This window comes from Rhizobacter sp. P2_H3, assembly GCF_056403355.1.
Window position 1 is genome coordinate 1 of sequence record NZ_JBFUFQ010000013.1, and the last position, 56543, is coordinate 56543.

The window sequence follows — 56543 nt, forward strand, 5'->3', positions numbered from 1 at the left end:
GCCCGCCGGCCACCGCAGCGCCGCCGGCCGGGGCGGCCGGTGCCGGGGACGGCGCCTGCGAGGCGCAGGCGGCCAGGGCCCCTGCAGCCAGCACGGCGAGSAGGCGTAGCGAACGTGGCGATGAAGGGGCAGAGTAGGGCATGGCGCGAGCCTAGGCCCCGTCCGCGCCCGGTCCAACTGACCTTCGTCAACCGGCCTGCCGCGCCAGCCGGCGCTCTCATTACCTAAGTCACGACTGACGGATGAGAGCGACCGCTATCCTGCGGGCGCCAGTCCGTTTGCCCCATCCCCCCACCCCACCCGCCGCACCATGCGCCAACTGCTCATCACCGCCGCGCTGGCCGTTCTCGGCCTCGTCGCAGGCTGCACCACCGTCGAGAAGTTCAACCCCTTCGCCGGGCCCGCCACGCTGAAGGGCGAGGTCGCCGCCGGTGCCCAGATCAACCCCGACGCGCGCAAGCGGGCCTCCCCGGTCGTCGTGCGCGTCTTCGAGCTGAAGGCCAACGCGCAGTTCGAGTCGGCCGACTTCGTCTCGCTGTTCGAACGCGAACAGCAGGTGCTCGGCCCCGACCTGGTGTCGCGCGAGGAATTCGTGTTGCGTCCCGGCGAAAAGCGCCCGCTCGAGAAGAAACTGTCGCCCGAGACCAGGTTCATCGGCGTGATGGTCGCATTCCGCGAGCTCGAGCGCGCCCGCTGGCGCGCCGTGATCCCGGTCGCCGCGAACCGCACCAACATCGTCGCCGTCAGCCTGGACGACATCGCCGTGCAGGCCACCCGCACGCAGCCTGAAATCAAGCCCTGAAACCCCCAACCCCCACCGTGAACGGACGGATCTCTCCATGAGCTGGCGCGCCAAGGTCGTCTGGTCGTCGGGCATGTTCCTGCAGCCCCACCATTTCCAGCAGGAAACCCGCTACATCGAGCGCCTGGTCGACGCGCGCACCCGCTGCGTGACGCCGTTCGCCTGGGGCTTCTCCGAACTGGAGATCGACGAGGGCCTGCTCGCGCTCGGCAAGCTGGGCCTCACGCGCGCCGCCGGCCTGCTGCCCGACGGCACGCCGTTCTCGATGCCGCTGCTCGACCCGCTGCCGCCGCCGATGGAGCTGCCGGCCGACGTGAAGGGCGAACTGATCTACCTCGCGCTGCCGCTGCAGCGCCAGGGCCTGAACGAGGTCGACTTCAGCGGCACCGACGAGCTGTGCCGCTTCGAGGCCGCCGAAGAGAACGTGCGCGACAACACCGACGCGAGCGACGAGCCGGCCGCCATCCAGACCGGCCGGCTGCGCATGCGCTTCGTGCGCGCGAAGGAGGCCACCGAGGCCTATGCGCTGCTCGGCGTCGCGCTGGTGGCCGAGCGCCGCAGCGACGGCCAGGTCACGCTCGAACGCAGCTACATCCCGCCGCAGGTGGCGATCGAGGCCACCGCCCAGCTGTCGGCCAGCGCCTCGCTGCTGCACGGCCTGATCCTGCAGCGCGCGCAGGCGCTCGCCGGCCGCATGGGCCAGCTGAGCCACGGCGTCTCCGAGCTGGCCGATTTCCTGATGCTGCAGACGCTGAACCGCAACGAGCCGATCTTCAGCCAGCACACCGCGGTGCCGAATGCGCACCCGAAGGAGCTGCACCGCGACTGCCTGCGCCTGGCCGGCGACCTGGCCACGCTGGCCAGCAGCACGCGCCGCCCACCCGAATTCCCGCCGTACCGCCACGACGACCTGAACGCCTGCTTCGCGCCGGTGTTCGCCGAGCTGCGCCGCATGCTGACCGCGGTGCTCGAGCAGAACGCGCTGCAGATCGAGCTGGTCGACCGCACGCACGGCGTGCGCACCGCGGTCGTCAACGACCTGGAGCTCGCGCGCACCGGCACCTTCGTGCTGGCCGTCAATGCGCAGGTGCCGGGCGAGCAGCTGCGCCAGCGCTTTCCGGCACAGACCAAGATCGGCCCGGTCGACAAGATCCGCGACCTGGTCAACCTGCAGCTGCCCGGCATCGGGTTGCGCTCGCTGCCGGTCGCGCCGCGCCAGCTGCCGTTCCATGCGGGGTATTTCTATTTCGAGCTCGACCGCAGCGGGGAGTTGTGGAAGGCGGTCTCGACCAACGGTCACGTCGCGATGCACATCGCCGGCGACTTCCCCGGCCTCGAGCTGGAGTTGTGGGCCATCAGAAGCCAGTGAAGTAAGCCAGAAAGAACGTGGTGAGCGCGATGAGCCCCTCTTCCCCCGACGATCCGTTTGCCGAAGTCGACACCGGCCGCACCTTCATCATGCCGACGCCGGGCGGGCGCACGACCGCGATGCCCTCGCGCCCGCAGCATGCGCCGCAGCAGCCCGCGGGCGCCGACGTGGCGGCCGACATCGGCCCGAGCGACAGCGGCCTGAACCCGCTGGTGGCGCTGGCGAACCCGCTGCTGGCGCTGGTGCCGCAGATCCGCGCCTCCACCCAGCTCGCCGACCCGGCCTCGCTGCGCGAATCGATCGCGCAGGGCCTGCGCGAGTTCGAGGCGCAGGCGCGCGCCCGCGGCATCACGCCCGAGCGCGTGCTGGCCGCCCGCTACATCCTGTGCACGCTGCTCGACGAGGTGGCCGCCACCATGCCGTGGGGCGCCTCCGGCCAGTGGGGCCGCCACAGCCTGCTCGCGATGTTCCACAACGAGACCGGTGGCGGCGAGAAGGTGTTCCAGCTGATGGCCAAGCTGGCCGAGAACCCGCGCGGCAACCGCGACCTGCTGGAGCTGATCTACGCCGCGCTGTGCCTGGGCTTCGAGGGCCGCTACCGCGTCGTCGACGGCGGCCGCGCGCAACTCGAGGCGGTGCGCGAGCGGCTCGCGCAGATCATCAAGAAGGAGCGCGGCGACTACCCGCAGCCGCTCGCGCAGAACTGGCGCGGCGAGGCCGCGACCCGCCGCTCGATGCTGACCTGGCTGCCGCTGTGGGTGGCCAGCGCCGTCGTGATGCTGCTGGTGGTCGCGATCTACCTCGGCCTGTCGTGGCGGCTGAGCGGCGACTCCGACCCGGTCTACGGTCGCATCCAGGAGCTGCGGCTGATTCCGCCGACCCCGCCGGTCAAGCTGCCGGCACCGAAGCCGCGGCTCGCGCAGTTCCTCGTCAACGACATCAAGGCCGAACTGGTCACGGTGCGCGACGAGGTCGACCGCAGCGTCGTGATCATCCGCGGCGACGGCCTGTTCCCGCCCGCCAGCGCGGCGCTCACCAGCGACCGCGAGGCGCTGATGAAGCGCATCGCCGAGGCGCTGGCCCAGGTGCAGGGCTCGGTGCTGGTGACCGGCCACACCGACAACGTGCGCATCCGCACCGCGCAGTTCCCGTCGAACTGGCACCTGTCCGAGGAGCGCGCGAAGACGGTGCGCGACATCCTGGTGGGCTACGGCGTCGCCGCCGACCGCGTCAAGGCCGAGGGCCGCGCCGATGGCGAGCCGGTGGCCGCCAACGACACGCCGGCCAACCGCGCGCTGAACCGGCGCGTCGAAATCACCCTGTTCATCTCGCGCGGCGCGACGCCCGCGGCCTCGGCTCCCGGAACCGGATCATGAAGAAGCTGCTCGGTGTCCTGCTCAACCCGTGGTTCCTGCTGATCCTCGGGCTGATCGCGCTGTCCCTCGTCATCTGGATCGTCGGGCCGCTGATCGCGATCGGCACCTGGCGGCCTTTGGAGAGTTCGACGGCGCGCCTCGTCTTCATCGGCGTGATCGTCGGCCTCGTGATCCTGCGCAAGCTGTGGCAGTACTTCCGTGCGCGCAAGACCAATGCGCGCGTCGTGGATCAGCTGCTGAAGCCGGTGGCGAGCACTGCCGCCGACGACCCGGCCAACGCCGAGCTGAAGACGCTGAACGAGCGCTTCCAGAAGGCGCTGCAGACGCTGCGCAACGCGAAGTTCGACACCGGCAAGACGGGGGTGGCCGGCGCGTTCAGCGGCCTCACGTCGCGGCTCGGCAAGCGCTACCTCTATGAGCTGCCGTGGTACGTGATCATCGGCGCGCCGGGCTCGGGCAAGACGACCGCGCTGGTCAACTCGGGCCTGAACTTCCCGCTGGCCGCGGCGATGGGCGAGCATTCGGTGAAGGGCGTCGGCGGCACCCGCAACTGCGACTGGTGGTTCACCGACCAGGCGGTGCTGATCGACACCGCCGGCCGCTACACCACGCAGGACAGCCACAAGAGCACCGACAGCAAGGCCTGGGAGGGCTTCCTCGACCTGCTCAAGCGCAGCCGGCCGCGCCAGCCGCTGAACGGCGTGCTGATCACCGTGTCGGTCAGCGACCTGCTCACCGCCAACGTCAACGAGCGCGCGCAGCACGCCGCCACCGTGCGCCTGCGGCTGCAGGAGCTGCACCAGCACCTGGGCATGCGCTTCCCGATCTACCTGCTGGTCACCAAGTGCGACCTGCTGTCGGGCTTCATGGAGACGCTGGGCGAGGTCGACAAGGACACCCGCGCGACGCCGTGGGGCATGACCTTCAAGCTCGACAAGCAGCAGCACACCGATCTCTCGGTGTTCCCGGCCGAGTTCGACGCGCTCGAGAAGCGCCTCACCGACGGCCTGATCGACCGCCTGCAGCTCGAGCGCGACCCGCAGCGCCGCGCCCGCATCTACGGCTTCCCGCAGCAGTTCGAGGCGTTGCGCGGCCTGCTGAAGGACTGGATCGACCAGGTCTTCTCGCCGTCGCAGTTCGAGGCCCACCCGCTGCTGCGCGGCGTGTACTTCATCAGCGGCACGCAGGAAGGCACGCCGATCGACCGCATGCTCGGCCGCATCGCGCGCACCTACCGGCTCGAGCGCACGGTGCTGCCGCCGCTGCAGTCCGGCGGCAAGAGCTTCTTCCTGTCGCGGCTGCTGAAGGAAGTGGTGTTCGGCGAGGCCGCGCTGGCCGGCACCGACCTGAAATGGGAGCGCCGCCGCGCCTGGATGATCACCGCCGCCTACGCGGCGCTCGGCATCGTCTCGTTGGGCGTGCTGCTCGCCTGGGGCGTCAGCTACGTCAACAACCAGCGCTACATCGCGAAGGTGGACGCCACCGTCGAGGAGGTGCGCAAGCTGGTGCAGTCGACGCCGAACCGCGCATCGCCCGACATCCTGGTGCTGCTGCCGGCGCTGCAGGCCACGCGCGACCTGGCGCGTGCCGGCATCGGCGACTCGGTGCCGTTCAGCCACGGCTTCGGGCTGTACCAGGGCCGCAAGCTCGACGGCGCGTCGCAGCAGGCCTACCGCCGCATGCTGACCGACGCGGTGCTGCCGCGCATCGCCCTCGGCATCGAGGACCGCCTGAAGACCGGCCTCGACAACCCCGAGCTGCAGTACGAGGCGCTGAAGGCCTACGTGATGCTCTACGACCCGGAGCGCTTCGACCCCGCCGCGCTGAAGCTCTACGTGATGGCCGATTGGGAAACCAACCTGCCGCGCTCGGTGACCACCGAGCAGCGTGCCGAGCTCGAATCCCACCTCGACGCGCTGCTGGCCGAGGGCCAGGCGGTGTCGCCGCTGCCGGAAGACAAGCAGCTGGTCGCGCAGACGCGGGCCCGCCTGATCGCGACGCCGCTCACCGAGCGCGTGTACCGGCGGCTGAAGCGCCAGGGCGTGGGCGCCGACATCCCGGAGTTCACGGTGGCGAAGGCGGCCGGTGCCGGCGCGGGACTGGTGTTCACGCGCATGAGCGGCCAGCCGCTGACCAAGGGCGTGCCGGGGCTCTTCACCTACGACGGCTATCACAAGGGCTTCCAGCGCGAGGTCGAGCGCGTCGCGCGCACGCTGGCCGATGAAGAGAGCTGGGTGCTGGGCGTCAACGACAGCAATCGCCAGAACGCGCTGCGCTCGCTCGACGTGCAGCAGCAGCTCGCCGACGAGGTGCGCCGCCTGTACCTGACCGACTACGTCACGGTGTGGGAGGAGTTCATCGCCGACGTGAAGATGCTGCCGACGGCCAACCTGTCGCAGGCGGTGCAGATGTCGCGCGTGCTGTCGGCGCCCGACAACCCGCTGGTGCCGCTGCTGAAGGCGATGTCGCGCGAGACCACGCTCGGCGACAGCAAGGACGTGGCGTCCAAGGTCGAGACCAAGGCGCGCGATGCGATCCAGCGCTCGCGCGAGGAACTGCTGCGGCTGCTGGGCAACCAGGCGCCGGCCACGCCGCTCGGGCCCGGCCAGCGGATCGAGAGCATCGTCGACGACCGCTTCGTCGCGTTGCGCCAGCAGACGCGGGCAGTCGACGGCAAGGCCGCGCCGATCGACTCGACCATCGCGCTGATCAACGAGGTCTACACGCTGCTGACCGCGGCCGACACCGCGGTGAAGGGCGGCAACGTGCCGCCGCCGTCGGACGTGCCGAACAAGGTGAAGGCCGAAGCCGCGCGGTTGCCCGAGCCGACCCGCTCGCTGCTGAACACGCTGTCGGTCAGCGGCACCAAGGCGGCGCTCGACATCACGCGCAGCAACATCGGCAACTCGATCAATGCCGAGATCGGCGAGTTCTGCCGCCAGGCCATCAGCGGGCGCTACCCGTTCGCGCGCGGCAGCAGCCGCGACGTGACGCAGGAGGACTTCGCCCGCGTGTTCGCGCCGGGCGGGCTGTTCGACGCGTTCTTCCAGAAGAACCTGGTGAACTTCGTCGACACCTCGACGCGGCCGTGGAGCTTCAAGAAGATCGACGGCGCATCGATGGGTGCCGACAGTTCCACGCTGCTGCAGTTCCAGCATGCGGCGGTGATCCGCGACACCTTCTTCCGCGGCGGCGGCACCGCGCCGGGGCTGCGGCTCGACTTCAAGCCGATGGAGATGGACCCGTCGATCACGCAGTTCACGCTCGACGTCGACGGCCAGCTCGTCAAGTACGCGCACGGCCCGCAGATCCCGGCCTCGATCCAGTGGCCGGGGCCGCGCGGCAGCACGCAGGTGCGCGTCGCGCTGACGCCGGTGTCGGCGAGCGGCCTGTCGGGCGACACCCGGGAAGGCCCGTGGGCGCTGTTCCGGTTGTTCGACAAGCAGCAGGTCGAGGCGGCCGGCGCGCCGGAGCGCTTCAAGGCGACCTTCAACATCGACAACCGCAAGGCGGTGTTCCTGGTCACCGCCAGCAGCGTGCGCAACCCGTTCCGCTTGCCCGAGCTGCAAGAGTTCTCATGCCCGGGCAAGCTGTGAGCCACGACTTCAGCATCGACCAGTTCATCAGCGGCGTCGGCACGCAGGCGCCGGGCTGGTTCGGCAAGCTCGCGATGCTGGGCGATTTCGCGAGCCGGCGGCTGCCGCAGCCGTTCGTCGATGCCTGCGATGCGTGGCTGTCGAAGGGCATGGACGCGAGCCGCACGCGGCTCGGCGCGCAGTTCCTCGATGTGTACCTGACCGGGCCGATCTGGCGCTTCGCCTGGGCGCCCGGCGTGATCGACAGCGAATGGTGGGCCGGCGTGCTGATGCCGAGCGTCGACAAGGTCGGCCGCTATTTCCCGCTGGTGGTCGCGCAGACCGCGCACGACCTGCCGGAGACGCTGGAGGGCATCCAGGCGCTGGACGGCTGGTACCGGCACCTGAGTGCTGCCGCACTCGGCACGCTGGGGGCGGGCGCGACGGTCGAAGATTTTGAATCGGCGCTTGCGCGGGCGCCATCGTGGCAGGCCGAGCGGCACAGCGTCGAGCCTGCTGCCACCGCGATGCCGGGCCGGCTGCGCTACACCTATGCGGGCGCCGCGAGCCTGCCGCAATGGATCGACGGGCTGGTGGTGGCCGAGGCGATGCGCCGCTACACCGGGCACAGCCTGTGGTGGCCCGACCATGCGTCGGCGCCCGACGACAGCCTGTCGGTGGCGCCCGGGCTGCCGCCGCCGGACTGCTTCTCGGAGCTGCTGGAGGGGCGCTGGTGAGCGACTCGACCGACGGACCCAGCTTCACGCCGGACGACGAGCGCACGGTCGTCAAGACCGATGCGCCGCTCGACGGCGGCAACTCGCTGCCGAACGGCTTCCGGCTGCAGGAGTACGTGGTCGAGGGGCTGGTCGGCGAAGGCGGCTTCGGCATCGTCTACCTGGCGCGCGACACCCAGCTCGGCCGCGTGGTCGCGCTGAAGGAGTACATGCCGGCGACGCTCGCGACGCGCGGCCCTCAGTGCGAGGTCTCGGTGCGCTCGGCGCGCCATCGCGAGACCTTCGAGCTGGGTCTGCGCAGCTTCGTCAACGAGGCGCAGCTGCTGGCCGCGTTCGACCACCCGTCGCTGGTCAAGGTGTACCGCTTCTGGGAACAGCACGGCACCGCCTACATGGTGATGCCGTACTACGAAGGCCCGACGCTGAAGCAGTGGCTGATCGAGCACGGCCGGCCCGACGAGGCGCTGCTGCTCGGCGTGGCGCACCCGCTGATCGACGCGCTGGAGCTGATGCACCACCAGCGCTGCTACCACCGCGACATCGCGCCCGACAACATCCTGCTGCTGAACCAGCAGAGCACGCAGTTCGGCGGCGCGGCGAGCATGCGGCCGGTGCTGCTGGATTTCGGCGCCGCGCGGCGCGTGATCGGCGATGCGACGCAGGCGCTGACGGTGATCCTGAAGGCCGGCTACGCGCCGGTGGAGCAGTACGCCGAATCGAGGGCGATGCGCCAGGGGCCGTGGACCGATGTGTATGCGCTGTGCGCGGTGCTGTATGCCTCGATCACCGGGCGCGCGCCGCTCGCGTCGGTCAGCCGGCTCGTCACCGACGACCTGCAGCCGGCGGTGCAGGCGGGGGCGGGGCGGTATTCGCCGCAGTTCCTGGCCGCCATCGATGCCGGGCTGGCGGTGAAGCCGGACGACCGGCCGCAGGACATGGCGGCGCTGCGGGCCTTGCTGCCGGGTGGGCATGGGCACGGGCTGGGGCATTCGCCGTCGCAACTGCTGGGCAGCTCGACGCGCGGCGGGTTGGCGGTGCCGCCGGACCTCGGCGCGTCGACGGTGGTCACCCCATCGACGCGGCCGGCCGAGCTGATGCCCGATCCGCATGCGAAGCCGCCGTCGCGGGCCGGTGTCTATGCGCTGGCCGGGCTGGTGGTCGCCGCACTGGCCGGGGCGGGCTGGTGGTTCGCCGGCCGTGCACCGGCGCCCGCCGTCGTGGCCGCGGCACCGTCCGCATCGACCGCAGGGGTGACGACTGCCACGGCGCCGTCACCGGCACCGGCCGTCGCCCCCGCGCCGCCGCCAGCCGTGCCGTTCGGCCTGGTCACCGCGCTGCAGGACATCGTGCGCCACGCCGACCCGGTGCTGGGCGTCAACGCACTGGCCGACAAGTCGCAGCTGCGCATCGGCAGCGACCGGCTGCAGTTCCGCGTCAAGTCGTCGGAGGCCGGCTACCTGTACGTGTTCCTGGCCGGCACCGACAAGGCCCACTTCTACCTGCTGTTCCCGAACGAGCTCGACAAGAACAACCGCATCGAGCTGAACCGCGAGGTCGTGCTGCCGCGCGCCGGCTGGCACATCACTGCCGGCGGGCCGCCGGGCACCGACCACATCGTCGCGATGGTGTCGCGCAAGCCGCGCGACATGACCGGCATCGGCGTCAAGAAGGCCGGCGACCAGATCCCCGAGATCGACCTCGGGCTCGCCGAGCAGCTGTGGGCGGCACGCCAGCCGGGCGACAGCCCGTTCGCCGGCAAGCCGGTGTGCGACGCCGGCGAGTCGCCGTGCGATGGCAGCTACGGCGCGACGCTGCTGGTGATCGACGAGGTGAAGCGGTAGCTCGGCCGATCGCGCGCTGCGGGCTCTGCCGGCGTTGAGCGTTCCTGCGATGGCCAGGAAGCTCAGGAAACTGGAGGCGCTGGTCTGCCTTCGTTGAACTGTTCCGGATCCGGCGTGACTCATGCCCAGGGCCTGTTAACACTACGGGAAGGACGGTCATCATGGAATTGCGAATCAGGCCCGGCGGGATCCGGCGCGCAGCGCTGGAGGGGACACCTGCTGCAAAGGGATTGCCGGATCGGGTGAGTGACGTGAAGGCGGGGGCGAAAGCGCAGTGCGCAGTGAGCCGCCTGGTGGGCGCCGAGCGCCGACCCGAGGCCTGGGTGGGTTGGCACGATCCGGTGGATCGGGGGGCACAGCTCAAGCGCTTGCGCAATCGAGATGACGGGGTTCAGCCGACTCCGCCCGCGCACAAGGCGTTGAAGACTTCAGCCGTTCAACGGCTGCCGCTGGGACTCGGCACCCAGCTCGAGCCGCAGTCGGGTGAGATCTTCAGGGAGGACGGCAGCAGCGTTCGTGCAGCAGCCCATGTGACGCTGGTGCTGCAATGGCTGGGTCGTGCCCGGGGGCGGCTGGTGACGGTGGAAGCCTTCAGGAAACAATGCGGGCGCGACTTGATGCAATGCGTGAATTCCGCGCGTCAGTTGCTGCCGCAGAATGCCATCGAGAACATGGATGGCGGCTACAGGCTGAGGTTGCCGGCCGAGGTGCTGGATGGCGATGTGCGCAGGGTGGGGCCTTTCACGGTATGGCCCGAGCAGCATGCGGTGCTGGTGGCGCCGCGGGGAATGTCGGAAATTCCTGCCTATCTCACCGAACGCGAGTACCTGATTTTCGACAGCTTGCTGGAGAGGCGAAGTCGGCCGGTGCGCAAGGCTGCCATCGAGGCAGCGAGCCAGTCGACAGCGAGTCGCATCCGGTATTCATACGGCGGGTTGCGCTACAAGCTCGGATCGGAGATGTTCATCGAAACGCCTGGCTGCTACCAGCTCAAGTAGCGATGCCGGTCTCCTCACGTTGAAGGCTTGCGGCCCGTGCCCTGACGCGGTCCAATGCGCATCCGACAAGCACATCGAATCGATGGGGAGGCTTCATGGCAGCACGAACGGTGAAGGTCGCGAGCGCAACGAAGGCGGCGAAACCGCGCCGCCCCACCGCCGACCCACTGCCGAAGAACTCGCCGTTCATGCGCGTCGCGCGCCCCGACGAGATCGACGTGCGCGACCGGCCCTACCGCCCGTCCATCGGCAGCGCGCCGCCACCGACGCTGTTCCCGAAGCACGGGCTGCCGGTCAAGTACCAGGGCGACACGATGGCCTGCACCGGCTTCGCGCTGTCGCTGGTCGTCGAGCACCTGTTGCTGGCCTCGGGCCGTGAACGAAAGCCTGCCATCTCGCCCTACATGCTGTACTCGATGGCGCGCCGCTACGACGAGTACCCGGGCTCGTCCGAAGACAAGGGCTCCAGCCTGCGCGGTGCGATGAAGGGCTGGTTCAAGCACGGCGCCTGCCGCGAGCCGCTGTTCCCCGGGCTCGAGATGCCGGCGGCCAGCAAGAGCCTGGCCGACGACTGGTGGTTCGATGCGGTGAAGCGCCCGCTCGGCGCCTACTACCGCATCGACCACAAGGCGATCACCGACATGCATGCCGCGCTGAACGAGGTGGGCATCCTGTATGCGAGCGCCGGCTGCCACTCGGGCTGGGACGACGGCATCGAACTCACCGCGCTGAAGAAGCGGCCGACCTCGTTCAGCGAGCCGCGCAAGGGAATCTGGGAGATCCCGGTGAAGGGCGGCCACGCGCGGCATTCCGGCCACGCGTTCGCGATCGTCGGCTACAACGAGCGCGGCTTCCTGATCCAGAACTCCTGGGGCACCGACTGGGGCTCGTACGGCTATGCGATCCTGAGCTACGACGACTGGATCGCCAACGCGATGGACTGCTGGGTCGCGCAGCTCGGCGTGGTGACGCAGGACCACACCGCGATCTCGAAATCGATCAGCCTGCGCACCGACGCGGCCGGCCGTGTCGCGCTCGCGGCGAGCGAGGTGCTGCGCAACCGCGAGCTGTCGCCGTTCATCGTCAACATGGGCAACAACGGCGCGCTGAGCAACAGCGGCGTATTCCGCACCCGGCCCGACGACGTGCGCGCGATCGTCGACGTGCAGCTCGCGCAGGCGCGCAAGCAATGGGGGCTGCAGGACGGCGTGGTCGACGTCTGCATCTTTGCGCACGGCGGCCTGGTCGGCGAGTCTGCCGCGGCCGACATCGCGGCGCAGTGGATCCCGATGCTGTACGAGCAGAAGATCTTTCCGATCTTCCTGATGTGGGAGACGGATTTCTTCACGAGTGCGCTGAACTGCATCGATGATGCGATCCGCGACGTGCCGCGCAGCACCGCCGCCGGCTCGTCGATGGCGGCCTGGTGGAACGAGCGGCTGGAGCGCGTGCTGTCGCGTCCCGGCACGCGCATCTGGGGCGAGATGAAGCAGAACGCCGATGCGATGAGTGCGTACAAGCCGGGTGTGCCGGACGACGAGCAGGCCGGTGCGGTGCTGCTGTACGGGCATTTCAAGCATGGCGTGGCCGACAAGCGCATCCGCATGCATTTCGTCGGGCATTCGGCCGGCAGCATCGTCGCGAGCCTGATGATCGATCGGCTGGCGCAGGAGGGCATGCGCTTCGAATCGGTGAGCTTCCTGGCGCCGGCGGTGCGCGTGGACACCTTCGAACGCTGCGTGCGGCCGCACCTCGAATCGGGTGTCGTCAGGCGCTACCAGCAGTTCCACCTGAGCGAACGTGCCGAGCAGCAGGACCACACCTGCGGGCCGTACCGGCGCTCGCTGCTGTACCTCGTCAGCGAATCGTTCGAGGGGGGCAGCACGACGCCGATTCTGGGGATGCAGCGCTTCTTCGATGCTGCTGCGAAGGGCTTGCCGAACACCACGGCGTGGGTGTCGCCGGGGCCGGTGAGCACCAGCACGACGCATGGGGGGTTCGATGATGATCCGGGGACGCGGGGGCAGGTGGTGGAGTTCATCCTCCGGGGGTGATCACTGCGTGGCAGTGCCGGGTCTCGCCCCGGCGGGCGAGTCACTTTCATTTGAGCCCAAATGAAAGTAACCAAAGCAAAGGGCTTGGAAAACCATACGGTTCGTCCAGTCTCGCTGCGGACAACACTGACGCTTCGGCTGCACATCCCCGTTCATTGGGATTGTTGCTCTCCCGCTTCACTCGACTCGCTCGCTACGCGTCGCATCGTCTAGTCCCTGCGAGGGCTGCGTCATCTTGGCGATGCGTAGCGAGCTGGGTGGAGAAGAACGGCCAACAATCCCAATGAAGGTGGGGCACCAGCCGAAGCGTCAGTGTTGTCCGCAGCGAGACTGGACGAACCGTATGGTGTTGTATTGAGGCCCTTTGCTTTGGTTACTTTCATTTGGGCTTCAAATGAAAGTGACTCGCCCGTGAGGGCGAAACCTGCCGTCACTCGCACCCCGGGATCCGCCGTCTGTCGCACACCGGGCTGCGCGGCTTGCCGGGCCGGGCCCCCGCGCCGTATCGTGGCATCCCATGAAGCCCGTTCCGTCCGTTCCTCCCGCTGCCCCCGCTGCCCCCGCTCCGCCGGCTCCGCCCGCGCGCCACCTTGCCCGGCTGTGGGCTTCGCTGACCCCACGCCGCATCGCGATCAACCTGATCGTCGCCACCGTCGCCGCGATCGCACTGAACCCGATCTTCGTGACGCCCTTCCTCAGCGTCTGGGGCCGCAGCATCTTCGTCGGCCTGATGCTGCTGGTGGCCTTCGACATCGCCGGGCATTGGCCGTCGCGCTGGCTGCCGCGCTGGGTCGTTCAGGTGGCGGCCGTCGTCATCACCGCGCCGGTCGCTACGCTGGTCGCCTACCTGGTGATGGTGCAGGGCGATGTCACCAGCTTCCAGCGCAACGAAGGCCTGCTGTGGGGCTTCTTCTCGATCGCCACCACCGGCCTCGCCGTCGGCCTGACGCTCGCGCTCGGTGCGCTCTACCGCGAACGCGATGCCCAGGCCCGCTCGCAGGCGCTGGCCTTCGAGCTGGAACGCAGCACGCTCGAGAAACAGGCGCTCGACGCGCGGCTGCGCCTGCTGCATGCACAGGTCGAGCCGCATTTCCTGTTCAACACGCTGGCCAACGTGCAGCAGCTGGTGGAGTCGGGCTCCGAACGGGCCGGCCCGGTGCTGAACAGCCTGATCGCCTACCTGCGCGCCACGATGCCCAGCCTCGCGCAGACCAGCAGCACGCTCGGCCACGAGATCGGGCTGGTGCGCGCCTACCTCGAGCTGATGCGCATGCGCATGCCGGACCGGCTGGCCTTCGACGTCGCGGTGCCCGATGCGCTGGCAGGCCTGCCGTTCCCGCCGATGGCGCTGCTGACGCTGGTCGAGAACGCGGTGCGCCACGGCATCGACCCGAGCGAGACGGGCGGCCGCATCGAGGTCGGTGCCCGTGCCGATGCGCGGCAGGCCTGCGTCGAGGTCTGGGTCAGCGACACCGGCGCCGGCATGGACGAGAAGGCCGCGCCCGGCACCGGCCTCGCCAACCTGCGCGAGCGGCTGAAGGCCACCTATGGCGATGCGGCCAGGTTGGAACTCTGCGACGAGACGCCGCACGGCCTGCGCGCCACGCTGGTGCTGCCCGATCCCAGTCCGCAGTTCGCGAAGCTGGACCCTGGAGCGGCACCATGAACCCCACCGCGCTGATCGCCGACGACGAGCCGCTGCTGCGCGAGCGCCTGCGCGGGATGCTGCAGCGCCTGTGGCCGGAGCTCACGATCGTCGCCGAGGCGCGCAACGGCCGCGAGGCAGTGGAGTTGTTCGATGAACATGCGCCGCAGGTGGTGTTCCTCGACGTGCACATGCCGGGGTTGAACGGCGTCGAGGCGGCGCGCTCGATCGCGCGGCGGGCCCAGGTGGTGTTCGTCACCGCCTACGAGCAGTACGCGGTGACGGCCTTCGAGCAGGGGGCGATCGACTACGTGGTGAAGCCGTTCGACGAGGAGCGCCTGGCCGATACGGTGCAGCGGCTGCGGCAACGGCTCGGCACCGACGGCGCCGCACCCGCGGCGGACGACCGTCTGGAGGCCGCGATCGAGAAGATGTCGGCCGAACTGCGCCGCCAGTCACCGGCGCAGCGGCAGGCGGGGTGGCTGCAGTGGATCAAGGCGTCGGTGGGCAACAGCGTGCGGCTGATCCCGGTCGAGCAGGTGGCCTACCTGCGCTCCGACGAGAAGTACACGCTGGTCGTGTGGGAGGGCGGCGAAGCGCTGATCCGCCGCACGATCCGCGAGCTGGCCGATGAGCTCGATCCGGAGTGCTTCGTGCAGGTGCACCGCTCGGTGATCGTGAACCTGCACCAGGTGGCCCAGGTGGTGCGCGGGCCGAACGAGACGGCCGACGTGCACATCAAGGGCCGCAGCGAGCTGCTGCCGGTGAGCCGCAGCTACGTGCACGTGTTCCGGCACATGTGAAGCGCCGGCTCCGGCGGTTGCTCACTGCATCGTCGTGCGCATCGCCTGCGTGGCTTCGGCGACGCTCTGCACGCGCTTGCCGGTGATCGTGACCATCGGCAGCGTGACGACTTCGGCGCTGGCCTGCTGCGTGGTGCCGGCGCGGCCTTCCTCGAGCATCGCGATCGCGATCGACAGCGTCGCGGCGATCAGCACGGTGAAGGTCAGCAGCGGGGCGAAGAGGCGGTCGAACATGTCAGTCTCCAGCGGTGTGTGTGTTGCGTTGGAGTGAACTGTAGGCAGCCGCCCGCGCCGGCGACAGCGCGCTGAGACGAAGCGTCGAAACACGGGGACAGGCTGCGGGTCGGCACGACGGGGCGCACCGGCCCGGGGCCGCTCCCGCGGCGTCAGACCGGTTCGGTGCGCGCCACCAGCCAGGCGAGCGCCTCGCCGCTCACCAGCGGCGACAGCCGCTCGCGCACCACGCGGTGGTAGTCGTTCAGCCAGGCGGCCTCGTCGGCGCGCAGCAGGCTGTGGTCGATGCAGCGGGTGTCGATCGGGCACAGCGTCAGCGTCTCGAAACCGAGGAACTCGCCGAACGCACCGTTCTCGGGCGTGTCCGCCGCGACGTTCAGCACCAGGTTCTCGATGCGAACGCCCCATTGGCCGCCGCGGTACAGGCCGGGCTCGATGCTGGTGATCATGCCGGGCTCCATCGCCATCTGCGGCTCGGGGATCGCCTTGCTGATGCTCTGCGGGCCCTCGTGCACGTTCAGGAAGTAGCCGACGCCGTGGCCGGTGCCATGGCCGTAGTCGAGGCCGTGCTCCCACAGCGGCGCACGCGCGATGGCATCGAGCATCGGCGACAGCGTGCCGCGCGGGAAGCGGGCGCGGCTCAGCGCCAGCGTGCCCTTCAGCACCAGCGTGTAGTCGCGCCGCTGCGCGGCCGATACCGTGCCGATCGGCCAGACGCGGGTGATGTCGGTGGTGCCGCCCAGGTACTGGCCGCCGGAATCGATCAGCAGCAGGCCGTCGCCCTCGATCACCGCGTGCGATTCGGGCGTCGCCCGGTAGTGCGGCATCGCGCCGTTGGCGTTGAAGCCGGCGATGGTGTTGAAGCTCAGGCCGACGAAGCCGGGCCGGCGCGCCCGCGCGGCGCTCAGCTGCTCGTCGATCGTCAGCTCGGTGATCCGTTCCTTGCCGAGCGCCTGCTCGAACCACGCATAGAACTCGCACATCGCGGCACCGTCCTGCGCCATCGCGTCGCGCACGAAGGCGGCCTCGGCGGGGCTCTTGCGGCTCTTCAGCAGCGTGCTCGGGTTGATTGCCTCGACCACCTTCACGGCGGCCGGCACGTTCTCGCGCAGGCCGAGCGTGATGCGGCGCGGGTCGATCAGCAGCGTGGCCTCGGCGCCCAGCCGGGCCAGCGCGGCAGCCGCCTCGGTGTACGGGGCCAGTTGCACGCCGTCGGCGGCGAGCGCCGCCTGCACCGCTGCCGGCACCTTGCCGACGCCGACGAACAGCGTCGCGCCGTGCAGGCCGATCAGCGCGTGGGCCAGGAACACCGGGTTGTAGCTGACGTCGGAGCCGCGCAGGTTGAAGATCCAGGCGATGTCGTCGACGGTGGAGACGAAATGCTGCGTCGCGCCGTGCACCGCCATCGCGCGGCGCACCTCCGCCAGCTTGGCGCTGCGGGCCAGCGGCGCGTGGGGAGCGGCATGCTCGTAGACCGGCGCTTCGGGCAGCGCCGGGCGATCGGGCCACACGTCTTCCAGCAAGTCGAGGTCGGTGCGCAGCGGCACGCCGGCGCGCGTCAGCGCGGTGCGCAGCTGCTGCGCCGCCGCCAGGCCCAGCACCGCGCCGTCGACGGCCACCCCCTGCCCGGCGGGCACCTGGCTGGCCAGCCACTCGACGTGGTGGGTGGCAGCGCCGCTCGGGATCTTCACCAGCTCGATGCCGGTGCCGGCCAGTTCGGCCTCGGCCTGCACCCAGTAGCGGCTGTCGGCGAACAGCGCCGCGCGCTCGGTGGTGACGACCAGCGTGGCCATCGAACCCGTGAAGCCCGACAGCCATTCGCGCCCTTGCCAGCGCCCCGGCAGGTACTCGGACAGGTGCGGATCGCTCGATGGCACCAGCAGTGCAGCCAGCTGGTGCTGTTTCAGCGCGTCGCGCACGCGCTCCAGGCGCAGGCGGATCGGGGAGGTGCGGGTGTCCATGGGTTCGGCTCCGTTCGGGGCCCGCACGCCGCCCGGGTCGGGAAGCCAGCGGGGAAAGCGCGGATTTTAGGGCCTGACGGCCATCGGGGCAGGGTTTGCACTGGCCCGCCAGGCCGCGCTGCGGAGGGCCTTCTGCAATTTCTCTTCGCAGTTGGCGCTCATCCTGTGCGCTGGTGCGCCGCGCGCCCCCGAGGAGATGCCATGCCGTTCGACCCCCGAATCGAGAAAGAAGCCTTCCTGCACGCCGACCGTGCGCTGTTGCGGCAGCTTCTCGACATCGATTTCCAGCTCTACCGCCCGATGGGCTACCTGGCTGCCACCGCGCTGCACAAGCTGGTGTATTGCTGGCTCGTCGGCCTGCACGAGGACATCGCGCCGGTGCTGCCGCGCGTGATCGGGTGGCTCGACCATGCGATCAACAGCGGCGAGGCCGGCCGGGAGCTGCGCCGGGAATCCGGCGATGAAGTCCTCGCGCTGGGGGAGAGCGGCGAGCCGCGCACGATGCGCCCGAACCTGCACGCGACGCGGGCGATGGCCCGGTGGCTGCACGGCGGCGAGGCGGCCTGCGATGACTGGTCCGGCGCGCGTCGTTCCCAGGCGGCCTGGCGCGCCAACCTCGCGCGCGGCGAGCGGCGCCTGACGCCCCACCAGCTCGCGCTGGACGACTACCTGGCGTGGTGCGTGCAGTGCGGCGAATACACCGCCGGCATCGAGCTGATCGAGAGCCAGCTGGCGCTGCGCGCCTCGGCGCCGGCGCATGCGGTGCTGGCACGCCTGCCGCGCCCGCGCGAGTTCGCCTACGCGGTCTGCCTGCACCATGCGCGCGGCCGCTTCGAGCCGGCCGACCTGTTCGAGGCCGGCAAGCGCATGCTCAATGGCAGCCTCAACGAAGGCTGGCTCGCCACCGGCGAATCGCTGCGGGCGGCGATGTGGCTGAAGATCGTGCACTGGGATCTCGCCGCGCCGGTCGGATGCGCCGCCGCCAGCCCGCTCGACACGGTGCGGCGGGCGCACGTTCACCTGGCGCCGCAGCCGGTGCTCACAGCGCGCACGACTGCGACACCGCAAAGTCGTCCTCTCGCCAGCACTCTCCGTGCGTCGGGATCACGTTGATGACCTCGAAGTACGGCAGGCCGAAGTACTCGCATCCGTGCAGCGCCTCGACCGCGGCGTGGTACTCGTCGAGGTCGGGGGTCTCCCAGACCGCGACCTCGGCGCACTGGGTGTCCCAGCGCGATTCGCAGGTCTCGAACTGCCGCAGGCGCAGCGACGGGAAGCTCTCGAACACCAGCACCAGCACGCGTTCGCGGAACGCCGCGCGCCGCGCGGCATCGAGCGATCGCCAGTGGGAGGTGGCCTGCAACAGCATGAAGAAGGTGTGGGTTCTTGACATGGCGGAGGTGGGTGGTGGGTTGACGCAGCGAAGCGCCTTGCCGACACTATGCGAGTTTTTATTCGTATTTGAAACTCGCATTTCGGCAACCGATGTCCACACCGCAGACCGCCCCGCCCAGCACCCCTCTCACGCCCCGCAAGGCACCGCGCCAGGCGCGCTCGCGCGCCACCGTCGACGCGATCCTCGATGCCGCGGCTCGCGTTCTGGTGCAGCGCGGCTATGCCGCGACCACGACGAACGCGGTGGCCGAGGTGGCCGGCGTCAGTGTCGGCTCGCTGTATCAGTACTTCCCGAACAAGGATTCGCTGATCGCCGCGCTGCATGACCGGCACGGCCGGCAGATGAGCGCGCTGCTCGATGCCGCGCTGCTGCAGCACCGCGGCTCGTCGCTGCCGGAGGCGCTGGCCGGCGTGATCGAATCGGCGGTGAAGGCGCACCAGCTCGATACCGACCTGCACCGCGTGCTCGAGAAGCAGGTGCTCGGCCTGCACCAGTTCCCCGGCGCGGACGAATCCGTCGACGAGATCGAGCGGCGCCTGCGCGGGCTGCTGGAGGCGCACCGCGCCGACATCGTCGTCGAGGACCTGAAGCTCGCCACCTACATGCTGATGCACGCGGTGCATGCGCTGATCCACGCGGTGGTGCTGGAGCGGCCGAGCGGTGTCTCGGTGAAGGCGGCCACGCGCGAGACGGTGCGGATGGCGCTGGCCTACCTCACCGCCCGGCTGTGATCCGCCAGGGAACCGGATAGCCGGCGCGGTGACTCAGTCGGCATCTGGAACAACGCGGGGAGATCGAACATGAGGTTGTGCGAGCAATTCGGGCGTCTCTTCGGCAGATTGGCTGCGCGACCGACCGACGAAGAACGGAATCCGCAGCCGTTCAGGCTGACGATCGTGCGGCAGGTCCGTGGTGCACGTGAGTGCCTGGTCGCCAACATGCCGTCTCACCCGACGACGATCAAGGCCAGCCTTGCGGCGACGGGCACCTTGGTGACGCTGGCCGTCGTGCTGCTACGCAGGTCGAGCGATCTCGACAATGGCGATCCCAACGACGATGTGATGCCCTCTGCCGTGACGCGCCTCGACGGTGGCGCCGTGATGGTGTTGGTGATGGCGGCGTGTTGCGTCGCGGCGTGCCTGTTCGCCACGGCTTGGCATTGCGTGTCGCCCCCACCGCCGGACACGCATCCGGAAGACGCCTGAGAAGTCGTCTGCGTCAACGCGCCGGCGCGCCCCGCCCGTACAGCAGCAGCATCGCGACGATCACGCCGCCGTAGATCAGGTGGCGCCCCCACTCCTCGATCTGCATCACCGAGAGAATGGACTGCAGCAGCGTGATCAGGATGACGCCGGCCACCGTGCCGAGGTAGTGGCCGCGCCCGCCGAGGATCGAGGTGCCGCCGAGCACCACCGCGGCGATCGCCGGCAGCAGGTAGGGATCGCCCATCGCCTGCGCCGCCTTGCTCGCATAGCCGGCCAGCAGCACGCCGCCGAAGGCCGACAGCCCGCCGGCCACCGCGAAGGCCGTCATCACGACCGCCCGCGTGCGTGCGCCCGACAGGTAGGCGGCGCGCTCGCGGTTGCCGATCGCGTAGACGCAGCGGCCGAAGGTGGTGCGCGTCAGCACGAACACCGCCGCCGCGCCGACCACCGCCCACACCAGCAGCGCGTTCGGGATGCCGGCGAGGCTGTGGCCGGTCGCGATGAAGCGCATCGCCGGCGACGACGCATCCTGCGGCGAGTAGCCGCCGGTGTGCACCACCATCAGCCCCTGCGCCACCGCGTTCACGGCCAGCGTGACGATCATCGACGGGATGCGCAGGAACGCGACGCCGAAGCCGTTCAGCAGGCCGAGCACCACGCCGCAGGCGATGCCGAACGGGATCGCGAACGCGCTGCCCCACGGCCCCCAGCCGGTGGCCGCGGTGGCCATCATCGCGCCGACCGCCACCACCCAGGGCACCGACAGGTCGATCTGCCCGAGCAGGATCACCAGCATCGCGCCGGTCGCGATCACGCCGAGGAACGAGGCCACCTTCAGCTGCTGCAGCAGGTACTCGGGCGACAGGAAGCTGCTGCTGTACAGGCTGCCCAGCAGCAGCAGCGCGACGATGCAGCCGAAGGCCGACGTGATGGGGCCCCTGATCGGACCCCGGAAGTGCCTGGCCAGGTGCCTATCCATACAGATCGAGCCGGTTGCGAAGTTTCAGCAGCCTGAGCGCGCCCACGCAGATCGCCGCGAACAGCACCGCGCCCTGGAACAGCGGCTGCCACAGCGGCTCGAGATTGAACACGAACATCAGGTCGCCGATGGTGCGGAACATCAGTGCGCCGAACACCGCGCCGACCGCGCTGCCCGAGCCGCCGAACAGCGACACGCCGCCCAGCACCACCGCGGCGATCGAGTACAGCGTGTAGGTGCTGCCGTTGGCCGACGACGCTTCGCCCGACCAGGTGATGCAGGTGACGAACAGCCCGGCAACCGACGCGAGCAGCCCCGACAGCACGTAGGCGACGAACTTGGCACGCCGCACCGGCACGCCCGACATGTAGGCCGCCTGCTCCGACGAGCCGACCGCAGCCGCCGCGCGCCCGATCACCGAGCGGCGGTACGGCAGCCACACCACCAGCAGCAGCGCGAGCAGCAGCACGAGCGCCGCGGGAATGCCGCCCGGCAACTGCCCGGTCAGCGCGTCGGCCAGCGTGCCGTTCACGTCGCCGCCCGGCACGCGGCGCAGCGCGAGCGCGAGGCCGAAGAAGGCCGAGCCGGTCGCGATCGTCGCGACGATCGGCTGCARCCGCCCGACGATCACGATCAGCCCGTTCAGCGCACCGCAGGCGCAGCCGGCCAGCAGAACGGCTGCCACGCCGAGCGCCGTCTGCCCTGGCGTGCCGACGACGAGGTGCGAGGCCAGGCAGTTGGCGAGCACCAGCACCATGCCGACCGACAGGTCGATGCCGGAGGTCAGCACGACCAGCGTCTGCGCCATCGCGACGATCGCGAGCAGCACGCCCTTGTTCGCCGCGGTGGTGGCGACATTCGCGGTCAGGCCGGCCGGGTGGTTGGCGGCATAGACCGCGAACATCGCGACGAAGCCGATGAACGCGAGCAGCGTGCCCTGGTGCTCGCGCAGCCGGTGCGGCCAATCATTCATGACTGCCCCTCGTCCGATGGGTACATCGGGCGGTCCCCCGAGGGGACGCGGGCCGGCTTGGGGCGGCCCGGCGCTCGGCCCGCCCCCGTCATGCGGGCTCCACGTCCAGCGCCGCGCCGACCAGCGCATGCTCGGTGATCCCGGCACCGACGAGCTCGCGGCGGATCCGGCCCTCCACCATCACCAGCACGCGATCGCAGCAGCCGATCAGCTCGTCGTGGTCGGTCGAGTAGAAGAGGAGGGCCGCGCCGTCGTCGGCGAGCCGGCGCAGCAGCTGGTAGATCTCCTGCTTGGTGCCGACGTCGATGCCGCGTGTCGGGTCGTTCAGCAGGATGATGCGCGGCGCCCTCATCAGCCACTTGCCGATCACGAGCTTCTGCTGGTTGCCACCGGACAGCGCGCCGGCCGCCACGTCGAGGCCGTCGCAGCGCACCGCGAGCAGCGCCATCATCCGCTCCACCGCGGCGCGTTCGGCCTGGCGGTCGATCACGCCGCCGTGCGACAGCGCGCCGAGCGCCGCGAACGACAGGTTCTCGCGCACCGACATCGGCAACATCAGGCCTTCGGTCTTGCGGTCTTCGGGGATCAGCGCCATGCCGATGCGCGGCTGCTTCGCGGCATGCGGGCCGGTGAACGGGGTCGGGCGGCCGTCGATCAGCAATTCGCCGCGGCAGCCGCGCAGCACGCCGAACAGCGCGAGCAGCAGTTCGCGCTGGCCCTGGCCGTCGAGGCCGCCCAGGCCGACGATCTCGCCGGCGTGCAGGCGCAGGGAGACATCGGCGAGGCGGTGCGTCCAGTGCAGGCCGCGCAGCTCGAGGCGCGGCGGTGCCGGATCGGCTGCGGTCTCGGGTTCGCGCACCGGCTTGTCCGGGAACACGCCGCTGTAGCTGCGGCCGATCATCAGCTCGACGATCTCGGTGTCGGTCTTCGCGCCGGCCGCGAAGTGCGCGACGCTGCGGCCGTCGCAGAACACGGTGCATTCGTCGGCCAGCTCGGCGATCTCGTGCATGCGGTGCGAGATGTAGAGCAGCGCGAGCCCGTCGGCGCGCAGCTGCTTCAGCACCGCGTAGACCCGCCCGACATCGGCGGCGGTCAGCGCCGACGTGGCCTCGTCGAGGATCAGCAGCCGCGGCCGGCGCGCCAGCGCCTTCGCGATCTCGACCATCTGCCGGCGCGACAGCGAGAGGTCCTTCACCAGCGCGAGCGGGTGGATGTCGGCGGCACCAGCGCGCGCGAGCGCCGCTTCGGCCTGGCGGCGCTGCGTGCGGCGGTCGATCAGGCCGAAGCGGCCGAAATGACGCGGCGGCTGGCTGATGAAGAGGTTGTCGGCCACCGAGAGGTCGGGGATCAGCGACAGCTCCTGGAACACGCAGGTGATGCCGGCGGTGTTGGCCGCTGCGGGCGATGCGAACGTGACCGGCTGGCCGTCGAGCAGCATGCGGCCTTCGTCGGGCGCGACGACGCCGGCGATCAGCTTGATCAGCGTCGATTTGCCGGCCCCGTTCTCGCCGAGGATCGCGTGGATGCGGCCGGCCTCGACGCGCAGGTCGGCCGATTGCAGCGCGTGCACTCCCCCGTAACGCTTGCTGATCGCCTGAATCTCAAGAAGGCTCATTGGCAAAGGACCTGATCAAGCAACGCCCGCGGAACCGGCTTTGCCCGGCCGCAGGGTGGCGCCCCTTGGGGGCAGGAGCGCGCAGCGACTGGGGGGCGCTTACTTATTCGTTTCGGACTGGCCCATGATCTCCTGGGCCGTGAAATTGATGCCGCAGGTCGGGAACGCGTTGCCGACGAAGAAGTTGTCGGACTGCGTCGCGTAGAAGTTGGCGCCGTCCTTGAAGCCCGGTTCCTCCACCGTCGACAGCGGCAGCTTGATCGACTGCGGCAGCACCTTGCCCTCGAGCGCCGCGATCGCCACCTTGATCGCGACCGCCACCTGTGCCGGACCGGTGCCGCCCGAGGCGCACTTCAGCCCCTGCCCGGCGTACTTCGCGCAGAACTTGCGGAAGCCGTTCTCGKTCTCGCCGGCGAACGGCACCATCGGGTGCTTGGCGTCGAGCATCGCCTGCACGACGCCGGTGTCACCGCCCTGCGCGGTGATCGCGTCGAACTTCTTGTGCACCGCGATCGCATCGGCCGTGACCTTCTGCGACGTGGGGTCGTCCCACTTGCCGATCACCTCGATGGTCTCCCACTTCTTGCCGGAGGCCTTCAGCGCTTCCTGGATGCCGTCGTGCCGGTCGCGATCGACCGAGGTGCCCGACACGCCGCGCACCTCCAGCACCTTGCCGCCGTTGGGGGTGTTCTTGATCAGCCACTGGCCCCAGTAGGTGCCCAGGCCCTTCTGGTCGACGTTGACGTTGATCGCCTCCTCGGTGTCGAGGATGTTGTCGAACGCGACCAGCACCACGCCGGCATCGTTCGCGCGCTTGATCACCGGCTTGAAGGCGGCAGGGTTCTGCGCGTTGACGACGATCGCGTCGAAGCCCGAGTCGATGAAGTTGTTGATCGCGGCGATCTGCGCGGCCACGTCTTCGCCGGTCGAGACGACCTTGTACTCCTTCAGCTTCGCCGCCACCTCGGGCTGCGCCGCATAGGCCTTGGCCGTCTTGATCATCTGGATGCGCCAGGTGTTGGCGATGTAGCCGTTGGCGAGCGCGACGCGGTACGGGCCCTTCTTGGCCGGGTACTGGAACAGCTTGGTCGTGGTGCTCCACGGCGCGAAGCACTGCGGGTCGGAGTTCGCGGTGGTCACGACCTTGGGCGGCGCGGCGAGCGCGGTGGCGCTGAAGCCGAGTCCGAGGCCGAGCAGCAAGGCGTGCTGCAAAGAACGGGTGAGGATGAACGCCATGGCCGGGTCTCCTTCATGCAGGTCCCGAGTCGAGACCGGGAAGGCAATGTAGCCACTTCGCCGAGGCGCGAAAACTCAGGTGAAACCCGCTCGGGCGGGACAGGGCTTGTCCCGCGGGCTGCGACGTGCCGAAGACTCAGTGCAGCGCGCCGGTGTCGTTCTCGACCGTGAAGGCGCTGGTGTAGCCGTCACCGCTCACGGTGACGGTCAGCGCCGCCCCGGTGGAGGTGAGGGCCTGGCCGGAGTTGCCGGCGTTGAAGGTGATGGTGCGCGTGCCGGATCCGGCGATGCAGTTCGCGACGGCCGATGGGCAGGGCAGCGCGGCGAGGGTGCTGCCGCTGACGTAGGCGAAGCTCGCGCCGGTGGCGGTGATCGTCGCGATCACCGGGCGGCGCTGGGTCAGCGAGAGGCGCTGCGCGGTGTGCAACTGGCCTTGCAGCTGGTCGCTGAAGGCCCGCAGGCGCCACGAACTGGTGTCGACCAGGCGGGGGAGGGCGAAGACGGCCAGCGTGCCGGTGATGACGATCACCATGACCAGTTCGATCAGGGTGAAGCCCGCTTCGACAAGCCGGCCGCGCATGGTTCAGGTGCCGATGGCCGAGAAGTTGGCGTCTGTCAGCGCAGTGTTGTTCGAGTCCTTGAGAACGCATGTCACGGTCGCATCGGTCGTCACCGCTGCGGCCGTGATGGTGTAGTTGGTCGGCATGGCAACTTGCAGGAGGGTGGAGACCGTCGAGCAGTTCGCGACAGGAACAGCCGCCGTGTTGCCGGCCTTCTTGGCGGCGTAGTTGATGGCGGAGGCCGCACTCAGGCTGCCGGCCATGGCGTTGAGAGCCGCCTGTTGCGCGTCCTTCTTCATGTCGATGTACTTCGGCAGCGCCGTCACGGCCAGCACGCCCAGGATGACGATGACCATCGTGAGTTCGATGAGGGTGAAACCAGCTTGCTTCTTCATGGGGACTTCCTTTGAAAGGCGGTTGTTGCCAGCGACGCCGACCGGTGGAATCACCTCGAACGACTGGGTCTTGCGAACAGGCCCGATTGCCTGGGTTCGCTTGACTGGCAGGTGAATGCTGACCAGCAACTTTGGAGAGAGCATGCAGATCGGCGAGAGGCACTCGTCAGGATTGCAAACCATTGCAAACCAACGCAACGGGTGGGCTCAACGTGTGCCCGGCTTGTTCGTCGAACCGTCGAGCGTGATCACGCGGCGCTGGCCTTCGATCTCGTCGAGCGCCGCGCGGCTCTGCTCGGTGATGCGCAGCCAGTCCTCGGGGCCGCGGATGATGGTCGGCTTGATCAGCACCACCAGCTCCTTCTTGCGGCCGGCGTTCACCCGGTTGTTGAACAGCGTGCCGGTGATCGCATTGCTGCTCGCACCCGGCAGGCCCGAGCTCTGGCGCGACGACTCCACCTGCATCAGCCCGCCGATCGCGACGATCGCGCCGTCGGGGATGCGCACCACCGTGTCGGTCTCGTTGACGCTGCTGGAGGCCAGCGGCAACCGGTAGTTGCCGATGGTGCCGAGATCGATCTGCTTGGTCTTCTCGACCACCGAGGTCACCGACGGATGCACGTGCAGCGTGACCATGCCGGCCTCGTCGATCTGCGGGGTCACGTCGAGCGCGATGCCCGAGAAGAACGGCGTGAGCGTCAGCGTCGGCATCGTCGTCGTGCCGGTGCTGGTGGAGGTGCCGGTGGTGATGCTGCCGCCCGACACGTTGGTGACGAAGTAGTCGTCGGTGCCCACCTTCAGCACTGCCTTCTGGTTGTTCAGCGTCGCGACGCGCGGGCTCGACAGGATTTGCACGTCGCCGTGCGTCTCGAGGAAGCCGAGGATCGACTGGAAGCCGCCGCTCGCGAGCGCCAGGCCGCTCGCACCGCTGCCGGAGATCGGCAGGCCGACGACATCGGCCAGCGCCGCCGTGGTGCCGCTGGCGAGTGTCGGCAGGCCGTTGCCGTTGCCGACCAGCGCATTGCCGGCGCTGCCGCTGCTCTGGCCGATCGAGAAGCGGCTGCGCAGCACCGACCAGTCGATGCCGCTCTGGAAGCCGTCGCGCAGCTCGACCTCGATGATCTTCGCCTCGAGCATCACCTGGCGCTCGATCGACAGCCGCGTGCTGCGCAGGAAGGACTCGATCTGGCGCAATTCGTCGGGCATCGCACGCACGGCGATCGTGCCGGACTGCGGGCTCGCGATCACGTTGCGGCCGGCCGCCGTACCGACCATCGCGCGCAGCGCCTCGGTGGTCTCGGTCCAGAAGTCGCTCTTCGAGGTGGTCGACACCTGGCTGCCCTCGGTGTCGCTGCCGCGCGAACGGCTGCCGTTCGACGCGGTGCCGCCGCTGTTGCCGTTGCCGGTGCCGCTGCTGCCATCGCCGTTCGCCGGCGGGGCGCCCGAGCTGATGCGCATGTCGCTGCGCCCGCTGCGCTGCGTGTGCAGGTAGTTCACCATGAAGATGCGCGTCTGCAGCGTCGGTGGGAACACCGTGACGCGCCGGCCGTCGATCCTGTAGTCGTAGCCATAGACCTCGCGCAGCGATTCGAGCGCCTCGCGCATCGTCACGCCCTTCAGCGTCACCGAGATCGTGCCGCCCACATCGGGGTGCATCAGCATGCTGTAGCGCGAATCGGTGACCAGCGACAGGAAGACGTCGCGCACCTGGGCGCCATTGACGATCAGGTCGAAGCGGGCTTCGGGTGGCGGCAGCGGTGCCGCGGGTCGGGCCGGTGGTGCTGGCGGCACCGGTGTGTCGGGCGTCGAGACCGCGGTCGAAGGCGGGCGCTGCGCCAGTGCGGCCGCCAGCTCGGCCTGCAGGCTGGCGTTCGGGCTGGCGGTGCGCAGCGGTTGGTCGGCACAGCCGGAGAGTGCGATGGCGGTGGCGAAGCCGGACAGCAGGGTCGCCCAACGCGGGCCCGTGCGGCGCTGCCGCAGTACTGCAGGGGACGGGTTCATGGTGGGAGATCCTTTGCGGGCGGTCGATTCGGTGCCTGAGGCGGCGAGGAGGTGGGGATCGAGGTGGCGGTGGGGCGGCGGATGACGCCGGGATACAGCGGTGCGCGGCGCAGCCCTTGCGCGTCGCGCAGCCAGACGGCGTCGTCATCGATGCGCTCGATGCGGCTGCCGCCCAGCAGGTCGCCCACCGACAGCCGGCGGCCCCGGTGCACCACATGGCGGGTGGTGCCGACCACGGTGATGTGATGAGGCGACTCGTCCGCGGCGTCGCGGGGCGCGTCGGCGCTCGCGGCCGGCACGGCCGCGGCCGGCGGCTGCATCGGGTCGCGCAGGGGGGCGGCGGTCGCGCCGAGGCAGCAGCAGGCGAGCCAGCAACCGAACCCGCGCAGCGTCCAGTGGCGTGTGTTCATCACGTGCCCTCCACGAGGTACAGGCGCAGCGTGAGCGTCGATGCCGCGGACGGGCTGGCGGTCAGCTTCAGCGCATCCCAGCGCAGGCCGGGCAGCGCGCTCTCCAGCGCGGACAGGTACTCGACCAGGTCGGCATAGCTGCCGCTCACGGCGAGATCGACGCCCTGCCAGCGCAGGGCGGTCTTCGCGACGGCAGAAGAAGCCGCCGAGGACGGCGGCTCGGTGGCCGTTGCCAACTTGCGAAGCGTGAGGCGCTCGTGGCGCGCCAGCGTGCGCTCCAGCAGTTGCGCCAGGGCCGTGCGCTCGCTGGCCGTGGTGCCCAGGCGCTCGATGTCGGCGTCGACGGCCTGCTGCCGGGCCTGCAATCGCGCAATGTCGTGGCGCRGCCGCATCACCGGAGAATCGGCGTCGGGCGTGCGCGTGGCCTGCGCCAGCCGGGTGCGCAGCGTGACGAGCTCGGCGTTGTCCTGCTTCAGCCGGGCCGCCAGCAGCTTCTGTTCGGCGATGGCCGGCGACAGCACGAGCGAATCGGCAGCCGCGGCCATCAGCAGCGCGATCGACGCGAACAGCATGCAGCGCTCGCGCAGCCCGAGGCCGTCGATGCGGCGCGCCAGGCGCTTTCCATGAGGGCGAAGCTTCATGGCCGCCCTCCTGCCTGCGTCAGCGTGAAGCGCCAGTCGTCGCCGGCCTGGTCGACCTTCAGCGCCGTCAGCGACTGGCCGGCCAGCAGCGGCTCGTCGGCCAGCGCGGCGATCCACGGCTTCAGCGCCGACGGGTCGAGCGTGCGGCCGGACAGCGACAGCGATTCGCCGTGGATCGCGATCTCGTCGAGCCAGGCGGAGGCGGGCACCGTGCGGGCGATCAGGCGCAGGCGTGCCGAATGGCTGCGGCCATCGACGATGCGACCGCGCATCAGCTCGGCCAGCGTCTGCTCGCGCTCGGCCAGCCGCCGCTGCAGCGACTGCAGGTCCTGCCCGAGGCTCGTGGTGCTGGCGGCTGCGCCCGGGTTGGCCGCGATGGCGCGCTGCAGCGTCTGCCGCTCGGCGGCGTGCTGCTGCGAGGTGGACTGCAGCTCGCGGCCAAGCGCCGTGTTCTGGACCACGGTCCATGCGCAGAGGGCGGCGATGCCGAGGCTGAGCAGGGCCAGCGCCTGGACCAGCGTGCGGGCCGAGAAGTGCCGAGGCTGCGTCAGCAGGATCGGGCTGAAGAGGTTGATCTGTTGCGGCATGGCTCGGCCTCAGCGGTTGCGGTGGCCGTCGCGCAGCAGCGCGCCGAGCAGCGGCAGGACGGTGCGCGCGAGCGTGGTGTCGCCGCGGCAGGCCGCCATCACGCCGTCGAACGCCGGGCGCGGGTCGAGCGTCGCGACGGGCTGGCCGAGCTGGCGTGCGAGCACCGCCGCGAGCGCGGCGGTGGACTCGCCGGCGTCGACGGTCACACCGTGCAGCGGCAGCCCGGGCCAGGAGCGCTCCCACAGGTCGAGCGAGCGCTGCACCTCGATGACGATGCGCGGGGTCTCAGCGCTGTCGTCCTCGACGGCCAGGTCGACGCCGTAGTCGACGATGTCGGGCATCTCGCCGGCCTCGAGCAGCGGGATCGGCTGCGAGAGGCTTTGCGACACGGCCGGCGCGGTGGTATCGAGCGCGCCCTCCCAGGCGAAGCGGCGGGTGTAGAACAGCTCGCCTTGGGCGCAGATCGTCAGCAGGCAGTGCTCGCCGTGGCGCATCAGCAGCGCGCCGGCCCGGTCGCCTTGCGTGCCGGCCTGTGCGAGGGCGCATTGCAGGTTGCGCTGCGCTGTCTCGCGGATGTCGATGGTGGCGAGCTGCAGGCCGGCCGCTTCGCACAGCGACGCGACGCCCTGGATCACGCGGTTCGGTGTCGCGGCGACGAAGGCCTGCTTCGGCCCGTGCGCGCGGCCGTCTCCGACGTGCATCACGTCGATCGTCAGGTCGTCGACATGGCAGTCGACCAGGTCCTTGATGCGCCAGCGGGCGGCGGCCTTCAATTCCTCGGGGGCGACCGCCGGGGTGTCGATCTGCAGCAACTGGCACTGCGGCACCTGCAGCAGCGCGACGACCGACTGCGTGGGCAGGCCGAGCGCGCGCAGCCGGCCGGCCAGTTCCTGCGGGCGAGCGGTGTCGACGGGCAGCGTGCCGCAGCGGCGCAGCAGCGGGCGGCTGCCGCCGGCGATGGCCGCCACCTGGGCGTAGACCAGCGTGCTGCCGTCGAGCGAGATGGCCAGCGAATCGGAGGGGATGGGGCGTGTCCACGGCCAGCGCAGGGTCATGTCAGTAGTTCTCGCGTTGGAAGAGGAATTTGTCGGCGCCGCGGTAGAGCCCGTAGGAGATGCGCGCCGATGGATCGCGGTCGTAGCTGCTGCCGCACCAGGCGCCGCGCAGGTAGGTGAGGCCGGCGCCGGCGGTGGCGGCATCGCCGCTGCCGGGCGTCCAGGGTTGCAGGCAGGAGGTGTCGGTGGCGCTGCTGCCGAGGCTCACGGCGATGTCGAAGGTGCCGCGGTGGCCGCTGACGCTCTGCTCGAGCATGATGAGGCCGCTGCCGGAAGAGAGCGTGAGCGTCGGATTGCCGGCCAGCACGTTGGTATCGCTGGCCGCCATCGTCAGGCGGTAGTTGCCGAAGTTCAGCGCGCTCGCAGGGATCGTCGTGCAGCTGTCCAGCGTGTTGGTGGCGAAGGCACTGCCGTTCCAGTGCTGCGCCGTCATGGGAACGAACGCGCGACGGTTGCGAGACATGATGACGTTCTGCAGGCGCAGACGGCCGAAGCGCAGCGGCACGCTGACGAGCGCCGTGTGGTCGTTGCCGCTGACGCTGCTGTCGGCATCGAGATCGAACGAGCCCATCGCCGTGTAGTCGCTGTCGACCGGGGCGATCCCGAAGGTGGCATCGAAGGGACCGTCCGGTGAGCTGGCGCGCTCGGCCGTGGCGCTGACGGTGACCGCGGCAGTACCGGTGGCGTTTCCCCAGGTCCCCGAGATGGAACCGAGTGAAAGTCGCGGCGAGTTGGAAGTGGCCGAGAACACCGTGCTGCCGCTGGTGCCGGCCAACTGGAGTGTGCCGGCGTTGCCAAGATCGAGCTTGGCGTAGCTGCCGGTGTAGTTCTTCGTCGTATTGCCCAGTGCGTCTTGTGCCGTGAGCGTGAAGTTGATGGCGAAGGTTTCGCCCAGGTAGTTGAAGGTGGAAGCGGGCGAGCAAGCGCTCTGCGGGCGCAGCGTGACGCTTGCGTTGCTGGCGGCGAACCTGGCAGGCGCGAAGCGCCCGATGGTCGATGTCGACGTGGCTGAGGCGGCGGACGTGAACAGCGAGCCGTTCAGTGTCAGGCCGCTGCCGAGGTAATCGGTGACGAGCGATTGGCTGTCGAGCTGGAAGGTTCCCACTTCCGAGTAGCTGAGGGTGCTCGGCGTGGCCTTGCCGCCGGAAAAGCCGGAGATGCTGCTGCCATTGCTCAGCGTGCCCAGCACGCCGGTGGATGGCACCTGGCTGCCGGCGAGGGGCCGGAGCGTCACGGCACTGTTGAAGGAGGGCGCCAGGCCGCCAGCCGTCACGTTCGTCAGGGTCGCCGTGCCGTCCGGCAGGCCGTCGTCGTTGCCATCGGTTCCATTGCCGGCCATCGAGGATGCCCAGCGGTAGGCGGCGACATCGGCCTTGAAGCTGTAGCCGGCGCGACAGAATGGAGGGCCGCCCCATTCGGGACGGTTCGAGAATTCGACAGGCTGGTTCAGGTAGCCGTGTGTGCACCACAAATTGCTGACAACCAGCGCGAAGGGCCGTACCGTCAGCGCATTGCCCGTGCCGCTGATGGTCGCGCTCGTGTAGCTCTGCGAATCGTCCTGCAGGCTGAAGCTGTAGCGACCGATGTCCGTCGTGCCGACATTGAAGCTCGCGACGCCGTTGGTGAAGTTCAGCGTGATGTTGCTGGTGGCCGGCTGCGCCGCGGGGATGGTCAGCGCGGGCGAGACCACGGTGGGCGCCGTCCAGCTGCCGTTCGAATCGGTACGCCACATCTTGAGTGAGTGGCTGCCGGTGTAGTCGGTGGCGATGCCACAGTTTGCGGAACTTGAATCGCCGCGCGTCACGGTGAGCGTGTAGTCGTGAGGGCGACCGGCGACGGCCACATCGCTGCCGGCGATCTTGCCGGCAGCGTCTTCCGTGAAGACGAATGCGTTGCTGCCGCTGACCGAGATGGTGGACGAAGTGCTGCTCGAACCGGAAACGGAAGGATCGGCGGCGGTGATCGAGAAACTCTGCGCCCGGATCTGAGCCAGGTTGAGCCGGACGGATCCGCCGTCCGCGGAATTGAAGGTGTACGCGGCGGCCCCGTCGTCGGCGGTGCCGTTGGTGAACGTTCCGTTGGGCGCTGGGGACCCGGCGCTCCAGTCGCCACGGCCGGTGGAGGTGCTCAGCGAGACCGCGCCGGTGTAGCTGGTCTTCGCGCTGCCGTCGGTGTTCAGCGCCGTGAGCGTGACCATCGTGGATCCGCAGGTGCCGCTGCTGCTGGTGCCGATGGTGAAGCTGACGCCGGGGTTGCCGGTGCAGTGGAAAAGCTGGCTGGAGGGAACGCTGACGTACGAACTGCTGCCAGGCTTCTTCCACACCAGTTGGATGATGTTGCCCGTTGCCCTGTTGAAGTATTCCAGGGTGATCGGAATGTAGGTCCCCGCCGTCAGCGTGACGGAGCTGCCCGTAGCCAGGCTCGTGCCGGTGGTGGTGGTGAACCAGTTGCCTGCGTGGTAGGCACCATTGATCCACACGCGGGCGTTGTCTCTCGACAAGAAGCCGAGGACGTACGAGCCCGTGGTCGGCACGAGGATCGCCCCGGTCCAGCGCACACTGTAGTTGGTGGCAGGGATGCCGCTGACCGGGGCGGCGGCTCCCCAAACGAAATCGGCCGACGCATCGGTGCGGGACACGGTGTTCCCCGTGAAGAATGCGCCGGCGGTGGCGTTCTGGTCGTAGTAGGTGCCGGTCAGGCCGCTGGTGTAGGTTGCGGTGTAGGCAACGGTGGCCGATGTGTTGGCGGCGATCGTGTTGGCAGGGCCGACCGCCAGGTCGGCGATGTTGTTCACGGTCAGCGTCTGCGAGGCCGAGAGCGCCGGTGAAATGGTCAGCAACACGGACTTGCCGTCGGCCTGCAGGGTGGCGGTGCTGACGGTGTGCCCCCCAGTGAGTGCGTAGTTCGCGATCGTCTGGGCGTTGCCGCTGTCGACCTGTTCCGAGAATGTCACCAGCACCTGGTTGGCCGAACCGCACGGCATCCGGGCCGATACGAGCGTCGGCGCGACGCTGTCGCTGACCCGGGTCGTCAACCCCAAGGTGCCATTGCTGGCGGGAATCACGGTTGCCGTCGAGCCGACGGGAGACGGGCCGGCCCACAGCAGGCGCGCCGTCGCGGCGCCGGTCGATTCATAGAATTCATACGTGAACGCATGGCGGCTGCCGGCGGTCAGCTGGTTCGGGCATGACGCGGAGATCGAGACGGCCGAGCTGCGGTTGGTCCAGTTCTCGATGAGCTTCTCGGTCGAGTCGAAGCTGCCGTCGAGGTTGCAGTCCAGGTAGAGCCTCACGCCGTCTGCCGCCTGCACGGTGAAGGTGTAGCTGCCGGTGGCCGGAACCAGCACGTAGCCTGTGTAGCGAATCAGGTAGTAGGTGCTGCTGACACCATCGGCCGGCGCGGACGTGATGCCGTTGAGGTTGATCGTCGGCTCGATGCGGTCGAGCGCGACGGACGGGCTGCTGAAGGTGTAGTCCGGGTTCGACGGATCGGTGTTGAAGTATTGGGCCCGCACGCCGGCCACCTCACCCGCCAGCGCGTTCATCGCGGTCCAGCATGACGCAACCGCAGCGAGCAGGGTCACCAGGCGCTTCAGCTTGCTCATCGCACGATCGTCCAGGTCAGTTGCCGCTCGACATAGGTCGGGACGGTGGTGGAGGAGGCCGGGCAGGCGCCGTTGTCCGGTGCGTTGCACGCATTCGCGACGACGGTCCAAAAGGTCAGCGTCGTCGCACCGTCGCTCGCGGTTGCCGGGTAGGCGGCCGGCGTGCGCGTGCAGGTCAGCGTGACCGTGAAGCCGCTCAGCGTGCCGCCCGGCACGATGCTGTTCGTCGCCATGCAGTCGCCGTTCGCGGTGCCGGCATGGGCCTGCCAGTACGCCCACCATTCCAGGCCGGCGCGTGCCGCCTGGTAGGCCCGCGCGGCCTGCAGGTCGGATGCCGCCGCGAGGTGCTGGCGCTGGCTGATGTCGGCCAGCGCCGCCCCGAGCGCGGCCAGCACGACCAGGATGAACACGACCGACACCATCGTGAAGCCACGGTGCCCGAGGCGCCGGCCCGGTCGCCGTTCAAGGCAGGTTGTCGACGTGGACTTCATGGTGCAGGGTGATGCTTTCGGTGCCCGAGGGCGTGCTGGTGGCCAGGCTCAGCTGCAGGCTGACCAGGCCGGCCCGCATCGCGAACACGGCGGCGTCGTAGGTGAAGCTGCAGGCGGTGACGCCGGTCGCGAGCACGCTGGAGGTGCCGCTGCTCGGTGGATCCGGCTGCGTGGCCTGGAAGCCGTAGCCGCTGTAGCGCGTCAGCGTGCCGGCGGCGATGTCGCAGCGGTAGGTCACCGGCGGGTCGACTGCGAAGACGCGGTAAGGCGCCGAGAAGTCACCGATCGGAAGGCCGGCCAGCGAACTCATCGTGATCGTCGTCGCGCTGCCGGCGGCGTTGGTGGCGGTGCGGCGGTTCGAGTTCGACTGTTCGGTGGCGCTGCTGTTGGCGGCATACGCATCCGAGCCGGTGATGCCGGGTCCGAGGTTGTAGAACACCAGCTGCTGTGCGCTGCCGACCGTCAGTGCCGGTCCGACGATGTCGAACGAGGTGTCGACGGTGCCGAACTGGAGGGGGTCCGTGCCTTCCGTCTTGTAGCGGGCAACGCTCGTGACCGGGATCAATTCCAGCGACAGGCCCGACGACGAGACCCGCGGGCTGTTCGGCAAGGCCAGGCGCAGCTCGCGCGCCATGCGCCGCAACGCGTTGTCGGCCACATCGACCAGCTGGGCGCGGGCCTGCGTGGCCAGGTAGAGCTGCACCGGCTGCACGATGAAGCGCGTGACGATCGCGGCGAGGATGCCGGTGATCGCGATGACGATCACCGCCTCGACGAGCGTGAAGCCGCGTGGCTGGCACGAGGCCGCCGGCGCATCAGATGGCAGGCGATGGCGCATGGGCGGTCCGGTAGCCGTCGAGGGTCAGCGTGTTGCCGTCCGGGCTGGTGACGGTGWCGGTGATGCGCAGGACGGCACCGCTCGCTGCCGTCAGCTGGTAGTAGCTGTTGCCGAGGTCGGCCGCCGTCACGGCCACTGAGGCGCGGTAGCCCGACAGGGCCGTGATCGGCGTGTTCGTGATGTCGACGATGCCGTTCGCGGCATAGCCGTGGTAGTCGTTGACGTTGTCGAACTGCGGCGTGGCGGCGCGTGTCTCGTTCGACTCCGGGCCCATCGCCTCTGGCAGGCTGGCGCAGCCGGCCGCGCTGGTGACGGTCAGCGCCGCATTGGGATCATCGGGATCGCACCAGGTGAACGACATCTGCTCGATCTCGTCGAGCAGGGCCTCCGCGACCGCCAGCGCCTGCCGCCGCTGCAGCGGATCGGCGCTGTGCGCACCCGCCTGGATGAACACCCGCAGCACGCCTGCCAGCGCCGCGCTCAGCACGACCATGAACACGACGAGCTCGATCAGCGACAGGCCGCGCTGGATCGGGCGAGGATGAACATGACCGGATGGCAGGCTTGACATGCCGGACTTATCGGGGGTCGACGCCGTTGCTGGAGAGGACATATCAACCTCCCCTGCCCATCGCTGCCTGGCCGAGGCTCCACAGCGGCAGGAACACGCCGAGTGCCAGCACCAGCACCAGGCCGGCGATCACCAGCAGCAGCAGCGGCTCGATCGCGCTGGCGAGGCCCTTGATGCCGTAGGCGGTTTCGCGCTCGTACATGGCGGCGATCTCGAGCAGCAGCGCGTCGAGTTCGCCGGTCTCCTCGCCGACCGCGATCATCTGCAGCACCACCGGCGTGAAGATGCCGCTGGCCGCGGCGCAGCGCGACAGGCTGCCGCCGCGCTCGACGCCGTCGCGCATCTGTTCGATGCGGCTCGCGATCCACGCGTTGTCCACCGTCTGCGCGACCACCGTCATCGCCTGGCTGAGGGGAATGCCGCTGCGCGACGCCAGCGCGAAGCTGCGGGCGAAACGCGCCAGCGTGGCCTTCTGCACGATCGGCCCGGCGATCGGCAGGCGCAGCTTCAGCCGGTCCCAGCGGTAGCGGCCGTCCGGCGTGGCGAGCCAGGCGCGCAGCGCGAGGACGCCGGCCGTGCCGGCCGCCAGCAGCAGCGGCCACCACGCGAGCGTGAAGGCCGAGAAGCCGAGCAGCAGGCGCGTCATCAGCGGCAGCTGCGTCTTGAAGCCTGCGAACACCGAGGCGAAGGTCGGCAGCACGAACAGGTTGATGACCACCAGCGCGATGCCCATCGCCACCACCACCATCGCCGGGTAGCGCAGCGCCTGGCGGATGCGCGAGCGGATGTCCATCTCGAACTCGATGTGCTCGGCCAGCCGCAGGAACACCTCGGGCAGCCGGCCCGTCATCTCGCCGACCCGCGTCATCGCGATGAAGAAGGGCGTGAACACCTGCGGGTGCCGCGCCAGTGCGGCCGACAGCTCGCGGCCCTGGTCGAGGCAGGCGCGCACGTCGGCCAGCACCTGCGAGAGCGCCGGCTTCACGGCCGAGGCCTGCAGCCCCGCCAGCGCGCGCAGCAGCGGCATCCCGGCCCGCAGCAGCGTGTAGAGCTGCCTGGCCAGCACCAGCATGTCTTCGAGCGTGACGGAGCCTGCGCGCAGGGCCTGCCACCACGCGGGGGGCGCCGCCACCGCGCCGGCATCGTCCACGGTGATGTGCACCGGTGTGACGCCGCCGGCCAGCAGCTGGTCCGCCACCGCCGATTCGGTGGGCGCGTTCAAGCTGCCGGCGATCAGTTCGCCGCGCGCGTTGCGGCCTTTCCAGTGGAACCTATCCATGGCCGGCGTCCTGGTCGAATTCGCTGGTCAGGCGCATCGCCTCGGCGATCGAGGTCTGCCCGGCGCGCACCAGGTCGCAGGCGCGGTGCGCCAGCGTGCGGCCGCGCATGCGCTCGCGTGCCGCCGCGAGGAAGGCGGCCGGATCGCCGTGCGTGGCCGCATGGGCCAGCCCGGCGTCCATCTCCAGCATCTCGTAGACCCCCAGCCGTCCGGCGTAGCCGGTGCCGTTGCAGAGCTGGCAGCCACGGCCGCGCTGCGTGGGGGTGGCATCGCTGCCGGTCATCACGTCGAGCCAGGCGCCTTCCTGGGCGGTGGGCAGGTGCGGGCGCGAGCATTGCGTGCAGTTGCGGCGCACCAGCCGCTGCGCGATGACCGCCTGCAGCGCGGTCGCCACCATGAAGGCCGGCACGCCCATGTCGAGCAGGCGGAACGGCGTGCTGGCCGCGTCGCGCGTGTGCAGCGTCGACAACACCAGGTGGCCGGTGATGGCGGCGCGCAGGCCGATCTCGGCGGTCTCGGGATCGCGCATCTCGCCGACCAGGATCACGTCGGGATCCTGGCGCAGCATCGCGCGCAGCACGCGCGCGAAGCTCAGTTCGATCTTCTCGTTCACCTGGACCTGGGTCAGGCCGGGCAGGCGGTACTCCACCGGATCCTCGACGGTGATGACCTTGTTGCGTACCGCGTCGATCTCCGACAGTGCCGCGTACAGCGTGGTCGTCTTGCCGGAGCCGGTCGGGCCCGTGACGAGCACCGTGCCGGTGCTGCGGCCGAGCAGATCGCGAAAGCGCGCCAGCATGTCGCCGGGCATGCCGATGTCGTCGAGCCGCCGCACCTGGCTGCCCTGCCCGAGCAGGCGCATCACCAGCGATTCGCCGTACTGGCACGGCAGCGTCGACAGCCGCACGTCGAGCGTGCGATCGCGCAGGCGCAACGTGAAGCGCCCGTCCTGGGGCAGGCGCTTCTCGGAGATGTCGAGGTTGGCCATCAGCTTCAGGCGCTGCGCCAGCGCGGCGGCGATCCGCTTGTCGGCCTGCGTCTGCGTCTGCAGCACGCCGTCGATGCGGCTGCGGATCAGCAGCTCGTGCTCCTGCGGCTCGATGTGCACGTCGGAGGCGCCGATCTGCATCGCGTCCTCGAACACCGATTCGAGCAGCCGCACCACCGGCGCGCCTTCCTGGCCGACCGCGGCCTGCAGCGTGCCGAAATCGACCGCGTCGCCGATGTCCTTCTCGAGGGCCTTCGCGAGCCCGGTGATCTCTTCGGTGCGGCGGTAGTGGCGGTCGAATGCCGGCGTCAGCTGGCTCTCGGGCGCGACGGCCGACTGGATGCTGCGCTTCAGCAGGCGCGAGATGTCGTCGTGGGCGACCAGGTCCAGCGGGTCGGCGAAGGCCACCAGCAGGTGTTCGCCGCGGTCCTCGAGGACGATCGCGCGGTGGCGCCGCGCCGCCGCCTCGCCGAGCAGCCGCACCACCTCGCCCTTCAGCGGGAAGATGTTCAGGTTGACCACCGGCACGCGCAACTGGCGCGCCAGCGCATGGGCCAGCGCCTCTTCGGTCAGCGCGCCGCGCTCGATCAGCACACGGCCGAGCTTGCGGCCGCTCGCGCGTTGCAGCTCCAGCGCCTGCGCCAGCTGCTCTTCGGAGATCAGGCGCTGCGCGAGCAGCACGTCGCCCAGGCGCAGCTTCTCGCGGCGTGCCGCTGCCGTGGGGGCGTTCATGGCCACGCGCCCCCGCGGCGCGCCGGTGGGCGTGTCCCCGCGGGGACGGTCAGGTGTTGCTGGTCGCCCGCACCTCGGCCAGGCTGGTCACGCCCTGCAGCACCTTCTCGATGCCGTCCTGGCGCAGCGTGCGCATCCCCTCGAGCAGCGCGCACTGCAGCAGCTGTTCGGCACGCGCGCTGGTCTGGATCAGCCGGCGCAGTTCGCGGGACACGATCATCAGCTCGTGCAGGCCCGCACGCCCCTTCTGGCCGGTACCGCCGCACTTGTCGCAGCCGGGGCTGTGGTAGTGCATCAAGTGGCCGTTCTGGCCGAAGCGCTCTGTCCATTCTGCTCGGATCACGTCTGGTTGGAACCCAGGGTGATCTTGCGGACAGATATGCAAGTAATCGTGCAGAAGCTCGTCGATTTCGTCGGGAGATGCCAACCGTGCCACACGGCAGTGGGGGCACAAACGTCTCACCAACCTTTGTGCCAGTACACCCAGCAGGGAGTCCGCGAAGTTGAACGGATCGAGGCCCATGTCGATCAGCCGCGTGACGGTTTCAGGCGCGCTGTTGGTGTGCAGCGTGGACAGCACCAGGTGGCCGGTCAGCGAGGCTTCGACGCCCATCTGCGCGGTTTCACCATCGCGCATCTCGCCGACCATGATCACGTCGGGGTCGGCGCGCAGGAAGGCGCGCAGCGCCTTCGCGAAGGTCCAGTCGATCTTCGGGTTGACCTGCACCTGGCGCAGCCCGGGCTGGGTGATTTCCACCGGGTCCTCGGCAGTCCAGATCTTGCGCTCGGGCACGTTGATGTGGCTGAGCGCGGAGTGCAGCGTGGTCGTCTTGCCGGAACCGGTCGGGCCGACGCACAGCACCAGGCCGTAGGGGCGCTCCATCGCCTCCTTCAGGTGCTTCAGGTTCCACGGGCTGAGGCCCAGGTTGTCCAGCGGGATCGGCTTGGCCGACGCGAGGATCCGCATCACCACGTCCTCGAGCCCGCTGTTGGTCGGGATGGTGGCCACGCGCAGCTCGATCTTGTGCTGGGCCGAGAACTTCGAGAAATTGATCTTGCCGTCCTGCGGCTTGCGGCGCTCGGAGATGTCGAGGTCGCACATGATCTTGATGCGCGCGATCAGCGCGTTGCGGTAGTTCGGCGGCAGTTCCAGGTGGGTGCGCAGCGTGCCGTCCTTGCGGAAGCGGATCTTGATCTTGTCGCGGCCCGGGTAGCTCTCGATGTGGATGTCGGAGACGCCTTCCTTGTGCGCCTCGATGATCATGTTGTTGATCAATCGCACCAGCGAGTTGTCCGATTGCTCGATCTGCCGCTCGTCTTCGAAGGAGGGCAGGTCGAAGGAGTCCTTCTCCAGCGTCTCCATCAGCTTGCCGGTGTCGGCGGCGACGAACTCGATCGGCTTGTCGGGCGAGTCGCCGTTGGCCGCCTGGTGGTTGGCGGCGCCGATCTTCTCGTAGGCCTCGAAGATGGTATCGGCCACCGAGCGGCCCAGCGCCAGCACCGGCACGATCTTCATCTGCGCGATGAACTCGACCTCGTCGACCGCGTTGCGCCGGCGTGCCGGGTCGTCGATCGCGATCACCAGCCGGCCTTCGCGGATCAGCAGCGGCAACACCAGCATCCGCGCCGCGGCCGCATACGGCAGCTTGCGCAGCGCCTCGGCCTCGACCGGGAAGGCGTTGACGTTGACGACCGGGTAGCCCATCTTGCGCGCGAGCGCCGTCTGCAGGTCCTCGCGCGAGACGGTGCCCATGCGCACCAGCAGCTCGCCCAGCGGCACGCTGCGGTCGTTCTTCTGCTGCGACAGCGCGTCCTGCAACTGTTCTTCGCTGACCAGGCCGAGCGAGGTCAGCGCCTCGCCGATGCGCACCATCGGCATCTTGGCCTGCTGCTCGATCGCGCTGAGCAACTGGATGGGCGTGACGATCTGGCGCGAGACCAGGATGTCGCCGAGCTTCTGGTTGCGCAGTTGCTGCTGCATGTCGGCGGCCTGGGCCACCTGCTGCGGGGTCACCATCTTCTGCGCCACCAACAGGTCGCCGATGCGCTCGCCGATCTCGAAGCTCTCGTAGGCGTCGCGCGGCACGAACAGGCGCTGCACGCTGCCCTGCGCATCGATCGGCGGGAACAGGAACAGGCCGTGCGGCGTGTCCACATGGCCGATGGTGTCGCCTTCGAGCAGCGCGCCGGATTTCAGCGTCACCTTGTAGCGGCTGGACGGCCGGTGCTCCAGCATGCCGGCGTGCGGGTCGCGGCTGGCATCGCTGGCGGGCTTGAGCGGCTCGACGACGCGCAGGCAGCGGAATTGCGTGAAGCGCAGCGCCATCGTCGTGCGCGCCGGCGGCACCTGCACATGGGCGACGGTGGACTCCGGCACGAAGAAGATCAGCCGGCCGTTCATCTCGCGGTCGTTCAGCCCGACGATCTGGCAGGCCTGCGGCTGGTTCTGTTCCAGCGCATCGGGGTAGGCGGCGAACGGCGGCGTCGGCCAGCGGAAGCCTTCATGGCGGGCCTTCTCGGCCGGCGCGGGAGCGGGCGCCGGGGCGGGCGGTTCCGAGAGGGGCGGCAGGTCGAGCGCCCAGTTCGGCGGAGTCGTCAGATTGGACACGGGTCCATCCTTTGGAGGACGGGCGCGTGCGGACAGGCCGGCGCGCCAGGGCGCGGAACAGTTTTCCGCCCTGGCATCGTAGAAGTACCACCCCCAGTACGAAGCGATGAATTGACGGCCTTTGGGCCGCCATATCCGCTTGCGGAGCAGGTACTAGCTTTTCATCTGTTCCGGGAGGAACGTGATGATCTGCGGAAACAGGTAGAGCAGCACCACCATCAGAACCATCAGCAGGAAGAACGGGAAGGCGGTCTTCGCGATGTAGCCGATCTCGCGTCGCGTCATGCCCTGCAGCACGAACAGGTTGAAGCCCACCGGCGGTGTCACCTGGGCCATCTCGACGACGATCACGATGAAGATGCCGAACCACAGCGGATCGATGCCGGCCTTCTGCACGGTCGGCATGATCACACCCATCGTCAGCACCACCATCGAGATGCCGTCGAGGAAGCAGCCGAGGATCACGTAGAACGCGGTCAGCATCAGGATCAGCCCGAACTGGCTGAGCCCCAGCGTCGCGATCCACTCGGCCAGGTGGCGCGGCAGGCCGATGTAGCCCATCGCGAGCGTCAGGAAGGCAGCGCCGGCCAGGATCAGCGCGATCATGCAGTACAGGCGTGTGCCGCCCATCAGCGACTGTTTGAACGTGCTCCAGGTCAGCGAGCCCTGCAGTGCCGACAGGATCAGCGAGCCCAGCACGCCCAGGCCGGCGGCTTCGGTGGCGGTGGCGATGCCGGCGTAGATCGAGCCCAGCACCGCGGCGATCAGCAGCACCACCGGGATCAGGCTGCGCGATGCGTCGAGCTTCTCGCGCAGGCTCATCGGCGCGTCGGCCGGCGGGATCTGCTCGGGGTGGCGCAGCGACCACAGCGCGATGTAGCCCGAGAAGATCAGCGCGAGCAACGCACCGGGCAGCACGCCGGCGATGAACAGCTGCGAGATCGAGACATCGGCCGTCACGCCGTAGACGATCATGATGATCGACGGCGGGATCAGCAGGCCGAGCGTGCCGGCCCCGGCCAGCGAGCCGATCGCCATCGCATCGGGGTAGCCGCGGCGCGCGAGCTCGGGCAGGCTCATCTTGCCGATGGTGGCGCAGGTGGCCGCGCTCGAGCCCGACACCGCGGCGAAAATCGCGCAGCCCACGACGTTGGTATGCAGCAGGCGGCCGGGCAGGCGTTGCATCCACGGCGCGAGGCCCTTGAACATGTCCTGGCTGAGCCGGGTGCGGAACAGGATCTCGCCCATCCAGATGAACAGCGGCAGCGCGGTCAGCGTCCAGCTCGAGGCCGAGCCCCAGATCGTCACCGCCATCGCGTCGCCCGCAGGGCGCGAGCTGAACAGCTGCATGCCGATCCATGCGACGCCCGACAGCGTCAGGCCGATCCACACGCCGCTGCCGAGGATCAGGAACAGCGACGCGATCAGCAGCGTCGTCACCAGCAGGTCATTCATTGCGGCTTGCCTCTTCGGACACCGGCACCACGCGCCGGCCGAGGATCTCCAGCACCAGCTCGTCGACGAACGCGACCGCGAGCACCACGCTGCCGGCGGCCATGCTCAGCTGCGGGATCCACAGCGGGGTTGCGTCGTTGCCGGTCGAGATGTCGTGGAACACGTACGACTGCCAGGCGAGCTTGCAGGCATAGAACGCGGCCAGCGCCGCCAGGGCGCTCGCGGCGCCCAGGGCCCAGATCTCCAGGCGCCGGCGGGCCACGCCGTGCAGCGCGTTGAGCAGCAGCGTGACGCGGATGTGCTCGCCCTGCTTGAGCGTGTGGGCGAGCGCAAGGAAGCCGGTGGCGGCCATCAGGTAGCCGGCGTAGCTGTCGACGCCGGGCACGTTGAAGTGCAGTTGCCGGCTGACGATGGACAGCAGCACCGCCACCAGCAAGCCGACCATGAAGACCGCGGCAAGCGCGGCGCTGGCGTCGTACAGCGCGTCCAGCCCGCGGCGCAGCGCCGCGCTCACGGCTTGCGGTAGGCGTCGACGATGGCCTGGCCTTCGGGGCCGGCCTTCTGCAACCACTCCTGCAGCATCGTGTCGCCGACCTTCTTCAGGTCGGTCTTCAGCTGCGCGGACGGCGGCAGGATGGTCATGCCGTTCTTCTTCAGCAGCTCGAGGTACTCGGTGTTCTTGGTCTTCGACAGCGCCCAGCCGCGCGCCTCGGCGTCGGCGCCGGCCTTCAGCAGCGCGGCCTGGGTGGGCTTGTCGAGCGCGTCGAAGGCGGCCTTGTTGACCAGCACCGCGTTCTTCGGCAGCCAGGCCTGGGTGTCGTAGAAGTACTTGATGTGCTCGTAGGTCTTGGTGTCGTAGCCGGTCGAGCCGGACGACATGTACGACTCGATCACGCCGGTGGCCATGGCCTGCGACAGCTCGGCCGCCTGCACCGTGACCGGCTGCGCGTTGACGAGCTCGGCGATGCGCGAGGTGGCGGGGCTGTAGGCACGCCACTTGACGCCCTTCAGGTCGGCCGCCGAGTTGATCGGCTTCTTCACGTAGATGCCCTGCGGCGGCCAGGCCACCGCGTAGAGCAGCAGCATGCCCTGCTCGGCGAGCTTCTTGTCGAGCACCGGCTTCTGCGCCTTGTAGAGCTTGGCCGATTCGTCGTAGCTGTCGGCCAGGAAGGGCAGGCCGTCGGTGCCGAAGATCTGCCACTCGTTCTGGTAGTTCACCAGCAGGATCTCGCCGATCTGCGCCTGGCCGCCCTGCACGGCGCGCTTGATCTCGGGCGCCTTGAACAGCGAGGCGTTGGCGTGCACGGTGATCTTCAGCTTGCCGCCGGTGGCCTTGTCGACATCGGCGGCGAACTGGGTCAGGTTCTCGGTGTGGAAGTTGCTGGCCGGGTAGGCGGCGGGCAGGTCCCACTTGGTCTGGGCCCAGGCCGGGGCGGCGAGGGCGGCCGAGAACAGGCAGGCCAGGAGCGGAAGACGCACGCGCATGTGAGGTACTCCAGGGATTGATGGCGGCCAGGGTACGGAAGCCGGGGCCGGACGACCATACGGACTTCTACGCTTTAGCAAGGTCTGTTCCATCGGGGTCGCCGAGGGCATCTGCAAAATCTCTGCAAAGTCGCCGCCAAGACTCGCCCGCGAAGTCCGACTCAGGGAGATGACATGGACAACGTGCGGTCGAGCCAGCGCTGCGGCAGGCGACGGATTCGTGGGCTGATACGGCGCTGGTTAGTACCGCCTCTCATCGGCTGCCTGGCGCTGGTGACGATGTCGGTACCGGCGACCGCGCAGCGCCGAGCGGTCGGCGCGCACGATGGGGACCTGGCCGTCGTGCGCGGGATCCTGTCGCAGCCGGAGTCCGATATCGATCTAGCCTCGGCCAAGCTGTCGATCGATCGACTGATGGATCCCTCCGTCGACGCGCAGGCCACGCTGCGGAGCCTGGATGCGATGGCGGCAAGCTTGAAGGCGGCGATTCCGGTCGGCGCGCCCTCGCGGCTGAAGCTGGAGGTGTTGCGCCAGCACCTGTACACCGCCAACGCGTGGATCGGGCACCGGCCGTATCACTACGACCTCGACGATCCGCTAGGCCGGAACCTGCGCAACAAGCTGCTGACCGTTCATCTGGAGACCCGCGCCGGGAGCTGCATCTCGATGCCGATTCTGTTCGTCGTGCTGGGGCAGAAGCAGGGCATCGATCTCACGCTCGCGACGGCGCCGAACCATGTCTTCGTCAAGTACCGCGATGAGCGAGGCGAGTTGTTCAACCTCGAGGCGACGAGCGGAGCGGGGTTCACCCGAGATGTGTGGACGCGCCAGCAGTTCCTGATGACCGACCAGGCCGTTGCCGGCGGCGTCTACATGCGGCCGTCGAGCAGGAAGGAATCGGTGGTCGTCATGGTCGGCACCTTGCTGGAGTTCTACGAGCGGCAGGGGCTGCGCGAACTGCAGCTGAAGATGTCCCGGATGGCGCTGGACCACAACCCGCGGGACGTGGCGGTCATCCTTCACCAGCACGCCGCGTCGCTCTGGTTCAGCAACCTGCTCGTCAATCGGTATGCGACGCCCGACGACATGCCGGCTGCAGAACGCGCGTCGTTCGTGAGGCACGAGGTCGCGCTTCGGGCTCTGTTCCAGCGCGCATGGTCGCTCGGCTGGCGACCGGCGGATGAGGCGCAGGACGCGGCGGTTCGTCAGCGCGCCGCGAAGGCAAAGGCAACTCAACTGGAGAAGACGAAATGAACATCGCATCGGCTTTCGCCGTTCCGCTTCTGTTTGTGGCGCTCTGTCAGCCGCAGGCTGCAGCTGCGCGCTACGTGGAGAGCGATCCGATTGGATTGGCGGGCGGGGTCAACACCTACACCTACGTCGACGGGAATCCATTGAGCTACGTCGATCCGCAAGGACTGGCAACGTGTGTCTACTCCGTCAGCACGGGGCGCATGGACTGCATGCGCAATGGGAGTGAGAAGTTCACGTGGTCCGGAACCTTCGCTTCCGGCAACAACAGCGTGGCCGGGTGCAAGAACAATGCGGATTGCGAAAGCATGGAAAGCGTCGGGCCGATTCCGAGAGGGTGCTGGCTTTGGAGTGGAGGCAAGACCGGCAAGCCCGGAGGGCGAACACTGGCGCCGTTGCCGCCGTTGTCGTCAACGCCGTTCGGCCGGGATCTCTTTCGGACACACAGCTGCCTGAATCCTTTCGGACCTTCGACGGCGGCTCCCTACTGCTCGGAGGGGTGCGTGACCGGGACAGCGAGTACGGTCGCCGATCTGAACAGCCTGATTGACTCGGAACCTGGGAGTGTGATGTGCGTGGTCGATTGATGACCGTGGCGACCTTGTTGCTTCTTGCTCTTCCGGCAATGGCTGCGCCGGAAGACGAGGAGCAAGACCGCATCGGGGGAGAGTTGATTTTCGAGATCGTGAAGGTGCTGGCGTCCACACCGCACCTCGACACAGAGGTACGCGGCACGCTGGGTTCCTCTCTGGAGTTCTCGTTCCTCCTCCTGCAGCGCTCCCGGACGAAATCATCTGCAGAAGCCTTGGCCCGGACCGTAGTGCTTCGAATCGATGCTGGTGGCGGCGAGAGCAGGACCGAAGCCATCCTGTCAAAGGGGGCGGAAATGTTGCCGCTGCTGCGGAAGATTCAGCCCGGTGACGTCCGGCGTCTGTGTACCGGCGCGATGGGTGTCGCCTGCATGAGCGAGGGAGACGTCGCGCGCGAGATTGCTGATCTGTCCGACGCGTTGATTCATGGGCGGGTCATTCCCAACTGAGGTCCACGGACGATGAGGTCTTCAAGGCGGTTGTTTCGAACGGTGCTCGGTGGTGGCTTGATCTGGCTTGCCGTCCCCGCACTCGCTCAGACGCCGGTTGAGCGTTGTGCTGGCGCCATATGCCTGCGTGACCCGCAGCTGACGGAAGAGGCCTTCGTGCGGAGGTTCGGGCCAGGCATGCTGCTGACGGACGCGGATGAACCCGGGCTGCATCGCCACTGCTACTTCCTTGACGCTTCGCCGCGGTGGGTTCTCGTCACGTTCGATCACGCCTCGACGCAGCGGTCGTCGGAGTTGGTGAGCATCCTGATCAGCAGCATTGAGCTCTGTGCGCTTCGTGTTCCTCCGAAGATCGACATGGGGCCGATGGCCACAGAACGCGGTATCTCGCTTGGGCAACGACGCAGTGACATCGAGCGCGTTCTGGGCCCTCCGCATCGAACGGATCAAGTCGAGGGCGGATCGGATATCAACCATTCCCCCCGGCTCGGCCGAACGAGGCTCGTCTACGAGATCGAGAACGACACGCTGTTCAACTTCTTCTGCTTGGGCGACACAGGCAGTCTCAGCAGCATCCTCCTGGCCGACACCCCGTGACGTGCCATCGACGGAGTCATCCCCCGATGGCACCCGCTAACGCTCAGTTCTTGCGAATGAACGCCAGCAGATCCTGGTTCAACCGCTCCTTGTGCGTGTCGGTCAGCCCGTGCGGCGCGCCCGCATAGACGATCAGCTGCGCCCCCTTGACCAGCTTCGCCGACGCCCGGCCCGAGATGTCGATCGGCACGATCTGGTCGTCGTCGCCGTGGATCACCAGCGTCGGCACGTCGAACTTCTTCAGGTCCTCGGTGAAGTCGGTCTCCGAGAAGGCCTTGATCGAGTCCAGCGTGTTCTTGTGGCCGCCCGTCATGCCCTGCAGCCACCAGTTGTCGATCAGGCCTTGCGAGACCTTCGCGCCGGGGCGGTTGAAGCCGTAGAACGGGCCGCTCGCGACGTCCTTGTAGAGCTGCGAGCGGTTCTCGATCTGCGCCTTGCGCAGGCCGTCGAACACCTCGATCGGCACGCCGTTCGGGTTGACCTTGCCCTTGACCATCTGCGGCGGCACGGCCGAGACCAGCACCGCCTTCGCCACCTTGCCGGTGCCATGCCGGCCGATGTAGCGCGCCACCTCGCCGCCGCCGGTCGAGAAGCCCACCAGCACCGCCTTCCTGCCCTTCAGGTCGACGGCCTCGATCACCGCGGCCAGGTCGTCGGCGTAGTGGTCCATGTCGTTGCCGTCCCAGGGCTGGCTCGATCGGCCGTGGCCGCGGCGGTCATGGGCGATCACGCGGTAACCCTGGTCGGCCAGGAACAGCATCTGCGATTCCCAGCTGTCCGAATCGAGCGGCCAGCCGTGGCTGAAGATCACCGGCTGGCCATCGCGCGGGCCCCAGTCCTTGTAGTACAGCTGCACGCCGTCCTTCGTGGTGATGTAGCTGCCCGCAGGCTGGGCGGCAACTGCCGCCGGCTTGGCGGCAGCCGGTGCCTTCTGCGCGGCGTTCGCGGCGCCGGCAAAAGCGGCGACGGCCGAGAGAGCGATCAGGGATTTGGTGAATGCATTCATGTGAGGCTCCTGGATGAAGAAAGGATGTATTGCGCTTACGAAAAGATCGTGTACGAAGTAAAAATCAGGTCTTGGTGTCGTGCGTCATGGCATCGGTCGTCGAGGGTGAAGGAAGGAGGAGGGGAGAAGCAGAGCGCCGCGTCAGGCCGCTGCGTGCCCGAACATGCGGCCGCGCAACGCCAGCAGGCGGTCGCGCAGGTCGAGGATCTCGGCCACCGGCATGTCGGCGGCGGTGGCGATGCACTGCGGCAGGTGCGCCGAACGGGCCTTGAGGGCGCGGCCGGCGTCGGTCAGCGTGACCAGCACTTGGCGTTCGTCGACGGCCGAGCGGGTGCGGTCGATCAGGCCGGACGATTGCAGGCGCTTCAGCAGCGGCGTCAGCGTCGGCGAATCCAGGAACACCCGCTCGCTGATCTCGCCGACGGTCAGGTCGTCGCGCTCCCACAGCACCATCATCACCAGGTACTGCGGGTAGGTCAGGCCCAGGTCCTTCAGCAGGTCGCGGTAGACCTTGTTGAAGCCCAGCATCGTCGAGTACAGCGCGAAGCACAGCTGTTGGTCGAGTTGCTGGGGGAAGGGGGTGTTGCGTGCCATGGGGCGAATAATACATAGCGTGCAATCTATTTGCAAGCAACTTATCAACTCCAGCGATCGGACCCGTGCCCACAATGCCCGCATGAACCACCGATTCGTCGAAGCCTTCTACTGGGTCGTCACGCTGAAGAGCGTGTCGCGCGCCGCCGAGAAGCTGTTCATCACGCAGTCGGCGATGTCCAGCCGCATCGCCGCGCTCGAAGAAGAACTGGGCGTGCTGCTGCTCGACCGGCGCGACAAGCAGTTCCGCCTGACGGTGGGCGGCCTGCGCTTCTTCACGCACGCGCAGCGGCTGCTCGCGCTGCACCGCGAGATCAAGGCCGAGATGGGCGCCGGGGCCGGTGGCGCGCAGCGCACCGTCTCGCTGCGCATCGGCGTGATCGAGTCGGTGCTGCACTCCTGGCTGATCGACTGGGTGCATCACATGCGCAGCACGAATCCCGATTTCGCGCTCGAGCTGACGGTCGAAACCACGCCGGTGCTGGTCGACCAGGTGCAGCGCGGCGCGCTCGACCTGGCCTTCGCTGCGCTGCCGACCTCGGGCGAGAACCTGCGCAGCCGCGCACTGCCGCCGATGGAGATGGTGTTCGTCGGCCACAAGGACCTGCACCGAAAGCGCCGCTACACGCTCGCCGACCTGGCGCAGCTGGAGCTGCTGACCTTCCAGCGCGGCTCGCAGCCGCACGTCGCGCTGCTCGACCTGTTCCGCGAGGCGGGGCTGGAGCCGCGGCGGGTCCATGCGATCTCGTCGATCTCGGCGATGGTGCAGCTGGTGGAGGGCGGCATCGGCGTCGCGACGCTGCCGCTGGCCGCCGTGTTGCGGCTCGCCGAGCGCCTGCCGATCAAGCCGCTGGCCTGCGAGGTGCCGCTGTTCCCCTTGCCGGTGCATGCGAGCTGGCGCGACGACCCGACCTCGTCGGTGGCGATCGACGTGCTCGACGCCGTGTTCGACTACATCGGCGTGCCGAAGACCGGTGCGAAGACACCGAAGAAGCGCACCAAGAATGGGTGAAAACCCCAACTTGGATCATCGAAAAAATCGATGAGCTGAGCGAAAAATTTCTTGTTTGCGGCAGCGTGCCCGAGGCCAACACAATCCGCTCCATCCGCAAACCCATCTGCCGCCAGGGTCTTGTCATGAAGCCTGAACAAACGTCTTCCAGCGCATCGCGAGCCCGTGCCGAGATCCGCGCCGGCCGCCATGCCAGCCACACCAGCGGCCTGGCCGACGACCACGTGCAGGGCAACCTGGTGATCCTGCCGCAGGCGCTCGCGAACGACTTCCTGCGTTTCTGCCAGCGCAACCCGAAGCCGTGCCCGGTGCTGGCCGTCTCCGAGCCGGGCGACCCGATGCTTCCGACGCTCGGCCACGACATCGACATCCGCAGCGACGTGCCGCGCTACCGCGTGTGGCGCCGCGGCGAGCTGGTCGACGAGGTCACCGACATCGGCACGCTGTGGCGCGACGACCTGGTGAGCTTCGTGATCGGCTGTTCGTTCTCGTTCGAGCAGGCGCTGCTGGATGCCGGCGTGCCGCTGCGCCACGTCGCGCAGAACCGCAACGTCGCGATGTACCGCACCAGCATCGCCACCGTGCCGGCCGGGCCGTTCCACGGGCCGATGGTGGTCTCGATGCGCCCGCTGAAGGCTGCTGACGCCATCCGTGCGGTGCAGGTCACGTCGCGCTTCCCGTCGGTGCACGGTGCGCCGGTGCACCTGGGCGACCCGGCGCTGATCGGCATCGCCGACATCGCCCGCCCCGACTACGGCGATGCCGTCGATGTGATGCCCGACGAGCTGCCGGTGTTCTGGGCCTGCGGCGTGACGCCGCAAGCCGCGATCACGCAGGCCCGCCCCGAGTTCTGCATCACGCACGCGCCCGGCGCGATGCTGATCACCGATTTGCTGAACACCCACATCGCCAGCCTCTGAGTTCCCGTTCTTCCTTCAACCTCGTCCAGGAGCAGTCCCCATGCAACATCCGCAGCCCCGCAGAAGCGTTCTCCAGGCGCTGGGCGCCACCTTGTTCGGTCTGGGTTTCGGCACCGGCGCGCGCGCGCAGTCGGCCGAGGTGAAGATCGGCGTGATCTACCCGCTGACCGGCCCGGCCGCATCCACCGGCGCCGAGCTGAAGAATGCGCTGGAGCTGGCCGYCGACATCATCAACAACGGCGCGAAGGGTGTCGCCGACCTGCCGTTCGCCGCCGGCGGCGGCCTGCCGAAGCTGAAGGGCGCGAAGATCAAGCTGGTGTTCGCCGACCACCAGGGCAACCCGCAGACCGGCGCGACCGAGGCCGAGCGCCTGATCACGCAGGAGAAGGTGGTCGCGCTCGTCGGCGCCTACAACAGCAACGTCACCGCCACCGCGAGCCAGGTGTCCGAGCGCTACGGCGTGCCGTTCCTGAACCCCGAGTCGTCGTCGGCCTCGCTGACGGCGCGCAACTTCAAGTGGTTCTTCCGCACCACGCCGCACGACGACTTGTTCGTCCACAACTTCTTCGATTTCCTGAAGGAGCTGGAGGCGAAGAAGAACTTCAAGATCGGCGCGATCGCGACCTTCAACGAGAACACGCTGTGGGGCAACGAGACCACCAAGCTGCAGGCCAGGCTRGCGCCGGAGAAGGGCTACAACCTGGTCAAGCAGGTGACCTACCCGGCCAAGAGCACGCAGCTCACGTCGGAAGTGCAGACGCTGAAGGCGGGCAACCCGTCGCTGGTGATGCAGTCGTCGTACCTGGGTGATGCGCTGCTGTCGATGAAGACCTACAAGGAGCTGGGCTTCTCGCCGGACATGATCCTCGCGAACAACGCCGGCTTCACCGACACCGAGTTCATCAAGACGCTGGGCAAGGATGCCGAGTACGTGATCACGCGCGAGGTGTGGGCGCTCGACCTGGCCACGCGCAACCCGCTGATCAAGCAGGTCAACGACCTGTTCCTCGCGCGCTACAAGGCCAACTTCACCGGCAACTCGTCGCGCACCTTCACCGGGCTGATGGTGCTGGCCGATGCGATCAACCGCGCCGCGTCCACCGAGCCGGAGGCGATCCGCAAGGCACTGTCGGAAACCGACCTGCGCGCCGAGAACCTGATCATGCCGTGGAAGGGCGTCAAGTTCGACAGCACCGGGCAGAACACGCTGGGCCGCGGCATCCTGGTGCAGATCGTCGACGGCAAGTACAACACGGTGTACCCGTTCAACCTCGCGACGCGCGAGGTGACCTGGCCGATGCCGAAGTGGGACCAGCGCAAGTAAACCGGCCGCGAGGACGTCCACCATGACTGCAGAGATCCTTCTCCAGACCCTCGCATCCGGCGTGCTGATCGGCCTGATCTACGCGCTGGTCGCGATCGGCCTCACGATGATCTTCGGCGTGATGGACATCGTGAACTTCGCGCACGGCGAGTTCCTGATGCTCGGCATGTACGCGAGCTTCTGGCTGTTCGCGCTGTACGCGCTCGACCCGATGCTCACGCTGCCGCTCACGGTGCTGATGCTGTTCGCGTTCGGCGTGCTGCTGTACAAGCTCGTGATCCGCCGCATCATCGATGCGCCGATGCTCAGCCAGATCTTCACCACCTTCGGGCTGATGATCCTGCTGCGCGGCGTCGCGCAGTTCCTGTGGAAGCCCGACTTCCGCTCGATCGAGGGCTCGTGGGTCAGCGGCAGCGTCAAGCTGGCCGGCATCCAGCTTGGCCAGCCGCAGCTGGTGGCCGGCGTCGGCGCGATCGCGGTCACCGCGCTGGTGCATTTCTTCCTGACGCGCACCCGCCTCGGCGCGGCGCTCGAAGCCACCGCCGCCGACAAGGAGGCCGCGCAGTTGATGGGCATCGATTCGCACCGCATGTTCGGGCTCGCCTGGGGCATCGGCGCGGCCTGTGCCGGCGCGGCCGGCGTGCTGCTCGCGACCTTCTTCCCGATCTTCCCGGAGGTCGGCGCCAACTTCATCCTGATCGCCTTCGTGGTCGTCAACCTCGGCGGCTTCGGCAGCGTGACCGGCGCGTTCTGGGCCGGCATCCTGGTCGGCGTGATCGAGGTGATGGGCGGCCTGCTGCTCGGGCCGCAGTACAAGACCGCCATCGTGCTGGTGCTGTTCCTCGCGGTGTTGATGTTCCGGCCGCAGGGCCTGATGGGGAAAGCATGAAGCCTTCGAAGAAGACCCTGGCTCTCGCAGCCTTGGCGGTGGCCGCGGTCCTGCTGCCGTTCGTCACGCACAGCCCCTCGCACCTGAACCTCGCGATCCTGGTGCTGATGGCCGCGCAGCTCGGCGTCGCGTGGAACCTGCTCGGCGGTTACGCCGGCCAGGTCTCGCTCGGCCATGCGGCGTTCTACGGGCTCGGCGCCTACACGTCGACGCTGCTGCTGCTGAACTTCGGCGTGAACCCGTGGCTCGGCATGCTGCTCGGCGGCGTGGTCGCGGCGCTGCTGAGCCTCGGCTTCGGCTGGTCGTGCTTCCGGCTGAAGGGGCACTACTTCGCGATGGCGACGATCGCGGTCGCCGAGATCGTGCAGATCGTGTTCACCAACTGGGAGTACGCCGGCAGCGCGGTCGGCCTGACGATCCCGATGGACCGGCAGGGCTGGGCCACGATGGTGTTCGCCGACAAGGCGCCGTACTACTGGCTCGCGCTCGGCCTGCTGGTGCTGACGCTGCTCGCGACCTGGGCCGTCGAGCGCAGCCACATCGGCTACTACCTGCGGGCGATCAAGGACGAGCCGGATGCCGCGCGCAGCATCGGCATCAACATCGCGCGCTACAAGCAGGTGGCCTTGTCGCTCAGCGCCTTCTTCACCGCGCTCGGCGGCAGCCTGTATGCGCAGAAGGAGCTCTACATCGACCCGGGCTCGGTGCTGACGACCGCGCTGTCGATCAAGATGGCGCTGGTGTCCATCCTCGGCGGCGTCGGCACGCTGTTCGGGCCGGTGGTCGGCTCGGTGGTGCTGACGACGATCGAGGAGTTGACGCGCGCCACCTTCGGCGGCACCGGCCGCGGCACCGACACCATCATCTACGCGGCGCTGATCGTCGGCATCGCGGTGTTCTACCCGAGCGGGTTGATCGGCGGATTCCGGGAGTGGCGGCAGCGGCGCCGCGCCCGCGCAGTCGAAGCCGCCAAGGTGGAGGTGGCGCTGTGAGTCTTCTCGAGTTGCAAGGCGTCTCGAAGCGCTTCGGCGGCCTGATGGCCAACCAGGATGTCTCGTTCAGCGTCGACGCCGGCCAGATCGTCGGGCTGATCGGCCCGAACGGCGCTGGCAAGACGACGGCGTTCAACTGCGTGGCCGGCTTCTACGAGCCGAGCGCCGGCGAGATCCGGCTCGACGGCAAGCTGATCTCCGGCCTGCCGCCCGAGGCCTGCGCCCGCGCCGGCGTCGGCCGCACCTTCCAGGTCGCGCGCACCTTCACCAGCATGACGGCCCGCGAGAACGTGATGGCCGGTGCGCTGATGCGCAACCGCCGTGTCTCGGCCGCCCGCGACGAGGCGCAGCAGTGGCTGGCCTTCGTCAACCTCGACCAGTTCGCCGACAAGCCCGCCGGCAGCATGACGATCAGCGAGCAGCGCCGCCTGGCGGTCGCACGCGCGCTCGCCATCGCACCGAAGCTTCTGCTGATGGACGAGGTGATGGCCGGCCTGAACCCGTCGGAGGTGCGCGAGATGGTGAAGGTGGTGCTGAACATCCGCGAGCGCGGCATCGCCTGCCTGATCGTCGAGCATGTGCTCGAGGGCATCATGCCGATCGCCGACAGGATCGTCGTGCTCGACCGCGGCGTGAAGATCGCCGACGGCACGCCGGCCGAGGTCTCGCGTGACCCGCACGTGATCCACGCCTACCTGGGAGACGAGTGATGCTGCAGGTTTCCAACTTGCGCGTCAGCTACGGCGGCGTGCTGGCCTTGTCCGACGTGAGCCTCGAGGTGCCGCAGGGCAAGATCGTCGCGCTGGTCGGCGGCAACGGCAATGGCAAGTCGACCACGCTGCGCGCGATCGCCGGGCTGAACAGGCTCGATGCCGGCAGCGTGCGCTTCGATGGCCTGCTGGTGCACGAACTGCCGGCCCACCAGCGGGTGCCGCTCGGGCTCTCGCTGGTGCCCGAAGGCCGCCGGCTGTTCCCGCGCCTCACGGTGCGGCGCAACCTGGAGCTCGGCGCGTTCACCCGCACCGATGCGCACGAGGTGGCGGCCGGCATCGACGAGATGTTCACGCTGTTCCCGATCCTCAAGGAGCGCGAGACCCAGCTCGCCGGCACGATGAGCGGCGGCGAGCAGCAGATGCTCGCGATCGCGCGCGGCCTGATGGCCCGGCCCAAGCTGCTGATGCTGGACGAGCCGTCGTGGGGCATTGCGCCGAAGTTCGTCGCGAAGGTGCTGGAGGTGATCCAGCGCGTCAACGAGACCGGCGTGACGATCCTGCTGGTCGAGCAGAATCTGCACAAGGCCTTGTCGATCGCGCACCATGGCTACGTGATCCAGACCGGGCGCATCGTGATGCAGGGCAGCGGGGCCGAGCTGGCCGCCAACGACGATGTCAAGAAGGCATATCTAGGGTTGTGATCCCCAGGAAGGATTCCATGCAAGCTCAAGTTCAAGGCACCGACCGCTGGCAGTTCTGGATCGACCGCGGCGGCACGTTCACCGACGTGGTCGCCAAGCGGCCCGACGGCATGCTGGTCACCCACAAGCTGCTCAGCGAGAACCCCGAGCAGTACCGCGATGCGGCGGTCGCCGGCATCCGCCACCTGCTGGGCCTGAAGCCGGGCGAGGCCTTCCCGGCCGAGCGCGTCGAGTGCGTGAAGATGGGCACCACGGTGGCCACCAACGCGCTGCTCGAACGCAAGGGCGAGCCGACGCTGCTCGTCACGACCAGGGGCTTTCGCGATGCGCTGCGCATCGCCTACCAGGATCGCCCGCGCATCTTCGATTGCCACATCCAGCTGCCCGAGCTGCTGTACAGCCGCGTGATCGAGGCGCGCGAGCGTGTCGGCGCGAAGGGCGAATTGATCGAGGCGCTCGACGAGGCGCAACTGCAGGTCGACCTGCAGGCTGCGTACGACGCCGGCCTGCGCAGCGTCGCGATCGTCTTCATGCACGGCTACCGCTTCACCGCGCATGAGTTGGCGGCCAAGGCGATCGCGCAGCGCATCGGTTTTCCGCAGATCAGCGTCTCGCACGAGGTGAGCCCGCTGATGAAGCTGGTGGGCCGCGGCGACACGACGGTGGTCGACGCCTACCTGTCGCCGATCCTGCGCCGCTACGTGGAACAGGTCGCGAGCGAGATGCCGGGCGTGAAACTGTTCTTCATGCAGTCGTCCGGCGGGTTGACCGATGCGCATGCGTTCCAGGGCAAGGATGCGATCCTGTCCGGCCCGGCCGGCGGCATCGTCGGCATGGTGCGCACCGCGCAGCTCGGGCTGTCGCCGCTCGGCCTGGGCGAGGACGCGAAGGTCACCCCAGCGGCCGCCGAGGTCAAGGTGATCGGCTTCGACATGGGCGGCACCTCCACCGACGTGAGCCACTTCGCCGGCGAGTTCGAGCGCGCGTTCGAGACGCAGGTGGCCG

General features: G+C 68.8%; 51 protein-coding genes (1 of these 51 running past the window's edge). 25 read left to right on the top strand and 26 right to left on the bottom strand.

Features of this window, described 5'->3' with window-relative positions:
- The first annotated feature begins 310 nt into the window (after positions 1 to 310).
- The 10 genes from tssJ to AC1D1T_RS04315 all read left to right on the top strand — a co-directional run bounded on the left by tssJ (position 311) and on the right by AC1D1T_RS04315 (position 15200).
- Positions 311 to 802, top strand: a complete 492-nt coding sequence (tssJ, locus tag AC1D1T_RS04270) for a type VI secretion system lipoprotein TssJ (protein WP_477843123.1) — start codon at positions 311 to 313, stop codon at positions 800 to 802.
- A gap of 37 nt (positions 803 to 839) precedes the next feature.
- Positions 840 to 2171, top strand: coding sequence for a type VI secretion system baseplate subunit TssK (gene tssK / locus AC1D1T_RS04275; RefSeq protein WP_477843121.1), 1332 nt, complete (start codon positions 840 to 842; stop codon positions 2169 to 2171).
- A 29-nt stretch (positions 2172 to 2200) separates the two neighbouring features.
- Entirely contained in the window at positions 2201 to 3547 is a 1347-nt protein-coding gene (locus tag AC1D1T_RS04280; RefSeq protein ID WP_477827511.1) for a DotU family type VI secretion system protein, read from the top strand.
- Positions 3544 to 7143, top strand: a complete 3600-nt coding sequence (gene tssM / locus AC1D1T_RS04285; RefSeq protein WP_477991469.1) for a type VI secretion system membrane subunit TssM — start codon at positions 3544 to 3546, stop codon at positions 7141 to 7143. The genes AC1D1T_RS04280 and tssM overlap by 4 nt, the downstream gene beginning before the upstream one ends.
- The gene (gene tagF / locus AC1D1T_RS04290; protein WP_082004388.1) at positions 7125 to 7859 is read left to right on the top strand and encodes a type VI secretion system-associated protein TagF; all 735 of its coding nucleotides are present in this window, start codon (positions 7125 to 7127) and stop codon (positions 7857 to 7859) included. Before tssM ends, tagF begins: the two co-directional genes overlap by 19 nt.
- The gene (locus tag AC1D1T_RS04295; RefSeq protein ID WP_477991471.1) at positions 7856 to 9700 is read left to right on the top strand and encodes a protein kinase domain-containing protein; all 1845 of its coding nucleotides are present in this window, start codon (positions 7856 to 7858) and stop codon (positions 9698 to 9700) included. The genes tagF and AC1D1T_RS04295 overlap by 4 nt, the downstream gene beginning before the upstream one ends.
- 161 nt (positions 9701 to 9861) lie before the next feature.
- Complete coding sequence (locus tag AC1D1T_RS04300) at positions 9862 to 10698, top strand: hypothetical protein (RefSeq protein ID WP_477827607.1); 837 nt, start codon at positions 9862 to 9864, stop codon at positions 10696 to 10698.
- Positions 10699 to 10793: 95 nt separating this feature from the next.
- The gene (locus tag AC1D1T_RS04305; RefSeq protein ID WP_477991473.1) at positions 10794 to 12752 is read left to right on the top strand and encodes a C1 family peptidase; all 1959 of its coding nucleotides are present in this window, start codon (positions 10794 to 10796) and stop codon (positions 12750 to 12752) included.
- Between the two features lie 517 nt (positions 12753 to 13269).
- On the top strand, positions 13270 to 14418 hold the full coding sequence (locus tag AC1D1T_RS04310) for a sensor histidine kinase (RefSeq protein ID WP_477825604.1): 1149 nt from the start codon (positions 13270 to 13272) through the stop codon (positions 14416 to 14418).
- Entirely contained in the window at positions 14415 to 15200 is a 786-nt protein-coding gene (locus tag AC1D1T_RS04315; protein WP_047506089.1) for a LytR/AlgR family response regulator transcription factor, read from the top strand. The genes AC1D1T_RS04310 and AC1D1T_RS04315 overlap by 4 nt, the downstream gene beginning before the upstream one ends.
- A gap of 21 nt (positions 15201 to 15221) precedes the next feature.
- Here AC1D1T_RS04315 and AC1D1T_RS04320 read toward each other — a convergent pair whose 3' ends face one another.
- Both AC1D1T_RS04320 and AC1D1T_RS04325 read right to left on the bottom strand, forming a co-directional pair.
- Positions 15222 to 15434: a hypothetical protein gene (locus AC1D1T_RS04320; protein ID WP_047506091.1), complete on the bottom strand. Its 213-nt coding sequence runs from the start codon at positions 15432 to 15434 to the stop codon at positions 15222 to 15224.
- A 152-nt stretch (positions 15435 to 15586) separates the two neighbouring features.
- Positions 15587 to 17395, bottom strand: a complete 1809-nt coding sequence (locus AC1D1T_RS04325; protein ID WP_477825605.1) for an aminopeptidase P family protein — start codon at positions 17393 to 17395, stop codon at positions 15587 to 15589.
- 201 nt (positions 17396 to 17596) lie between these two features.
- Between AC1D1T_RS04325 and AC1D1T_RS04330 the strand changes: the two genes are divergently transcribed.
- Complete coding sequence (locus AC1D1T_RS04330; RefSeq protein ID WP_477825606.1) at positions 17597 to 18508, top strand: hypothetical protein; 912 nt, start codon at positions 17597 to 17599, stop codon at positions 18506 to 18508.
- On the opposite strand, the gene AC1D1T_RS04335 is transcribed toward AC1D1T_RS04330, so the two are convergent.
- Positions 18435 to 18788: a darcynin family protein gene (locus AC1D1T_RS04335; protein WP_465113327.1), complete on the bottom strand. Its 354-nt coding sequence runs from the start codon at positions 18786 to 18788 to the stop codon at positions 18435 to 18437. The genes AC1D1T_RS04330 and AC1D1T_RS04335 overlap by 74 nt on opposite strands.
- A gap of 92 nt (positions 18789 to 18880) precedes the next feature.
- On the opposite strand from AC1D1T_RS04335, the gene AC1D1T_RS04340 reads away from it, so the two are divergent.
- Together AC1D1T_RS04340 and AC1D1T_RS04345 are read left to right on the top strand one after the other, a co-directional pair.
- Entirely contained in the window at positions 18881 to 19522 is a 642-nt protein-coding gene (locus AC1D1T_RS04340) for a TetR/AcrR family transcriptional regulator (protein WP_477841244.1), read from the top strand.
- Positions 19523 to 19591: 69 nt separating this feature from the next.
- Complete coding sequence (locus AC1D1T_RS04345) at positions 19592 to 19996, top strand: hypothetical protein (protein ID WP_477825608.1); 405 nt, start codon at positions 19592 to 19594, stop codon at positions 19994 to 19996.
- 13 nt (positions 19997 to 20009) lie between these two features.
- Here the strand turns inward: AC1D1T_RS04345 and AC1D1T_RS04350 are convergent, their stop codons facing one another.
- The 21 genes from AC1D1T_RS04350 to AC1D1T_RS04450 all read right to left on the bottom strand — a co-directional run bounded on the left by AC1D1T_RS04350 (position 20010) and on the right by AC1D1T_RS04450 (position 44500).
- Positions 20010 to 20975, bottom strand: a complete 966-nt coding sequence (locus tag AC1D1T_RS04350) for an ABC transporter permease (RefSeq protein WP_477825609.1) — start codon at positions 20973 to 20975, stop codon at positions 20010 to 20012.
- Positions 20968 to 21948 carry an ABC transporter permease gene (locus tag AC1D1T_RS04355; protein ID WP_477825610.1) on the bottom strand — a complete coding sequence of 327 codons (981 nt, stop codon included), beginning with the start codon at positions 21946 to 21948 and terminating at the stop codon, positions 20968 to 20970. The genes AC1D1T_RS04350 and AC1D1T_RS04355 overlap by 8 nt, the downstream gene beginning before the upstream one ends.
- Positions 21949 to 22036: 88 nt before the next feature.
- The gene (locus AC1D1T_RS04360) at positions 22037 to 23563 is read right to left on the bottom strand and encodes a sugar ABC transporter ATP-binding protein (RefSeq protein WP_477991475.1); all 1527 of its coding nucleotides are present in this window, start codon (positions 23561 to 23563) and stop codon (positions 22037 to 22039) included.
- Between the two features lie 99 nt (positions 23564 to 23662).
- Positions 23663 to 24799, bottom strand: a complete 1137-nt coding sequence (locus AC1D1T_RS04365) for a sugar ABC transporter substrate-binding protein (RefSeq protein ID WP_477991477.1) — start codon at positions 24797 to 24799, stop codon at positions 23663 to 23665.
- Positions 24800 to 24935: 136 nt separating this feature from the next.
- Positions 24936 to 25379 carry a pilus assembly FimT family protein gene (locus tag AC1D1T_RS04370; RefSeq protein ID WP_477826958.1) on the bottom strand — a complete coding sequence of 148 codons (444 nt, stop codon included), beginning with the start codon at positions 25377 to 25379 and terminating at the stop codon, positions 24936 to 24938.
- 3 nt (positions 25380 to 25382) lie between these two features.
- A complete protein-coding gene (locus AC1D1T_RS04375; RefSeq protein ID WP_477826959.1) occupies positions 25383 to 25898 on the bottom strand; it encodes a type II secretion system protein in 516 nt (171 codons plus the stop codon).
- Positions 25899 to 25961: 63 nt separating this feature from the next.
- Complete coding sequence (locus AC1D1T_RS04380; RefSeq protein ID WP_477826960.1) at positions 25962 to 27755, bottom strand: secretin GspD/PilQ domain-containing protein; 1794 nt, start codon at positions 27753 to 27755, stop codon at positions 25962 to 25964.
- Positions 27752 to 28165, bottom strand: a complete 414-nt coding sequence (locus tag AC1D1T_RS04385) for a hypothetical protein (protein ID WP_477839975.1) — start codon at positions 28163 to 28165, stop codon at positions 27752 to 27754. The genes AC1D1T_RS04380 and AC1D1T_RS04385 overlap by 4 nt, the downstream gene beginning before the upstream one ends.
- On the bottom strand, positions 28165 to 28806 hold the full coding sequence (locus tag AC1D1T_RS04390) for a hypothetical protein (RefSeq protein WP_477991479.1): 642 nt from the start codon (positions 28804 to 28806) through the stop codon (positions 28165 to 28167). Before AC1D1T_RS04390 ends, AC1D1T_RS04385 begins: the two co-directional genes overlap by 1 nt.
- Complete coding sequence (locus AC1D1T_RS04395; protein ID WP_477825045.1) at positions 28803 to 29393, bottom strand: PilN domain-containing protein; 591 nt, start codon at positions 29391 to 29393, stop codon at positions 28803 to 28805. The genes AC1D1T_RS04390 and AC1D1T_RS04395 overlap by 4 nt, the downstream gene beginning before the upstream one ends.
- Positions 29394 to 29402: 9 nt before the next feature.
- The gene (locus AC1D1T_RS04400) at positions 29403 to 30449 is read right to left on the bottom strand and encodes a hypothetical protein (RefSeq protein WP_477991481.1); all 1047 of its coding nucleotides are present in this window, start codon (positions 30447 to 30449) and stop codon (positions 29403 to 29405) included.
- A gap of 1 nt (position 30450) precedes the next feature.
- On the bottom strand, positions 30451 to 34053 hold the full coding sequence (locus tag AC1D1T_RS04405; protein ID WP_477839988.1) for a PA14 domain-containing protein: 3603 nt from the start codon (positions 34051 to 34053) through the stop codon (positions 30451 to 30453).
- Positions 34050 to 34544 carry an agglutinin biogenesis protein MshP gene (locus AC1D1T_RS04410; protein WP_477839979.1) on the bottom strand — a complete coding sequence of 165 codons (495 nt, stop codon included), beginning with the start codon at positions 34542 to 34544 and terminating at the stop codon, positions 34050 to 34052. Before AC1D1T_RS04410 ends, AC1D1T_RS04405 begins: the two co-directional genes overlap by 4 nt.
- Positions 34516 to 35382: a prepilin-type N-terminal cleavage/methylation domain-containing protein gene (locus tag AC1D1T_RS04415; protein ID WP_477825042.1), complete on the bottom strand. Its 867-nt coding sequence runs from the start codon at positions 35380 to 35382 to the stop codon at positions 34516 to 34518. Before AC1D1T_RS04415 ends, AC1D1T_RS04410 begins: the two co-directional genes overlap by 29 nt.
- Positions 35360 to 35953, bottom strand: a complete 594-nt coding sequence (locus AC1D1T_RS04420; RefSeq protein WP_477991483.1) for a prepilin-type N-terminal cleavage/methylation domain-containing protein — start codon at positions 35951 to 35953, stop codon at positions 35360 to 35362. The genes AC1D1T_RS04415 and AC1D1T_RS04420 overlap by 23 nt, the downstream gene beginning before the upstream one ends.
- Positions 35954 to 35996: 43 nt before the next feature.
- Entirely contained in the window at positions 35997 to 37232 is a 1236-nt protein-coding gene (locus tag AC1D1T_RS04425; RefSeq protein WP_477825040.1) for a type II secretion system F family protein, read from the bottom strand.
- A complete protein-coding gene (locus tag AC1D1T_RS04430) occupies positions 37225 to 38952 on the bottom strand; it encodes a GspE/PulE family protein (protein WP_477825039.1) in 1728 nt (575 codons plus the stop codon). Before AC1D1T_RS04430 ends, AC1D1T_RS04425 begins: the two co-directional genes overlap by 8 nt.
- A gap of 49 nt (positions 38953 to 39001) precedes the next feature.
- On the bottom strand, positions 39002 to 41560 hold the full coding sequence (locus AC1D1T_RS04435) for a GspE/PulE family protein (protein WP_489739959.1): 2559 nt from the start codon (positions 41558 to 41560) through the stop codon (positions 39002 to 39004).
- A 153-nt stretch (positions 41561 to 41713) separates the two neighbouring features.
- Positions 41714 to 43015, bottom strand: coding sequence for a TRAP transporter large permease (locus tag AC1D1T_RS04440; protein WP_465113342.1), 1302 nt, complete (start codon positions 43013 to 43015; stop codon positions 41714 to 41716).
- Positions 43008 to 43517 carry a TRAP transporter small permease gene (locus AC1D1T_RS04445; RefSeq protein WP_465113451.1) on the bottom strand — a complete coding sequence of 170 codons (510 nt, stop codon included), beginning with the start codon at positions 43515 to 43517 and terminating at the stop codon, positions 43008 to 43010. Before AC1D1T_RS04445 ends, AC1D1T_RS04440 begins: the two co-directional genes overlap by 8 nt.
- A gap of 8 nt (positions 43518 to 43525) precedes the next feature.
- A complete protein-coding gene (locus AC1D1T_RS04450) occupies positions 43526 to 44500 on the bottom strand; it encodes a TRAP transporter substrate-binding protein (protein ID WP_477825038.1) in 975 nt (324 codons plus the stop codon).
- 174 nt (positions 44501 to 44674) lie between these two features.
- Between AC1D1T_RS04450 and AC1D1T_RS04455 the strand changes: the two genes are divergently transcribed.
- The 4 genes from AC1D1T_RS04455 to AC1D1T_RS04470 are packed head-to-tail and all read left to right on the top strand — an operon-like array spanning position 44675 to position 47387.
- Positions 44675 to 45754, top strand: coding sequence for a transglutaminase family protein (locus tag AC1D1T_RS04455; RefSeq protein WP_477825037.1), 1080 nt, complete (start codon positions 44675 to 44677; stop codon positions 45752 to 45754).
- Entirely contained in the window at positions 45751 to 46338 is a 588-nt protein-coding gene (locus AC1D1T_RS04460) for an RHS repeat-associated core domain-containing protein (protein ID WP_465113345.1), read from the top strand. The genes AC1D1T_RS04455 and AC1D1T_RS04460 overlap by 4 nt, the downstream gene beginning before the upstream one ends.
- Complete coding sequence (locus AC1D1T_RS04465; protein WP_465113346.1) at positions 46338 to 46790, top strand: hypothetical protein; 453 nt, start codon at positions 46338 to 46340, stop codon at positions 46788 to 46790. The genes AC1D1T_RS04460 and AC1D1T_RS04465 overlap by 1 nt, the downstream gene beginning before the upstream one ends.
- A 57-nt stretch (positions 46791 to 46847) precedes the next feature.
- The gene (locus AC1D1T_RS04470; RefSeq protein ID WP_465113347.1) at positions 46848 to 47387 is read left to right on the top strand and encodes a hypothetical protein; all 540 of its coding nucleotides are present in this window, start codon (positions 46848 to 46850) and stop codon (positions 47385 to 47387) included.
- A 43-nt stretch (positions 47388 to 47430) separates the two neighbouring features.
- On the opposite strand, the gene AC1D1T_RS04475 is transcribed toward AC1D1T_RS04470, so the two are convergent.
- Both AC1D1T_RS04475 and AC1D1T_RS04480 read right to left on the bottom strand, forming a co-directional pair.
- Positions 47431 to 48393 (bottom strand): alpha/beta fold hydrolase, encoded by a 963-nt coding sequence (locus tag AC1D1T_RS04475; protein WP_477827646.1) that lies wholly within the window; start codon positions 48391 to 48393, stop codon positions 47431 to 47433.
- Positions 48394 to 48534: 141 nt separating this feature from the next.
- Positions 48535 to 48987 carry a MarR family winged helix-turn-helix transcriptional regulator gene (locus AC1D1T_RS04480; RefSeq protein WP_047506144.1) on the bottom strand — a complete coding sequence of 151 codons (453 nt, stop codon included), beginning with the start codon at positions 48985 to 48987 and terminating at the stop codon, positions 48535 to 48537.
- 82 nt (positions 48988 to 49069) lie between these two features.
- Here AC1D1T_RS04480 and AC1D1T_RS04485 point away from each other — a divergent pair, with 82 nt between their 5' ends.
- The 8 genes from AC1D1T_RS04485 to AC1D1T_RS04520 form a co-directional block, all read left to right on the top strand.
- On the top strand, positions 49070 to 49999 hold the full coding sequence (locus AC1D1T_RS04485; protein ID WP_477827645.1) for a LysR family transcriptional regulator: 930 nt from the start codon (positions 49070 to 49072) through the stop codon (positions 49997 to 49999).
- A gap of 125 nt (positions 50000 to 50124) precedes the next feature.
- Complete coding sequence (locus AC1D1T_RS04490) at positions 50125 to 50919, top strand: putative hydro-lyase (protein ID WP_477841086.1); 795 nt, start codon at positions 50125 to 50127, stop codon at positions 50917 to 50919.
- A 40-nt stretch (positions 50920 to 50959) separates the two neighbouring features.
- Complete coding sequence (locus AC1D1T_RS04495; protein WP_477991485.1) at positions 50960 to 52243, top strand: ABC transporter substrate-binding protein; 1284 nt, start codon at positions 50960 to 50962, stop codon at positions 52241 to 52243.
- 22 nt (positions 52244 to 52265) lie between these two features.
- Positions 52266 to 53132, top strand: a complete 867-nt coding sequence (locus AC1D1T_RS04500; protein ID WP_477827500.1) for a branched-chain amino acid ABC transporter permease — start codon at positions 52266 to 52268, stop codon at positions 53130 to 53132.
- Complete coding sequence (locus AC1D1T_RS04505; RefSeq protein ID WP_477827501.1) at positions 53129 to 54124, top strand: branched-chain amino acid ABC transporter permease; 996 nt, start codon at positions 53129 to 53131, stop codon at positions 54122 to 54124. The genes AC1D1T_RS04500 and AC1D1T_RS04505 overlap by 4 nt, the downstream gene beginning before the upstream one ends.
- The gene (locus AC1D1T_RS04510; RefSeq protein ID WP_465113353.1) at positions 54121 to 54834 is read left to right on the top strand and encodes an ABC transporter ATP-binding protein; all 714 of its coding nucleotides are present in this window, start codon (positions 54121 to 54123) and stop codon (positions 54832 to 54834) included. The genes AC1D1T_RS04505 and AC1D1T_RS04510 overlap by 4 nt, the downstream gene beginning before the upstream one ends.
- Complete coding sequence (locus AC1D1T_RS04515) at positions 54834 to 55538, top strand: ABC transporter ATP-binding protein (RefSeq protein ID WP_477842547.1); 705 nt, start codon at positions 54834 to 54836, stop codon at positions 55536 to 55538. Before AC1D1T_RS04510 ends, AC1D1T_RS04515 begins: the two co-directional genes overlap by 1 nt.
- Positions 55539 to 55555: 17 nt before the next feature.
- Positions 55556 to 56543 carry the 5' end (the start) of a hydantoinase B/oxoprolinase family protein gene (locus AC1D1T_RS04520; RefSeq protein ID WP_477991487.1) on the top strand. It continues 2678 nt past the right edge of the window, so only the first 988 of its 3666 coding nucleotides appear in the window; the start codon lies at positions 55556 to 55558; its stop codon lies off the right edge, out of view.

What these genes read in the sequence shown, in the direction of transcription:
- tssK (WP_477843121.1), top strand. Translation starts at nt 840, where the DNA reads ATGAGCTGGCGCGCCAAGGTCGTCTGGTCGTCGGGCATGTTCCTGCAG.
- AC1D1T_RS04480 (WP_047506144.1), bottom strand. Translation starts at nt 48,987, where the DNA reads ATGGCACGCAACACCCCCTTCCCCCAGCAACTCGACCAACAGCTGTGC.
- AC1D1T_RS04340 (WP_477841244.1), top strand. Translation starts at nt 18,881, where the DNA reads ATGTCCACACCGCAGACCGCCCCGCCCAGCACCCCTCTCACGCCCCGC.
- AC1D1T_RS04425 (WP_477825040.1), bottom strand. Translation starts at nt 37,232, where the DNA reads ATGGATAGGTTCCACTGGAAAGGCCGCAACGCGCGCGGCGAACTGATC.
- AC1D1T_RS04325 (WP_477825605.1), bottom strand. Translation starts at nt 17,395, where the DNA reads ATGGACACCCGCACCTCCCCGATCCGCCTGCGCCTGGAGCGCGTGCGC.
- AC1D1T_RS04360 (WP_477991475.1), bottom strand. Translation starts at nt 23,563, where the DNA reads ATGAGCCTTCTTGAGATTCAGGCGATCAGCAAGCGTTACGGGGGAGTG.
- AC1D1T_RS04415 (WP_477825042.1), bottom strand. Translation starts at nt 35,382, where the DNA reads ATGCGCCATCGCCTGCCATCTGATGCGCCGGCGGCCTCGTGCCAGCCA.
- AC1D1T_RS04320 (WP_047506091.1), bottom strand. Translation starts at nt 15,434, where the DNA reads ATGTTCGACCGCCTCTTCGCCCCGCTGCTGACCTTCACCGTGCTGATC.
- tagF (WP_082004388.1), top strand. Translation starts at nt 7,125, where the DNA reads ATGCCCGGGCAAGCTGTGAGCCACGACTTCAGCATCGACCAGTTCATC.
- AC1D1T_RS04335 (WP_465113327.1), bottom strand. Translation starts at nt 18,788, where the DNA reads ATGTCAAGAACCCACACCTTCTTCATGCTGTTGCAGGCCACCTCCCAC.
- AC1D1T_RS04280 (WP_477827511.1), top strand. Translation starts at nt 2,201, where the DNA reads ATGAGCCCCTCTTCCCCCGACGATCCGTTTGCCGAAGTCGACACCGGC.
- AC1D1T_RS04450 (WP_477825038.1), bottom strand. Translation starts at nt 44,500, where the DNA reads ATGCGCGTGCGTCTTCCGCTCCTGGCCTGCCTGTTCTCGGCCGCCCTC.
- AC1D1T_RS04380 (WP_477826960.1), bottom strand. Translation starts at nt 27,755, where the DNA reads ATGAACCCGTCCCCTGCAGTACTGCGGCAGCGCCGCACGGGCCCGCGT.
- AC1D1T_RS04515 (WP_477842547.1), top strand. Translation starts at nt 54,834, where the DNA reads ATGCTGCAGGTTTCCAACTTGCGCGTCAGCTACGGCGGCGTGCTGGCC.
- AC1D1T_RS04300 (WP_477827607.1), top strand. Translation starts at nt 9,862, where the DNA reads ATGGAATTGCGAATCAGGCCCGGCGGGATCCGGCGCGCAGCGCTGGAG.
- AC1D1T_RS04375 (WP_477826959.1), bottom strand. Translation starts at nt 25,898, where the DNA reads ATGCTCTCTCCAAAGTTGCTGGTCAGCATTCACCTGCCAGTCAAGCGA.
- AC1D1T_RS04475 (WP_477827646.1), bottom strand. Translation starts at nt 48,393, where the DNA reads ATGAATGCATTCACCAAATCCCTGATCGCTCTCTCGGCCGTCGCCGCT.
- AC1D1T_RS04400 (WP_477991481.1), bottom strand. Translation starts at nt 30,449, where the DNA reads ATGACCCTGCGCTGGCCGTGGACACGCCCCATCCCCTCCGATTCGCTG.
- AC1D1T_RS04430 (WP_477825039.1), bottom strand. Translation starts at nt 38,952, where the DNA reads ATGAACGCCCCCACGGCAGCGGCACGCCGCGAGAAGCTGCGCCTGGGC.
- AC1D1T_RS04345 (WP_477825608.1), top strand. Translation starts at nt 19,592, where the DNA reads ATGAGGTTGTGCGAGCAATTCGGGCGTCTCTTCGGCAGATTGGCTGCG.
- AC1D1T_RS04330 (WP_477825606.1), top strand. Translation starts at nt 17,597, where the DNA reads ATGCCGTTCGACCCCCGAATCGAGAAAGAAGCCTTCCTGCACGCCGAC.
- AC1D1T_RS04485 (WP_477827645.1), top strand. Translation starts at nt 49,070, where the DNA reads ATGAACCACCGATTCGTCGAAGCCTTCTACTGGGTCGTCACGCTGAAG.
- AC1D1T_RS04455 (WP_477825037.1), top strand. Translation starts at nt 44,675, where the DNA reads ATGGACAACGTGCGGTCGAGCCAGCGCTGCGGCAGGCGACGGATTCGT.
- AC1D1T_RS04310 (WP_477825604.1), top strand. Translation starts at nt 13,270, where the DNA reads ATGAAGCCCGTTCCGTCCGTTCCTCCCGCTGCCCCCGCTGCCCCCGCT.
- AC1D1T_RS04490 (WP_477841086.1), top strand. Translation starts at nt 50,125, where the DNA reads ATGAAGCCTGAACAAACGTCTTCCAGCGCATCGCGAGCCCGTGCCGAG.
- AC1D1T_RS04350 (WP_477825609.1), bottom strand. Translation starts at nt 20,975, where the DNA reads ATGGATAGGCACCTGGCCAGGCACTTCCGGGGTCCGATCAGGGGCCCC.
- AC1D1T_RS04500 (WP_477827500.1), top strand. Translation starts at nt 52,266, where the DNA reads ATGACTGCAGAGATCCTTCTCCAGACCCTCGCATCCGGCGTGCTGATC.
- AC1D1T_RS04395 (WP_477825045.1), bottom strand. Translation starts at nt 29,393, where the DNA reads ATGCCGCAACAGATCAACCTCTTCAGCCCGATCCTGCTGACGCAGCCT.
- AC1D1T_RS04460 (WP_465113345.1), top strand. Translation starts at nt 45,751, where the DNA reads ATGAACATCGCATCGGCTTTCGCCGTTCCGCTTCTGTTTGTGGCGCTC.
- AC1D1T_RS04370 (WP_477826958.1), bottom strand. Translation starts at nt 25,379, where the DNA reads ATGCGCGGCCGGCTTGTCGAAGCGGGCTTCACCCTGATCGAACTGGTC.
- AC1D1T_RS04385 (WP_477839975.1), bottom strand. Translation starts at nt 28,165, where the DNA reads ATGAACACACGCCACTGGACGCTGCGCGGGTTCGGTTGCTGGCTCGCC.
- AC1D1T_RS04315 (WP_047506089.1), top strand. Translation starts at nt 14,415, where the DNA reads ATGAACCCCACCGCGCTGATCGCCGACGACGAGCCGCTGCTGCGCGAG.
- tssJ (WP_477843123.1), top strand. Translation starts at nt 311, where the DNA reads ATGCGCCAACTGCTCATCACCGCCGCGCTGGCCGTTCTCGGCCTCGTC.
- AC1D1T_RS04465 (WP_465113346.1), top strand. Translation starts at nt 46,338, where the DNA reads ATGACCGTGGCGACCTTGTTGCTTCTTGCTCTTCCGGCAATGGCTGCG.
- AC1D1T_RS04505 (WP_477827501.1), top strand. Translation starts at nt 53,129, where the DNA reads ATGAAGCCTTCGAAGAAGACCCTGGCTCTCGCAGCCTTGGCGGTGGCC.
- AC1D1T_RS04305 (WP_477991473.1), top strand. Translation starts at nt 10,794, where the DNA reads ATGGCAGCACGAACGGTGAAGGTCGCGAGCGCAACGAAGGCGGCGAAA.
- AC1D1T_RS04440 (WP_465113342.1), bottom strand. Translation starts at nt 43,015, where the DNA reads ATGAATGACCTGCTGGTGACGACGCTGCTGATCGCGTCGCTGTTCCTG.
- AC1D1T_RS04410 (WP_477839979.1), bottom strand. Translation starts at nt 34,544, where the DNA reads ATGAAGTCCACGTCGACAACCTGCCTTGAACGGCGACCGGGCCGGCGC.
- tssM (WP_477991469.1), top strand. Translation starts at nt 3,544, where the DNA reads ATGAAGAAGCTGCTCGGTGTCCTGCTCAACCCGTGGTTCCTGCTGATC.
- AC1D1T_RS04405 (WP_477839988.1), bottom strand. Translation starts at nt 34,053, where the DNA reads ATGAGCAAGCTGAAGCGCCTGGTGACCCTGCTCGCTGCGGTTGCGTCA.